This is a genomic window from Bacillus salipaludis (assembly GCF_030938565.1).
Lineage (GTDB): Bacteria > Bacillota > Bacilli > Bacillales > Cytobacillaceae > Neobacillus > Neobacillus salipaludis_A.
Genome location: NZ_JAVGVR010000001.1, coordinates 5,012,626 through 5,070,296, shown reverse-complemented (window position 1 = coordinate 5,070,296; position 57,671 = coordinate 5,012,626). Strand labels below are relative to the sequence as shown.

Below are 57,671 nucleotides of genomic sequence, written 5' to 3'. Positions count from 1 at the left end.
GCTTGCAGCTGTACAACAAAAAGCAAAAGATCAAATGAATCAAAAAGAAATGAATTCAAAATCAACAGCAAAAACAAATGCTAAAGATGATAAGACTATTATCTCCCAGATTGCCGGTGATGATGAATTTGAAGCACTTCGTTTAAAATTGCAAGATGAACGCAGTCAATTACAAGAAGATTTAACAGCTCAAATGGCGAGTACAGATCTTCCCGCCGATAAAAGAAGCGAAGCGATGGATCAAATGAAAGAACTAAATAAAACAGCTCAAAAAGAAGAAATTCTTGAAACATTAATTAAAACGATGGGATATGAGGATGCTCTTGTCAGAGCCGAAGGAAACCAAGTCCGCGTAACAGTAAAATCAAAGAAACAACCATCAGCAACTGCAGCAAACGATATCATCCAACAGGTTAAAAAGGAAATTGGCGATACCAATTACGTTGCCGTCGAATTCCAGCCAACAAAATAAGAAACACTCCAAAGAGGGGGAAAGTACAAAGCTTTCCTTCTTTTTGGTTTGTAGAGTGTCCGCCTGGTGCGGACACTTTTGCTGGAAAGTCCACGGGCGGTGCCTGTCACCCACTTTCCCACCCTTTTTTTTACTTTTAGGTAAATAAAGATTAAAATGAATTTGAAGGTTATTGAAGCAGGAGAAAAAATATAGATTGTTGAACTTTTATAAGATAGTATCGTATAGTATTAGTAGCTAGTCTTAATATAGTGGTACAAGGAGTGTTACTCAATGTTAAAGGTACAAGAAATTCGTGAGTTAATTAAATTAGTTGATCAATCTAGTATTGATGAATTTGTTTATGAAAATGAAGGGTCAAAAATTAAAATGAAAAAAAGTGTGACTTCTGTCGTCACTACGGTTCAACCAGTCGTACATACTGAAGTTCCAGCAGCTCAAGCTGTTCAAGCAGCGCCTGTTCAAACGGCAGCACCAGTTACACCAGTGCAAGAAATCAAACAAGAACCGGTAACAGAAGCTCCTGTTCAAGCGGATACTTCCAACCTTCACAAAATAACTTCTCCAATGGTAGGGACTTTCTATGCCTCCCCATCACCAGATGCTGATGTCTATGTTAAAGCAGGCACAAAGGTTTCTAAGGATTCCATTGTTTGTATCGTTGAGGCGATGAAATTATTTAATGAAATTGAAGCAGAAGTAAACGGAGAAATTGTCGAAGTTCTTGCGAAAGATGGACAATTAGTGGAATACGGACAGCCATTATTTTTAGTAAAGCCTGAATAAGGAGCGGTAACAGAATGATAAAAAAGCTGTTAATTGCAAACAGAGGAGAAATTGCAGTTAGAATTATTCGTGCCTGCAGGGAAATGGGGATTGAAACAGTCGCCGTCTTTTCCGAAGCAGACCGTGAAGCACTGCATGTACAATTAGCAGATGAGGCCTATTGTATTGGACCAACCTCATCAAAAGATAGTTATTTAAACTTTACAAATATTATTAGTGTAGCAAAATTAACTGCCTGTGATGCGATTCACCCTGGTTATGGTTTTCTTGCTGAAAATGCAGCTTTTGCTGAGCTTTGCCGTGATTGCAACATCACTTTTGTCGGGCCAAGCCCTGAAGCCATCACAAAAATGGGAACAAAGGATATTGCAAGAGAAACTATGCGGGAAGCAGGCGTTCCAATTGTTCCCGGCTCCACCGGAATTATCGAGAATATTGAACAGTCGCTTGAACTTGTAGAAAAGATAAATTATCCGGTCATCATTAAAGCAACAGCCGGTGGCGGTGGAAAAGGGATTCGTATCGCCAAGAACGAACAAGAATTAATTAAGGGAATTAATATCACCCAGCAGGAAGCCTTAACAGCATTTGGTAACCCTGGTGTATATATTGAAAAATATATTGAGGATTTCCGCCATGTTGAAATACAAGTGCTTGCAGATAATTATGGCAATACCATTCATTTAGGTGAAAGGGATTGTTCGATCCAACGGAGACTGCAGAAATTGCTTGAAGAAACCCCTTCACCTGCTTTGGACGGGGAAATTCGTGAAGAAATGGGTAATGCCGCAGTAAAAGCGGCGAAAGCAGTTGATTATTCTGGTGCAGGCACGGTAGAATTTATATATGACTACCGCAATCGAAAATTTTATTTTATGGAAATGAATACAAGAATACAGGTAGAGCATCCTGTAACTGAATTGGTCACTGGAACAGATCTCATTAAAGAACAAATACGAGTAGCTTCCGGAGAAAAATTATCTTTGAAACAACAGGATGTTACCTTCACGGGTTGGGCAATTGAATGCCGAATTAATGCAGAAAATCCGGAGAAGAACTTTATGCCATCCCCAGGAAAAATCCATATGTATTTACCTCCTGGCGGCCTAGGGGTTCGTGTCGATTCTGCTGCATATCCGGGATATTCAATTCCGCCTTACTACGATTCCATGATTGCGAAAGTCATCACATATGGAAACACCAGGGAAGAGGCAATTGCAAGAATGAAACGGGCCTTAAGCGAATTTATTGTTGAAGGAATCCATACGACAATTCCGTTTCATTTAAAACTTCTTGAACATGAAAAATTTGTAGAAGGCCAGTTCAATACGAAGTTTTTAGAATTGCACGATGTGATGAAGTCAGTCTAAAATCTGGAGGTGTTCTAAAAATGAGTGAGTTTAGTATCTTGGAAATGGAGCAAGGAAACAACGGACTTGGTAAAGTGGAAATTGCACCGGAAGTGATTGAAGTAATTGCAGGGATTGCTGCTTCAGAGGTAGAAGGCGTAGCCTCCATGAGAGGAAACTTTGCCGCAGGTGTAGTAGAGCGGTTAGGGAAAAAGAATCATGGAAAAGGTGTTAAGGTCGAATTAACCGAATCGGGAATCAAAGTAGATGTCTATTGTGTGATGAAATTTGGGGTGTCCATTCCTGCTGTTGCACAAAAGATTCAAGATAATATCCGACAAGCCTTGTTAAATATGACCGCCTTAGATGCGGAAGAAATCAACATTCACGTGGTTGGTATCCAATTTGAAAATCAAAAAAGCGAACCAGAAATCGAACAAGAACTATAATACCCAAAACCAAAGGAGAAATCCTTTGGTTTTTTATTTAAGGCTGTGTAAAAGGACAATGTTAATTTTTGAACCAAGTTGATTGGAGCGGAAATCAACAACTAAGTTTAACAGAGCTTAATTTTAAAAAATTTTGCTCGTACAGTGCGAATCATTTTTAGTTATGCTATTATATTTTTTATGTGATTGACAAACTAAAATAACGGAACATGATTGGACAGACTTTTATCAATGTCTCTAAAAGGAGTTAACGGTATAATGAAAAGAAGAACAGCTAGAGAAAAGGCACTACAAGCCCTTTTCCAAATCGATGTAAGCAATGTGGACCCGGAATCGGCAATCGAACATGTATTGGACGGGGAAACGAATGACGACTATTTAAACAGACTTGTTTTAGGAGTCGTCGAACAAAAAAATACGATTGATCAATTTATTAAAGAAAACTTAGAAAAATGGACATTAGACCGCGTGGCTGTTGTAGACCGAAACCTGCTCAGAATCGCAGTATACGAATTAAACTTTGCACGAAACGAAGTTCCGGAAAATGTCATTTTAGATGAAGCAATTGAAATCTCAAAAATTTACGGTGATGAACAATCAAGCCGTTTTATCAATGGCATTCTTTCAAAAGTGAAAGAAAAGCTTCCGAAGGAATAAGTTTACAAAACAAGGTAAATAAAAGAATATACCCAATGGTCCTTATCTTTCATGTATATTTTTCTTCATTTCCCGTAGATTGCGGACAAAATGGAGAACTATATATATAATGGGTAAGGACAGTTTTATGGTTATGTTAAAAACTCTAAAGGAGTTAGCTATGCAGGAGCAAAGGTACTTATCAGTTAATGCCTTAACCAAATACATAAAAAGAAAATTTGATGCCGATCCCCATTTACAGGATGTTCACGTCCGCGGTGAAATTTCAAATTTTAAACAGCATTCCAGCGGACACATGTACCTTACTTTAAAAGATGAAAAAGCACGCATACTGGCTGTTATGTTTTCTAGCCATTCAAGGACGATGAAATTTTCACCTGAAAACGGGATGAAGGTTATTGTCAAAGGGGACATATCTGTCTATGAACCAAGCGGACAATATCAAATTTATATAAAGGAAATGCGGCCTGACGGAATTGGAGAACTATTTTTAGCCTATGAACAGCTGAAGAAAAGGCTTGAATCGGAAGGATTATTTGCATTAGATAAAAAAAGGCCGATTCCAGCCTATCCAAAAACGGTTGGGGTCATTACTTCTCAGACAGGAGCGGCCATCAGAGATATTATTACCACCATAAAAAGGCGTTATCCCATAGTCAAAATCCTTGTTTTTCCGGCGCTTGTACAAGGTGAAAACGCTGCACCCTCAATTGCTGGAGCGATTGAAAAAGCAAATAAACTTGAAGCGATTGATGTACTCATTGTTGGCCGTGGCGGAGGTTCGATTGAGGAGCTATGGGCTTTTAATGAAGAATTGGTTGCCAGGGCGATTTATACCTCTTCAATACCGGTTATCTCAGCTGTAGGACATGAAACGGATTTTACTATTGCGGATTTTGTGGCCGACCTGCGCGCACCTACACCAACGGCTGCTGCGGAACTCGCTGTCCCTCATATTGAGGAGCTTTTGGAAAGGGTCCTGCAGCGTCAAACACGGCTTTTAAGAGCAATGAATGAAAAATTCCGGACAGAAAAGCAGCGTTTTTCGCGTGTGCAAAAATCCTACGCTTTTCGTTACCCACTTCGACTTTATGAACAAAAGCTGGAGCAAGTGGATAAATTAACGGAATCTCTTGAACGTGGTCTTACCCGTCTGTCAGCATTAAAATCAGGTCAATACGAAACGGTTTATAAGAGACTGCAGCTAAAGTCTCCGAAAGTATTAGTACTGGAAGCGGAAAAACAGTTTAATCGGACACAAAAAGAAATCAATCGTGCGATGATGCAAATCTTAATGAAAAAACAAACAGAATTTGATCGAATGATTTCAACATTAAAAGCTTTAAGTCCTTTAAAAATAATGGAACGGGGTTACAGTCTTGTTTATACAGAAGACAACAGACTGGTTAAGAGCGTTCATCAGGTACATAAGGATGAATCTGTTGAAATCCAATTAGCCGATGGTAGCTTAATATGTAAGATTGAGGATAAGAAGGAGAGCGAAAAAAGTGGTGAATGAAAAACAATTATCCTTTGAAGAAGCAATGAATAAATTAGAGCAAATTGTGGATAGGCTTGAAGAAGGAGATGTTCCATTAGAAGAGGCTATTCTTATTTATAAAGAGGGAATGGAACTTTCTAAGCTATGTCACGATAAATTAAAAAATGTCGAAGAACAATTAACACAAATCATCACGGAGGATGGGCGAACGGAAAGTTTTTCAATTAAAGAGGAGGAATAGATTGTGGGAAATCGGTTACTTGATGAATTTGCATATGAATATAAACATCTGCTTGAAGCGGAACTCCGCAAATTAGTTGACCGGCTTGAAGCACCTCCTATCATAAAAAAGGCAATGCACTATTCCCTCGATGCTGGAGGAAAGAGGATTCGTCCCCTATTATTATTTGCAACTCTAGCTGCATTTGGCATTGACCCGAAAAAAGGGCTATTAGCTGCTGCTGCAGTTGAAATGATTCATACCTATTCCTTAATTCATGATGATCTGCCAAGTATGGATGATGATGATTATAGGCGCGGTAAGTTGACCAATCATAAGGTTTTTGGTGAGGCTACTGCGATCTTAGCAGGGGATGCTCTTTTAACCTACAGCTTTGAAGTGTTGGGAATGATTCCAAATGAAGCGGGCAGTTCAGATACAAAATTAAAATTGATGGTGGAGTTTGCGAAAGCAGGCGGAGCGGAAGGCATGGTAGGCGGGCAAGTCGCCGATATGGAAGGGGAAAATAAAGAACTTTCTATTGAAGAACTGGAGTATATACATATTCATAAAACAGGTAAGCTTTTAGGCTTCAGTGTTCATGCTGGTGCATTACTTGCACATGCAGAAGAGGATCAATTGGAGAATTTGAGAGCTTTTGCGCATCATCTTGGATTGGCTTTTCAAATACAGGACGATATTTTGGACTTAGAAGGTAATCCGGAATTACTAGGCAAACCTGTTGGAAGTGATGCGTCCAACCATAAAAGCACATATCCGCAATTATTGACAATGGATGGGGCTAAGAAGGCATTGCATCATCATATTGACGAGTCAAAGCGTTACTTGAAACGAACGGGCTTGAATACATCCCTTCTTATTGAAATAACCGATTTAGTGGCTTCTAGAGACCATTAAAAAGCAAGGGTGCTACAGCAGCATCGTGAGTCGTTATAGGTATTTGAGGCATTCTTTTCGTTATGATATAATGTGTTTTAATGAAGAAAACGTTGACAGTGCCGTTATCACTTGTGTGTTAGCGGCTATTTTTAAATAGATGGAAATTTCAAGTGAAAACAAACCTTACTAAATGTTTAGATAGAAAAAGGATGAAAGTGAGTGGTCCCAAATGGATCTGTTATCAATTAAAGACCCTTCCTTTTTAAAAGGGATGTCAAATAAAGAATTGGAGGTTTTGAGTCAAGAAATTCGCCAATTCTTGATTGAAAAGCTGTCTGTTACGGGAGGCCATATTGGACCGAATTTAGGTGTAGTTGAATTAACCATTGCATTACACAAATGTTTCGATAGTCCTAAAGATAAACTTATTTGGGATGTCGGACATCAGTCCTATGTTCATAAAATTTTAACCGGCAGGGCATGTGATTTCGATACATTAAGACAATTTAAAGGATTATGTGGATTCCCTAAGCGTGTGGAAAGTGAACATGATGTATGGGAAACAGGGCATAGTTCGACATCACTCTCTGCCGCTATGGGTATGGCGATTGCTCGCGATTTAAAGAAGGAGAAATCGTTTGTAGTACCGGTGATTGGGGACGGCGCATTAACAGGCGGTATGGCCTTAGAGGCGTTAAATCATATTGGTCACGAAAAGAAAGATATGATTGTGATTTTGAATGATAATGAAATGTCCATTGCACCGAATGTCGGTGCGCTACACAATATTCTTGGACAATTGCGCACAGCTGGAAAATATCAATGGGCTAAGGACGAACTTGAAGGATTATTGAAAAAGATTCCTGCTGTTGGCGGTGTTCTTGCGGCAACTGCCGAAAGAATTAAAGACAGCTTAAAATATTTGCTTGTATCCGGAGTGTTTTTTGAAGAACTCGGCTTTACCTATCTGGGCCCAGTCGATGGTCATAGCTTTGAAGATTTATTTGAAAATTTTAGTTATGCTAAAAAAACAGAGGGCCCAGTCCTTCTCCATGTGATTACAAAAAAAGGTAAAGGGTATACCCCAGCAGAACGAGATACAAAAGGGACTTGGCATGGAACCGGCCCTTATAAAATGGACACTGGAGCATTTGTCAAACCGGACAAAGCACCTCCGGCATGGAGTAGTTTGGTCAGTGAAACGGTGCGTAAGCTTGCACGAGAAGATAAAAGAATTGTGGCAATTACCCCGGCGATGCCTGTGGGGTCTAAACTGGAAGGCTTTGCAAATGAATTCCCTGACCGGATGTACGATGTGGGAATCGCCGAGCAGCATGCCGCAACAGTTGCTGCAGGCTTGGCAACACAAAATATGAAGCCTTTTTTAGCAATCTATTCTACCTTTTTACAGCGTGCTTATGATCAGGTGGTTCATGATATTTGTCGTCAAAACTTAAATGTTTTTATTGGAATTGACCGCGCTGGTCTTGTTGGAGCAGATGGCGAGACACATCAAGGTGTCTTCGATATTGCCTTTTTAAGGCATGTTCCGAACATTGTTTTGATGATGCCAAAGGATGAAAATGAAGGTCAGCACATGGTTTATACAGCACTTCAATATGATAATGGCCCAATTGCTATGAGGTTCCCGCGTGGAAATGGGCTGGGCGTACCGATGGATGAACAATTTAAGAATATCCCGATTGGAACGTGGGAGGTACTAAAGGAAGGCGATGATGCGGCGATATTAACCTTTGGTACAACAATTCCCATGGCAATGGAGGCAGCGGATATACTTGAAAAACAAGGTATTTCAGTTAAAGTAGTCAATGCAAGATTTATAAAACCCCTTGATGAAAAAATGCTGACAAATTTATTAGATAAAAATATACCGTTGTTAACAATAGAAGAAGCAGTACTTCAAGGTGGTTTTGGCAGTGCAGTCCTTGAATTCGCTCATGACCATGGTTATTACAGTCACGTAATTGACAGGATTGGAATTCCAGATCAATTTATTGAACATGGAGATGTCGGTTCCCTGCTTGAGGAAATCGGCATGACTACCAAGGAAGTCGTTAAAAGATTAACCATTCTTGCACGAAAAAAACAACAAAGGGCTTAAATCATGAAAAATAAAGAACGAATAGATGTCTTACTGGTCGAAAGAGGACTTATTGAAACACGGGAAAAAGCAAAAAGAGCAGTTATGGCCGGTCTTGTTTATACAAATGAAGAACGCTTAGATAAACCCGGGGAAAAAGTAAAAACAGATATACCTCTAACGGTTAAGGGAAACCTTATTCCTTATGTAAGCCGCGGAGGCTTAAAACTTGAAAAGGCCCTAAAAGTATTTGATGTTTCAGTTGTGGATAAGATTTTATTAGATATTGGTGCATCTACAGGTGGATTTACTGATTGTGCCCTGCAAAACGGAGCAAAAATGTCCTATGCTCTGGATGTTGGTTATAACCAGTTAGCATGGAAACTCCGGCAGGATGACCGTGTGGTCGTAATGGAGAGAACAAATTTCCGCTACGTGACTCCTGCTGATTTAATAGCAGGAATGCCAAATTTTGCAACCATCGATGTATCATTTATTTCGTTGACCTTGATTTTGCCGGTGCTTAAAACTCTTTTAGTACCTCAAAGTGATATCGTTGCACTTGTTAAACCGCAATTTGAGGCAGGACGGGAGCAGGTTGGCAAAAAGGGAATTGTTCGCGATGAAAAGGTCCATTTGCAGGTTGTAACCAAAATCATCAATTTTTCAATTGAGCAGGGGTATCAAGTTAAAAATTTATCTTTTTCACCTATTACTGGAGGAGACGGGAATATTGAATTCCTTCTTCATCTTTCCTGGTGGGGAGAGGAAAACAAAGAAAATAACCTCTTGCCTGTGGACCCTTCAGAGGTTGTTAAACTTGCACATCAGGAATTCCATACAAAGCAAACGGGTGAAGGATAGGCAAAATACGCTTATCCTTCTGTTTTTGGGAAAATAAATGACAACTCTTACAAAATCGGCTAACATAAGGGTAGAAGCGACATTTTTGAACATAATATTTAAATGGTTTTTACTGTTTACGGGGTGAAAAATATGAATAAAGGCCAGCGCCATATTAAAATTAGAGAAATTATTGCCAATAATGACATTGAAACACAGGATGATTTAGTGGATGAACTAAGAAATTCTGGCGTCAATGTGACACAGGCTACTGTTTCCCGTGATATAAAAGAATTGCATTTGGTGAAAGTCCCTTTGTTGGATGGCCGTTACAAATACAGCCTTCCTGCTGATCAACGATTTAATCCGCTTCAAAAACTAAAAAGATCTTTGATGGATGCTTTTATTCGAATTGACTCAGCAGGACATTTATTAGTGATGAAGTGTTTACCTGGTAATGCCATGGCTATTGGGGCACTTTTAGACAATCTTGATTGGGAAGAGGTACTGGGAACCATCTGTGGAGATGATACCATTTTAATCATTTGTCGAACACCTGAACAAACAGAAATCATTACAAACAGGTTTCTTGATATGCTTTAATTGGGGGAATGTTCCTTGTTATCAGAACTATCGATAAAAAACTTTGCCATTATCGAAGCCTCTTCCATTTCGTTTGAAAAAGGCTTGACAGTGTTAACTGGTGAGACAGGAGCAGGAAAATCCATCATCATTGATGCGATACATTTATTGGTTGGCGGGAGAGGTTCTGCAGAATTCGTACGGCATGGTGAAGAAAAGGCTGAGATTGAAGGACTTTTTCAATTAGATCATGATGGGCATCCATGCTATCTAAAGGCAATGGAATTTGGGATTGATATTGAAGAAGGGATGGTCGTTTTACGAAGGGATATCTCCCGTTCCGGAAAAAGCGTTTGCAGGATAAATGGAAAGCTTGTGACCATTTCTACTTTAAGAGAAATCGGTTCGACATTGATTGATATCCATGGACAGCATGAGCACCAAGAATTAATGGATGAAACCAAGCATCTATCATTGCTTGATCAATTCGGTTCCGATGAAATCATTTCCTCCCTCCGTGAGTACCAGGAAGTATTCCATCGCTATGAACACACATTACAAAAGCTAAAGTCATTAAGTGAGAATGAGCAGCAAGCAGCACACCGCCTGGATTTAATTCAATTTCAATTGAACGAAATTCAAAATGCCAATTTAAAGCTTAATGAAGATGATGAGTTATTTGAGGAAAAACGGAAGCTTGGAAACTTTGAACGGGTTTTCGAAGCGATACAATCCAGTTATTCAGCCTTAAGTGGTGAACAAAAGGGCTTGGACTGGATTAGTATGGTAATGGGGCATCTGGAGGATGCAGCAGGATTAGACACAGAATACAAAGAATTATATGAGGCGGTTTCAAACAGCTTCTATCAACTTGAGGATGCTGCACATGCTTTAAGAAATGAAATGGATGAATTGGAATACGATCCGCAAAGATTAAATGAAATTGAAGACCGAATAAATGAAATAAGCCAGTTGAAACGAAAATATGGCAAGACAATCCAGGAAATTTTAGAATATGCAGCCAAAATTGAAGAAGAAATTGAAACATTACAAAATAAAGAAACACATATTAACAAATTAGAAAAAGAATTAGCCTCTATTCAAAAGGATTTAGTTCTTGAAGCAAAACAATTAACTGAGCTTCGTAAAAAGTATGCGGAAAAGCTGACCAAGCTTATACATAAGGAGCTAAAGGATTTATATATGGCAAAAACGATTTTTGAAATTCGCTTTGAGAAGGATATAAAGCATTTTGCAAAAAATGGTGTCGACCATATCGAATTCTATCTTTCAACAAATCCCGGGGAACCGCTTAAACCATTATCGAAAATTGCTTCCGGGGGAGAACTTTCACGAATTATGCTTGCCTTAAAGAGTATCTTTTCAAAACATCAAGGTGTCACATCGATTATATTTGATGAAGTGGATACAGGAGTTAGCGGCAGGGTTGCACAGGCAATAGCTGAAAAAATTTATAAAGTCGCACATTCGTCGCAGGTTTTATGTATCTCCCATCTACCGCAGGTTGCTGCTATGGCTGACATCCATTTGTTTATTTCGAAGGTTACGAAGGGTGGCAGGACCAAGACATCCGTGACACCGCTTAAAGCCGAAGAGAAAATAAAAGAAATCGGCAGGATGATTTCTGGAGTCGAAATCACCGACCTTACAAAGAAACATGCTGAGGAATTATTGTTAATGGCTGCAAAAAATAAGAAAAATTGAAAAGCTTCCCAATAGGGGGAGCTTTTTTATATTGAAGGAAGGTTATAAATGCTTGTCAACGAGGCAAAATTATAGATGTAGCCATTTCGAAGTTGTGGACAAGAAGCGAGGAGAGTGAAAAAATTTGAATTTAGATATAATTAGAAAAATCATTGGTGGAATTCTCCTTGTTTCATTAATCAGTTTTATTTTCAATCAACCGCTTAAACAATACCTCGAAATACCAAAGACAATCACTGTCTTTGAAGGGCAAGATTATAATTTTCAAAAGGCTGCTCCGGTGTCAGCCGCTTTAGTTTCTCACAATTCAAGTATCGCACTTGCACAGGACAAACATTCAGTTTCTTTAAAGGCAAAGGAAAAAGGCAGTAATGAAATGCTCTTAGAGTTTGCAGGAATCCCTATTAAAAAGGTCGATGTAAAGGTTTTAAAAGATTTTCGAGTTATTCCAGGTGGTCAGTCAATTGGCGTGAAACTAAATACCGTAGGTGTCTTAGTGGTCGGGCATCATTTAGTGAATACGTTAAATGGAAAAAAATCTCCTGGTGAAATGGCTGGTATTAAAGTTGGAGACATTATTACAAAAATTAATGGAACTAAAATTGAAAAAATGGCAGATGTTGCACCATTTGTACAGGATGCAGGAGAAAACGGTAAAGCTTTAAACTTGGTGATTAGCCGTGAAAGCGGTAAATTTACGACAAAACTTACCCCCTTAAAGGACAAAGGGGAAAACACGTACAAACTGGGATTATATATTAGGGACTCGGCAGCAGGAATCGGAACGATGACCTTTGTTCATCCAGATTCTAAAAAATATGGTGCATTAGGACATGTGATTTCAGATATGGATACGAAAAAACCAATCGTCGTGGAAGACGGACAGATTGTCCGGTCAACCGTTACGTCGATTGAAAAAGGTAGTAATGGAGACCCTGGTGAAAAACTTGCACGTTTTTCTTCAGACCATGAAATTGTTGGGAATATACAAAAGAACAGCCCATTTGGTATTTTTGGGAAATTAAATAAATCGTTGAAAAATGGTATAATGGATAAGCCATTGCCGATTGCTTTATCAAATCAAGTAAAAGAAGGCCCTGCGAAAATTTTGACAGTTGTTAACAATGATCAGGTTGAAGAATTTGATATTGAAATTGTGAACACAATTCCGCAAAAGTTTCCAGCTACAAAAGGCATGGTCATAAAAGTAACGGATCCAAAGCTTCTAGAAAAAACAGGCGGTATTGTTCAAGGGATGAGTGGAAGTCCAATCATCCAGAATGGGAAGCTTGTCGGTGCTGTGACCCATGTTTTTGTAAACGATCCTACCTCTGGATATGGAGTGCATATAGAATGGATGCTGGATGAAGCAGGAATTAATATATATGATACACCGAAAGAAAAAGCAAGCTAAAAAGGAAAGTGCTTTGGCGTTAAGTTGATAATAAAAACAAATAGGCGGTTTCGCCTATTTGTTTTTTACGGATTTAAAGATTATTCGACAAAAAAGCGAAATTCGTCGAAAATAAGAGAAAAATTAAGAAAAACTGAGATTTTATCACTATTTTAAGAAATATTAAAAAAATGAAAGGAATTTTAGTTGCATTGTCGAATTTCTAATTTACAATAGAAAATAGAGACTACAGATGGAACTTACCAATTGGATTTGAGGAGGAATACGGTGTTGAAGAAAATAAAGGTGTGCGTCGTTGATGATAATAGGGAATTAGTTGGATTATTAGAGGAATATATTTCATCCCAGGAAGATATGGAAGTTGCAGGGATTGCACATAATGGTCAAGAATGTTTAGATTTATTGGGATCTGTAGATCCTGATGTACTAGTATTAGATATTATTATGCCCCATTTGGATGGGTTAGCTGTTTTAGAACGCCTACGTGATTTGAAGAAAGGTGCCTTGCCAAATGTAATTATGTTAACTGCCTTTGGTCAGGAGGATGTTACCAAGAAGGCCGTTGAACTGGGGGCATCTTATTTTATTTTAAAGCCTTTTGATATGGAAAACCTGGGTAACCACATTCGTCAAGTCAGCGGCAGAAATGCTTCGATAACAAGAAAAGCACCTCCTTCTCCAGCTTACCGTGTACAAGCGGAACAAAAGCCAAAAAACCTTGATGCCAGCATTACGAGCATTATCCATGAAATCGGTGTACCTGCACATATTAAAGGGTATTTGTATTTACGTGAAGCGATTTCCATGGTTTATAATGACATTGAACTTTTAGGATCGATTACAAAGGTCTTATACCCTGATATTGCTAAAAAATATAACACGACAGCCAGCCGTGTTGAGCGTGCCATTCGCCATGCCATTGAAGTAGCGTGGAGCCGTGGAAACATCGACTCCATTTCATCACTTTTTGGCTATACTGTCAGCATGTCAAAAGCAAAACCAACAAACTCTGAATTTATCGCAATGGTTGCAGATAAGTTGCGCTTAGAGCATATGGCTTCATGAAACGTTTAAAACTATAAATAAAAGCCTTCATTTATTGGAAATGAGGGCTTTTTTCGTTCTTATAGGGTGGTTATCAAAATTTTGATGCATATGATAGGACTGTAGATTAAAAATTACTTTTTTTGCTCCTTGTCCAATTCCATTAATTTTTGAATTAGGATATGTTGTGGCATATGCATAATTTGCTCAATGGGAACGTTTAATTTTTCCGAAAGTTTAATCGCTGTTTCAGGGGTTATTTGTAAAGGTTTCATAAAAAATTCCTCCAATTTAATAAGTAGTTAGGAAGTGACGGCATGACAGAAATTTTTGCTCACCGTGGTTATTCCTCCCTATTCGCAGAAAATACCATGAGTGCCTTTTATGAAGCGGAAAAGGCAGGAGCGGATGGGTTAGAACTCGATGTACAATTGACAAAAGATGGTGAACTCGTTGTCATCCACGATGAAAAGGTGAACAGGACCACAAGTGGAAACGGTTTTGTAAAAGATTTTTTATTTAAGGATATTCGTAAGCTGAACGCCAATAAAAAAGGCTTAAAAAAAGAAACCATTCCATCCTTAATTGAGGTTCTTGAATGGATGCAAACAAATACGCTGCTATGTAATATCGAATTGAAAAATGGTCTTCTTGCCTACGAAGGCATGGAGGAAAAAGTAATTGAGCTTATCCAAAATTACGGTTTAACGGATAGAATCATTATTTCCTCCTTTAATCATTACAGTATTGTTCATTGTTACAGGCTGGCCTCGGAAATTGAAACCGCTCCGCTTTTTTTAGAAGGATTATTTATGCCGTGGGTTTATGCACAATCCATCAGAGCAAAAGGGATTCATCCTAAGTATTCAACTCTCAGTGATGAAATCATTACCAGGACAATGGAGAACGAAATTGCTGTAAGGCCTTATACTGTTAATAATGATGCCGATCTTCATCGGTTATTTAGACTTAACTGTACATCCGTCATTACCGATGACCCTGTTAAGGCGTTGCGAATTAGAAAACAGTATGAAAAGAGACCCTAAGCGGTCTCTTTTTAGTTGGATTTTTTACCGTCGGTAGACCGTGGGTTTCCAGGACCTTTGAAACGTGATTGAACTTTGTTTCTTTTGCGGTCACGATGAAAGATAAATCCCGCAACAAACCCTAAACCGCCAAGAAAGAGGATGAGTCCGATCAAAAATTGCAGAGATAAATAGGGAATTGGCGGCTGCAAGATTCCAAAGGTCATATCACGCATTAGCTTAATGCCGAAAGCAGCCAAGAAACCCGGAATCAATAATATAATCAGTGCAATAATCCGCTGCATAATAAATTCCTTCCGAATTTTAATTGAAAGGCTGTGTTAAAGTACATAAACGTTGATTGGAGCGGAAGGTGCGAGACTCCTGCGGGAGCAGCGGGAACAGGTGAGACCCCACAGGTGCTTAAGCGCCGAGGAGGCTCACCGCCCGCCCCGCGGAAAGCGAGCATCCTGGAGCGAAAATCAACAACTAAGTTTAACAGAGCCAATTGAAAAGAAAAAGCTTCTCACGAAAATAATAGTACAATGAATATATTTGTCAAGCTGAACTATTCACTATACAATAAATATGAAAAAAATTGCATGACTCACTATGAGCGTATGAAAAAAGTTTCCTGATTTAAAGAATGGAGGCTAGAAAATGCAAAATGTAATGATTGTCGGAGCTGGAAAAGGTGGAACGGCGATTTTAAAAATTTTAAAAGAAACAGAGGTTTTAAATGTAAAGGCAGTTGTTGACCGGAATACAGATGCACCTGGTATTCGATTGGCACAAAAAGAAGGTATTAAAACTGGAACGGACTGGCACCCCTTTTTATCTAAAAACATCGATATCATTATTGAGGTTACAGGAGATGACACAGCATTTCACGAAATAAGGCGGACAAAACCAAGTAGTACGATTTTAATTCCCGGAAGTGTTGCTTTCCTTGTTTCAAAACTTATGGAAGAAAAGGAAGATCTGGTAAAAAGACATCAAAATGAGTCCTATCAGCAAGAGTTGATTTTTAACTCCACAAATGATGGGATGGCGGTAATTGATAAAAACGGCATGGTCATTCTCTTTAATCGTCGAGCGGAAGAAATGATGGGAGTAAAAAAAGAGGATGCGGTTGGAAAATATGTCTGTGAAGTGATACCGGAAAGCAGACTACCTCATATATTAGAGACGAGAAGAATTGAAGCAAACCAAGAAATGGTTTTAGGCAATGGACGAAAAATTATTACAACAAGAATTCCAATCGTTGAAGAAAATGGCACACTCATGGGTGCTTTTGCCGTGTTTAAAGATATCACGGAAGTTGTTAACTTAGCGGAAGAAATTACGAATTTAAAAGAAATTCAAACGATGCTGCAAGCGATTATCCAATCTAGTGATGAAGCGATATCCGTTGTCGATGAAGTCGGCCGGGGAATTCTTATTAATCGGGCATATACCCGTTTAACCGGACTGACAGAAGAACAGGTAATTGGGCAGCCCGCGACGACCGATATCTCAGAAGGTGAAAGCATGCATATGAAGGTTTTACAGACAAGAAGAGCTGTCCGCGGCGTCGCTATGAGGGTTGGGCCAAGCAAAAAGGAAGTAATCGTTAATGTCGCACCGATTATTGTAAAGGGAAAACTTAAGGGCAGTGTAGGTGTTATCCACGACATGTCTGAAATTAAATCGTTGAACAGGGAGTTGCACCGTGCACGGCAAATCATCCGAACACTTGAAGCAAAATATACCTTTGAGGACATTATCGGGAAGTCCGAGGAAATGCTGCTGGCAATTGAGCAGGCGAAGCTCGGAGCAAAAACTCCTGCTACCGTCCTTCTTCGCGGCGAATCCGGAACGGGAAAAGAATTATTTGCCCACGCTATCCACAATGCAAGCGACAGAAAATACAATAAATTTATTCGTGTCAATTGTGCAGCTATATCGGAATCTTTGTTAGAAAGTGAATTGTTCGGTTATGAAGAAGGAGCATTTTCCGGCGCAAAAAGGGGAGGGAAAACAGGGTTTTTCGAAGAGGCAAACAACGGAAGCATTTTTCTTGATGAAATTGGTGAACTTCCGGCAAATACTCAGGCAAAGCTGCTTCGGGTTTTACAGGAAAATGAAATCATCCGCGTTGGCGGAACGAAGCCTGTTGCAATTAATGTCCGAGTCATTGCTGCAACCAATGTGAACCTTGAAAAAGGGATTGCTAAGGGTACTTTTAGGGAAGACTTATACTATCGTTTAAATCGAATGCCGATACATATTCCCCCGCTTAAAAGAAGAAAAGAGGAAATCCCTTTATTATGCGATCGGCTTATTCAAAAAATTAATCGTGATTATGGACGGAATGTTGAAGGGGTAACAGAGGCTGCGATGGCGGGGCTAATGAAGTATAATTGGCCGGGAAATGTAAGAGAACTAGAAAATATCCTTGGGCGGGCCATTATTTTTATGAAATTTAACGAAGTCTATATTGATGTAAAACACCTGCCGGAACTTAACAATAATAAATTGATTGGCAGGGAATTTGGGACATTAAAGAATCCTGATTTTCGGGAACGGCCGTTATCAGCAATGGTCGACGAATATGAAGCAAAGATCATCCGCGATACACTTAATCGTTTAAACGGAAACAAAACGTTAACAGCTAAAACACTTGGTTTATCTGTTCGAAATTTATATTACAAACTTGAAAAATATAAAATTGAAAATAACGGCATGCAGTAAATTTCATGGTATGAAAAAAATTGCATGCGGGTAACTAATTAAATAAAGCGCTTACAATGAATTTTGTTGGCATGAATCTTGCTAATTAATTTATTGGAATTTGATTTTGCTGTGGAAGGGTTGATGACAACTTGTTGCTGGATTCACTTATTGACAGAGCAACCCAACTTAAAAAGAATACTGTTGCTGTCGCAGTAGCGGAAGATATCGTTGTTATAAAAGCGGTTCTAGATGCAATTGAACGAAATCTTGCAAATTTTATTTTATTTGGAAATCAGGAAAACATTAATCGAATGATTAAGACTGAAGAAAACAAGGTAAATCCGGAGAAAAGCCTCAGAATCGTTCATGCCGAGACAAATGAACTGGCTGCCAAATTAGCCGTTAAAGCGGTTTCGAATAAAGAAGCGGATGTACTAATGAAAGGGAATATCCCGACGAATGTTCTTCTAAAGGCTGTATTGAATAAAGAATATGGTTTAAGAACAGGAAATATTCTTTCGCATGTTGCTGTTTTTGAAATCCCTAATCGGGACCGTTTTACAATCGTAACAGATTCGGGGATGAACATTACCCCGGATTTGGAGCAAAAGGCACAAATCATAACAAACGCTGTTGCGGTTGCTAAAGGAATTGGAATTGAAACGCCAAAGGTAGCACCGATTGCTGCCGTTGAAGTGGTTAATCCCGCTATGCAGGCAACGGTGGATGCAGCGGCACTAACGGTGATGAACAAGCGCGGGCAAATCACTGGCTGCATCGTTGACGGTCCGCTTGCATTGGATATTGCTGTTTCGGTTTTAGCTGCTGAACATAAGGGCATCCAAAGTGAAGTAGCGGGCAAAGCCGATATTTTAGTGGTTCCTGCCATTGAGGTTGGAAACGCATTGTATAAATCGTTAGTTTATTTCGCAAATGCAAAGGTTGGTGCTGTAATTGCCGGGGCTAAAGCGCCGATTGTGCTAACTTCCAGAGCCGACTCCGCAGAGAGCAAGTTGTTTTCTCTTGCATTAGCAGTATGCTCTGTGGCAAACTAGTTTTTTCATTATTGAGGAGGAATATTAATATGGAAATTTTTAAGTATTTAGAAAAATATGATTACGAGCAATTAGTTTTTTGTCAGGATAAATCTTCGGGATTAAAAGCAATTATTGCAATTCATGATACAACCTTAGGACCGGCATTAGGCGGAACGCGTATGTGGACATATGAATCTGAAGAGGCCGCGATTGAAGATGCATTGAGATTGGCAAAAGGAATGACTTATAAAAATGCGGCGGCAGGTTTAAATCTTGGCGGTGGCAAAACGGTAATCATAGGCGACCCTCGTAAGGATAAAAATGAAGAAATGTTCCGCGCTTTTGGACGTTATATTCAAGGACTAAATGGAAGATATATAACAGCTGAAGATGTAGGTACCACTGTGGCGGATATGGATTTAATTCATGAAGAAACGGATTATGTAACAGGGATTTCCCCGGCATTCGGATCATCTGGAAATCCATCCCCTGTAACAGCGTATGGTGTTTATTTAGGAATGAAAGCGGCAGCCAAAGAGGCATTTGGCACAGACTCACTAGAAGGAAAAGTAGTAGCTGTCCAAGGCGTTGGAAATGTAGCTTATACCCTTTGTAAGCATCTGCATGAAGAAGGCGCACAGCTGATTGTTACAGATATTAATAAAGAAGCGGTCGGGCGTGCAGTGGAAGACTTTGGTGCGCGTGCTGTTGACCCAAATGAAATTTACGGTGTGGAATGCGATATTTATGCGCCATGTGCTCTTGGAGCAACCATCAATGATGACACAATCCCGCAGTTGAAGGCAAAAGTAATCGCTGGTTCTGCGAACAATCAATTAAAAGATACACGTCATGGAGACATCATTCATGAAATGGGTATTGTATACGCTCCGGATTATGTAATAAATGCTGGTGGTGTAATCAACGTAGCCGATGAGCTTTACGGATATAATCATGAACGTGCCCTTAAAAAGGTTGAACAGCTTTACACAAGTATTGAAAGAATCATTGAAATTTCAAAGCGTGATGGAATCCCAACCTACCTTGCAGCAGATCGCATGGTAGAGGAACGGATTGAAAGAATGCGCAATTCCCGCAGTCAATTCCTTCAAAACGGACATCATATTTTAAGCCGTAGAAAATAAAAACTGCAATAATCTTAAAATTTGAGCGCTGAATGAAAATTCAGCGCTTTCCTAGGTAGTGATTTACCTCATATTGTTTAAAATTTGATCATTTTAGAAATTACTTTAAGTATAATGACCACTCAATTATTGAACATTACTTAGTTAAATATGTGGGGGTAAATCGACGAAAAAATTTTTGAAAGGTACCGTCTTAATCTTTCGATAAAGCAAATTGGGGGTCAAAACGTGCAAGAAAGAGAATATCGAATACTCATCATCAACCCTGGCTCTACTTCTACTAAGATAGGGGTTTTCGATAATGAAATTTCCATACTGGAAAAAACGATTCGTCATGAAGCTGAAATAATAAATTCTTACCCAAATATCATTGATCAATATGAATTCAGGAAAAACACCATCTTAGAAACATTGGACCAAGAAGGTATTAATATTTCAAAATTGTCCGCGGTTTGTGGGCGGGGAGGATTGCTTCGTCCGATCGAAGGCGGAACCTATACAGTTAATGACAAAATGTTGACGGATTTAAGAAATGGGTATTCTGGACAACACGCATCGAATTTAGGTGGTATAATAGCATATGAAATAGCATCTGGTCTTAATATCCCGTCCTATATTGTGGACCCAGTAGTTGTCGATGAACTTGACCCGATTGCAAGGATATCCGGTTTCCCGTTAATTGAACGAAAAAGTATTTTTCATGCGTTGAATCAAAAGGCTGTTGCAAGAAGAGCAGCAAAGGAATTAGGGAAAAAATACTCAGAATTAAATTTAATTGTTACCCATATGGGGGGCGGAATAACCGTCGGTGTACATAGAATGGGTAGGGTTATCGATGTTAATAATGGTCTTCACGGTGATGGGCCTTTTAGTCCGGAACGTGCTGGTACTGTTCCAGCCGGAGATTTAATTTCCCTTTCGTTTTCTGGTGAATACTACCGGGAAGAAATCATGAAAATGTTAGTAGGGCAGGGCGGTCTAGTCGGTTACCTTGGCACAAATAACGCAGTGAAGGTAGAAGAGATGATTGAAGCCGGGAATAAAGAAGCCAAGCTTGTTTATGATGCCATGGCCTATCAGGTTGCAAAAGAAATTGGTTCTGCTAGTGCGGTTCTTTCAGGTAAAGTAGATGCGATCGTTTTAACTGGCGGACTTGCTTATGGAAAGGATTTTGTACAATCGATTACCAATAGAGTAAACTGGATTGCTGATTGTATCATTCATCCTGGGGAAAATGAACTTCAAGCATTAGCAGAAGGAGCCCTTCGCGTCTTGCGTGGCGAAGAGGAAGTTAAAATATATCCTGGTTCATTTAAAACAGCAAAAATTTAAGTAGTTGGGGAGGAAATAAAATGGCACAAGAGTATGATTTGGTTATTCTCGGGGGTGGCACTGGTGGATATGTTGCCGCAATCCGTGCCTCACAGCTAGGTTTAAAAACAGCAATTGTTGAAAAAGGAAAACTCGGTGGAACATGCTTACATAAAGGTTGTATACCAAGTAAAGCCCTGCTAAGAAGTGCAGAAGTGTATGCTACTTCAAAACATAGTGAAGACTTTGGCGTGATAACTGGCGAAGTAACTTTTAATTTTACTAAAGTTCAAGAAAGAAAAACGAAAATCATCGATACCCTTCATAAAGGAGTACAGCACTTAATGAAACAAGGGAAAATCGATGTTTATGAAGGATTAGGACGGATTTTGGGCCCTTCCATCTTTTCACCAATGCCAGGTACCATATCTGTTGAAATGAATAACGGCGAAGAAAATGAAATGCTCATCCCCAAAAATGTAATTGTTGCTACCGGTTCAAGGCCAAGAACCCTTCAAGGGCTTGAGATTGACGGCGACCAGGTCATTTCATCTGATGAAGCATTAGAACTGGAAAACTTACCATCTTCTATTATCATTGTTGGCGGCGGCGTAATTGGGATTGAATGGGCCTCAATGTTATCCGATTTTGGGGTAGACGTTACGGTGATTGAATATGCAGACCGAATTATCCCTACAGAAGATAAAGACATTTCAAAAGAAATGCAACGGTTAATGAAGAAAAAAGGAATTAAAATTGTAACAAGCGCAAAGGTCCTTTCTGAAACAATAGTAAAAGGTAATGGTGTAGCAATCTCCGCTGAAGTAAAAGGCAGTTTAAAAGAATTTAAGGCTGAAAAACTGCTTGTTTCCGTTGGACGTCAAGCGAATACTGAAGGAATCGGGCTTGAGAATACGGAAATTCAGCTTGAAAAAGGAAATATTGTCACAAATGAATTTTACCAAACAAAGGAATCCCATATTTACGCAATTGGAGATGTTGTTGGCGGCCTGCAGCTCGCCCATGTTGCATCCCATGAAGGAATTGTTGCCGTTGAGCATATAGCAGGAAAGGATCCTTCACCTATCGATTATAACTTAATATCAAAATGTATTTATAGTAATCCTGAGGTTTCTAGTGTTGGTATTACCGAGGAGCAAGCGGAAAGTAGAGGGCATAAAGTAAAAGTGGGCAAATTTTCCTTCCGTGCCATTGGTAAAGCGCTGGTTTTCGGTGAATCGGATGGATTTGTGAAAATTGTGGCCGATGAAGAGACCAATGATATTTTAGGGGTACACATGATTGGTCCTCATGTTACCGATATGATCTCAGAAGCTGGGCTTGCAATGGTATTAAATGCAACTCCATGGGAAGTCGCTCACACCATCCATCCACACCCAACCCTTGCAGAAGCAATTGGGGAAGCTGCATTAGCAGTAGATGGCAGAGCACTTCACGGATAAAGTGAAACTTCGATCAGTGGGGGTTTTTTCATCCCCCACTGATTGTTAGTTGAACCAATCGGGCTTTTATGGGCAGTTGATCCCCCACTCACTCTTCCTACTTACACCAACCACTGAAGTAGGGGGTCTTACTGCCCGTTACTGCGGGATAAATACTGACGCTGTTTAGGATTCAATGCGAACAATAGGGAGGTACAAAATTAATGGCTGAAAAGCGACATGAGGCATTAGGATTAAGTGATGAAAAAGTTTTAGAGATGTATGAAACAATGGTTTTAGCCCGTCGGATTGATGAGCGGATGTGGTTATTAAACCGTGCTGGGAAAATCCCATTTGTTATTTCCTGTCAAGGCCAGGAAGCGGCCCAAGTTGGGGCAGCTTTTGCACTTGATAAGGATAAAGATTATGTGCTTCCCTATTACCGGGATATGGGGGTAGTCTTAACCTTTGGGATGACGGCGAAGGAGCTTATGCTTTCTGGATTTGCGAAAGCAGAAGACCCTAATTCAGGAGGAAGGCAAATGCCTGGACACTTTGGACAAAAGAAAAATCGTATTGTTACAGGTTCCTCGCCCGTTACAACACAAGTACCTCATGCAGTAGGGGTTGCTTTGGCTGGAAAGATGGAAAGAAAAGACCTTGTTACGTTTGTAACATTTGGTGAAGGGTCATCCAACCAAGGTGATTTCCATGAAGGTGCAAATTTTGCCGGTGTACACAAACTTCCTGTTATTTTTATGTGTGAAAACAATAAGTATGCTATTTCCGTTCCAATTGAAAAACAATTAGCCTGCGAGAAGGTATCAGATCGTGCAATTGGCTATGGAATGCCAGGGTTCACAGTGGATGGGAACGACCCGTTAGAAGTTTATAAAGTAGTGAAAGAGGCTGCGGAACGCGGCCGCAGCGGCGCGGGACCTACCTTAATTGAAACAATTTCCTACCGTTTAACACCACATTCTTCTGATGATGATGACCGTTCTTACCGGGCACCTGATGAGGTAGCAAAAGCCAAAACCCAGGATCCGATTATTACATTTGGTGCCTACTTAAAGGAAACGGGTGTCCTGAATGATGACTTGGAAAAAGAAATCAATGACCGTGTAATGAAACTGGTGAATGAGGCAACTGACTATGCTGAAAATGCCCCATATGCTGCACCTGAGGATGCAATGAAATACGTTTATGGGGAAATGTAAGGGGGGACGTAACATGGCAGTAATTTCTTATATAGATGCGGTGACAATGGCCATACGTGAAGAAATGGAAAGAGACCCTAAGGTGTTTGTACTTGGGGAAGATGTTGGTAAAAAGGGTGGTGTATTTAAGGCTACACAAGGATTGTATGAACAATTTGGAGAAGAGCGAGTAATTGATACACCGCTTGCTGAATCAGCCATAGCAGGAGTAGGAATCGGTGCAGCTATGTATGGTATGCGGCCGATTGCAGAAATGCAGTTTGCTGACTTTATCATGCCTGCTGTAAACCAAATTATTTCAGAGGCAGCGAAAATTCGCTATCGATCAAATAATGACTGGAATTGTCCAATTGTTATTCGTGCTCCATACGGCGGAGGGGTTCATGGTGCATTGTATCACTCTCAATCTGTTGAAGCGGTATTTGCAAATCAACCTGGATTAAAAATTGTTATGCCATCTACTCCTTATGATGTAAAAGGTTTATTAAAAGCAGCTATACGTGATAATGACCCTGTTCTTTTCTTCGAGCATAAACGGGCCTACCGTTTGATTAAAGGAGAAGTTCCGACTGATGATTATACGCTTCCAATTGGAAAAGCTGATGTGAAACGTGAAGGCGATGATATTACGGTCATTACTTATGGTCTGTGTGTTCATTTTGCCCTCCAAGCTGCCGAAAAACTGGCTAAGGACGGAATTTCAACCCATATTCTTGATTTAAGAACAGTTTACCCACTGGATAAGGAAGCGATTATTGAAGCTGCCTCCAAAACCGGGAAGGTTCTGCTCGTTACAGAAGACAATAAAGAAGGCAGTATTTTGGGGGAGGTATCTGCCATTATAGCTGAAAATTGCTTATTCGATTTAGATGCACCTATTAAACGCTTGGCTGGACCGGATATACCGGCCATGCCGTATGCACCGACGATGGAAAAATACTTTATGGTAAATCCTGATAAAGTTGAAAAAGCAATGAGAGAATTAGCAGAATTTTAAGGTGCAATTTTTTTAGCTGAAGAATAATCCACAGTAGTAAATGCACTAAGGAGGTTTTATGCATTGGCAGTTGAACAAATAAAAATGCCTCAACTAGGTGAAAGTGTTACAGAGGGTACCATTAGTAAATGGCTTGTTTCTGTTGGGGATAAGGTAAATAAATATGATCCACTTGCAGAGGTTATGACAGATAAGGTAAATGCAGAAGTCCCGTCTTCATTTACAGGAATGATTAAAGAACTAATTGCCGGAGAAGGCGATACATTGTCTGTTGGTGAAATCATTTGTACGATTGAGATAGAGGGCGGAGAAACGGATGGTGAGACAAAAGCAAAAGCAGCTGCTGTAGAAGAAAAATCAGCCGATAGGGGAACTGAGGCTGCAGATAAAGGAAATGTTGGCCGATATTCACCCGCGGTTTTAAAGCTCTCTCAGGAGCATGGAATTGACTTGACTCAAGTGCATGGAACAGGTGCCGGAGGCAGAATTACCAGAAAAGATTTGCAAAAATTGATTGAGTCCGGAAACATACCTGCAGGATCTCCAAAGACAGAACCAATCAAGCAGTCTGAAATTCAGCCTTCTGCCTTGCCGGAAACGGCTCAACCTGAGCCAAAACAGGCTGCAACTTCCGTAAATGTGCCAGTTGGGACAGGTGACATTGAAATACCTGTTACAGGTGTCCGTAAAGCGATTGCGGCTAACATGCTGCGAAGTAAACACGAAGCGCCACATGCTTGGACAATGATAGAGGTTGATGCCACGAATTTGGTAGACTACCGCAATTCCATTAAAGATGAGTTTAAGAAAAAAGAGGGCTTCAATTTAACTTTCTTTGCATTCTTTGTAAAAGCAGTTGCTCAAGGCTTGAAGGAATTCCCACAAATCAACTCAATGTGGGCCGGGGATAAAATTATTCAAAAGAAGGATATTAATATTTCGATTGCCGTTGCAACTGATGATGCGTTATACGTTCCTGTTATTAAGCTGGCGGACGAAAAAACAATTAAAGGAATTGCCCGTGAAATTTCCGAGCTTGCTGTTAAGGTTAGAAATGGAAAACTAAAGTCCGAGGATATGCAAGGTGGAACATTTACCGTCAACAATACCGGTTCATTCGGATCTGTTCAATCCATGGGCATCATCAATTACCCGCAAGCAGCTATTCTGCAGGTTGAATCAATTGTGAAGCGTCCGGTAGTCATGAATAATGGAATGATTGCCGTACGTGATATGGTGAATTTATGTATGTCTCTAGACCACCGAGTTTTAGACGGACTTGTTTGCGGACGATTCTTACAACGAGTTAAAGAAATACTTGAAAATACATCAAAAACTACAACTTCCATCTATTAAAGAGTACCGCCAGTTTTTCTGGCGGTACTTTTCTTATTGATTGTAACGGGTTTGTACCATAAAATAGAATTAATTGAATATTTATTATTTTGCTTGGAGGGAGTTGTCAAGTTTGGAAGATTTGCGCAATCAGTCTTTTCCTTCAAAAACAAAACTTGATTGGAAAGCTAAAGCCGAAGAATCCTTAAAAGGGAAAAAAGTTGAGTCCTTGCAAAGCCCAACATATGAAAACATTATTTTGAAACCGCTTTATTCTAAAGAAGATCAGAAAACACCCTCTGAGTATCCGGGCCAATCGGATTTTAGACGTGGTACATTCCCGCTTGGATATGTAATGAATGATTGGAAGGTGGCTCAGCGGATTTCTTATTCAACTATTCATGAACTAAGAGAAAAACTCATATCTGCCGTCAGTAAAGGGCAAACGGCCATTTCGTTTGAAGTTTCAAAAGCTTTATTTGAATCCGATGCTGATGTAGCTAGTTTGTTCATGGATTTGGCCGAAAACTTTCCAATTGCCATTGATTCAAAAGGTTTGCAGGCGGCCTTATTAGCAAAATTATCTAAAGGAAATAACGAAAAAATTACTGGATATATTGGTACTGACCCCATTTCACTTTTTGGCGAAGAAGGAAATTTTTCAAAAGAATTGCTCCCTGCGTGGGTAGAAAATATCAAGACAGCTGAAAAGGTTTTTCCAAATTTACGTACGATCCTGATTAACACATCCATCTATCAGAACAGCGGGGCAAATGCTGTTCAAGAACTGGGAATTGCTGCAGCCACAGGTGTATTCTATCTCCAACAGTTTATTGAGAGTGGTATGAAGCTTGAGAAAATTCTTTCAAAAATGATTTTTCAATTCTCAATTGGCAGCAACTTTTTTATGGAAATAGCTAAGCTTAGGGCAGCACGAATGATCTGGAGTAGAATAGCGGAAGCCTATGGGGCTCATAAAAATAACAGGGGTATAGAAATTGCTGCAGAAACCTCTACATTTACAAAAACTATCTATGATCCACATGTTAACCTTCTTCGTGCCGGCAATGAAGCGTTTGCAGCTGTAATTGGGGGCATACAGTATTTGCATGTTGGTGCTTTTGATGAAATTACAGGTCCCAATTCTTTTTCAGAAAGAATCGCAAGAAATACACAGCTAATTTTAAAAAATGAAGCGCATCTGAAAAATATTATTGACCCAGCGGGCGGCTCATGGTATGTCGAAGAATTAACAACAGAATTGGCTGAAAAAGCATGGGAGTTCTTTCAGCAGATTGAAATAAACGGCGGAATTCTGAAAGTATTGCAAACCGGTTGGCTCCAAAATGAGATCGCAACAGTTAGAAACAAAAGAATGAAAGATTCTTTTACAAGAAAACAAAGTATTGTAGGTACAAATGTGTATGCAAATCTGGATGAAACCGTTCCTGCTCTCATAAAGGAACAAGAAGCAGCCTATTTAGTTTCTCAATCATTGGAAGATGTATTAAACGGTGCCGAGCCTCAATTTTTACAGATGAATAAAATAGAGTCTGCGATTGAAATGAATCCTTTAGTGAAAAAAAGATTGGCAGAGCCGTATGAGGAACTAAGGAAAAAGGCAAAGGAAATCGAGGGAAGGTCGAGTTCTAAACCGATTATGTCGATGATTTGTCTTGGGGAATTAAAACAGTATAAAGCAAGATTTGACTTTATGCGAGGATTCGTTTCCGCTGGGGAATAAACGCAGTTGGAAGTGAGCCAATTTTTTCAAAGGAATCAGCTGAGGCGTTTGTTGCAAGTCAAGAAACGCAGCATTTTTGTCTATGCGGCGATAACGAACAATATGAGACAATTGGTCATGAGATCTTATTATTCATAAAAGCTAAGTTTCCGGATAAGCTCTTTTATTTAGCTGGATTACCGGATCAGGATCAACAAGTACAGTGGAATCATGAAGGTATTGAAGAGTTCGTTCATGTAAAAAGCAATTGCTATGAAACACTTTCTCATATACTTACTGAAATGGAGGTGAGGGCCGATGCAAAAGCCTGATTTTCAAAACCTGCGCCTTTTTACTGAGCAACCGCTCAATAATAAAAAACAATGGGAAGAAAAAGTGGAACAAGAGCTAAATTCGTCCATCGAAGATTTACTTTTTGAAACTAATGAACAAATCAAGTTGAAGGCTCTTTATACAAAAGAGGACTTGGAAGGCTTGAATCATCTAGACGATCTGCCGGGGCTTCCGCCGTATACACGTGGTCCGTATCCAACCATGTATGTCAACAGGCCGTGGACGGTAAGGCAATATGCTGGATTCTCAACTGCTGAGGAGAGTAATGCGTTTTATCGCCGGAATTTGGCAATGGGACAAAAGGGTTTGTCGGTTGCATTTGATTTGGCAACCCATCGCGGCTATGATTCTGACCATCCCCGGGTTGTCGGCGATGTTGGAAAAGCCGGAGTGGCAATCGATTCGATTCTTGATATGAAAACACTTTTCGATGGAATTCCACTTGATCAAATGTCGGTATCGATGACGATGAATGGGGCGGTCCTGCCAATTCTAGCTTTCTTCATTGTTACCGCCGAGGAACAGGGCGTTAGTCAGGAAAAGCTTTCCGGAACGATTCAAAACGATATTTTAAAAGAATATATGGTGCGAAACACTTATATTTATCCACCTGAGATGTCGATGAAAATTATCGCTGATATTTTTGAGTATACTTCTAAATATATGCCAAAGTTTAATAGTATTAGTATTTCCGGCTATCACATGCAGGAAGCAGGTGCTCCTGCTGACCTGGAGCTTGCTTACACACTAGCGGATGGATTGGAATATGTTCGGACAGGACTTAAAGCCGGGATTGAAATCGATTCATTTGTACCAAGATTGTCATTTTTTTGGGCAATTGGAATGAATTATTTCATGGAAGTGGCAAAAATGCGCGCTGCACGGTTAATTTGGGCAAAAATGATGAAATCATTTAATCCTAAGAATGATAAGTCATTAGCCTTACGAACCCATTCACAAACGTCCGGTTGGAGTTTGACAGAACAAGACCCATTTAATAATGTGACTCGTACATTGATTGAAGCGCATGCTGCAGCTATGGGGCATACACAATCCCTGCATACCAATGCACTAGATGAAGCGATTGCTTTGCCAACGGATTTCTCTGCTCGAATTGCTCGGAACACACAACTATTTCTTCAGGAGGAATCAGGAATCACGAAGGTAATTGACCCTTGGGCAGGATCCTATTATGTTGAGAAGCTGACTGATGAATTGGTACAAAGAGCTTGGATGCATATCGAAGAAATTGAAGGGCTTGGCGGAATGGCGAAAGCGATTGAAACTGGTCTTCCAAAAATGAGAATTGAAGAGGCAGCCGCACGGAGACAGGCGCAAATTGATTCCGGTAAAGAAATCATTATTGGTGTAAACCGTTATCGTTTAGAGAAAGAAGAGCCAATTGATATTTTAGATATTGATAATACAGCTGTTCGATTGAAACAAATCGAAAAATTAAATACGTTAAAGCAAAGTAGGGATGATCAAAAGGTACAGGAATCACTTAACGCCTTGACGAAAGCGGCAGAAGCTGGTGAAGGAAATCTGTTAGAGCTCTCAGTAAAGGCAGCAAGAGCAAGAGCAACGCTCGGAGAAATTTCTGATGCCATCGAAAAAGTGGCCAAAAGGCATAAAGCAATCATCTATTCGATTAGCGGTGTATACAGCTCAGCCTTTAGCAACGAAGAGGAAATCACGGTTGTGAAGGAAATGGCTGACGAGTTCCTCGAAAATGAAGGAAGAAGACCACGAATTTTGATTGCCAAAATGGGTCAGGATGGCCATGACCGTGGAGCAAAGGTGATTGCAACAGCCTTTGCGGATCTTGGGTTTGATGTCGACATCGGTCCATTGTTTCAAACACCGGAAGAAACCGCTTTGCAGGCAGTAGAAAATGATGTCCACGTCATTGGGATGAGTTCACTTGCCGCCGGACATAAAACTTTACTCCCACAGCTTATCGACGAATTGAAAAAGCTGGGCAGGGAGGATATTTTAGTTGTTGCAGGAGGAGTTATTCCGGCCCAGGATTATCGATTCTTATATGATCACGGTGCGGCAGCTATTTTTGGACCTGGAACCGTCATTCCGGTAGCAGCACAAAAGGTTATTAAGGCAATCTATCAACAGCTCGGCTATGAGGAAGTGGCGGAATAAATGGCGGCTGATCAAAAAGCGGAATGGAGCGATCCATCAAATCCAGATTTATGTTCAAGTGTAGTAAGAAAGGGGCAAGAGCTTGAAGGTCAATCAACTTCCCTTCAAAAAAGTTCTCGATTCAAAAAGCGCAATACCCAAGCGGTTTCTGTAGAGGAATTATATAACGGGGTATCGGAGGGGAATCGAAGCATGCTTGCCCGTGCCATTACGCTTGTAGAAAGCAATGCTGAGCATCATTTTGAAAAAGCACAGGAACTGCTGCAGAAGCTTTTACCCTACACTGGGAAGTCTATTCGGATTGGAATTACCGGAGTGCCCGGAGCCGGGAAAAGTACTTTCATTGAAGCGTTTGGAGAGTATCTATGCAGCTTAGGTTTAAAGGTTGCGGTTTTAGCGATTGATCCAAGCTCTAGTATTAGCGGCGGAAGTATTTTAGGTGATAAAACACGGATGGAGCAATTATCAAGAAATCCTCTCGCTTTTATCCGGCCTTCGCCATCTGCAGGAAAGCTTGGCGGTGTGCATCGAAAAACAAGGGAATCAATGCTCCTTTGCGAGGCAGCCGGTTTTGAGGTGATTTTAATCGAAACGGTTGGCGTTGGGCAAAGTGAAGTCATTATCAGGGATATGGTCGATTTTTTCATGCTTCTAGTATTAACAGGTGCCGGTGATGAATTGCAGGGAATGAAAAAAGGGATTATGGAGCTGGCCGATGCCATTGTTGTTCATAAGGCAGATGGTGAGAATAAGCCCATAGCGGAAAAAACACGAAATGACTATAACCGCATTCTTCATTTTCTTCAGCCTGCGACAAAAGGCTGGGCTACCAAAGCATATACCTGCTCCTCGTTAACCTTGGAGGGCATAAGTCGAATTTGGGAAATGATTCAATCTTTCGAGCAGAAGGGTAAATCCTCTGGAGTTTTTAATGAACGCAGAAAGGCGCAATCACGGGAATGGCTCTATGCATTAATTAGTGACCAGCTTCACTACCATTTTTACCATCATCCAGGGGTGAAAAACCAACTGCCAAAAATAGAAAATGAAGTAATTGCCGGAGAAAAAACGGTCGCTTCGGCAGTAGAAAGTCTTTTTCGGACATTCTTGGATTCAACTTTGTGACGGTAATGGCTGATTACCGTCTTTTTTTATTGAACTTTTTGGAAAAAATAGTGTAATATTCACCCATTTCATACAAAAAATGGTAATATTATTTTGGTAATATTTTAGTTTGCAAGAACCAAACATAGAATGGTGGATTGATAGGGAAAATAGCAGGGATACATAAAGAATTGTTTATTTAAAACAGAAAAAATAGAATGCTAGTTGGAGAGTGAAACATGTTAAAAAAACTTATATTATTAATCATGGCCTCCGTATTATTTATTACTGGTTGCCAAGCAGTTAAAGGTGTAGATTTGAACAAATTGGTTCTTAGCAGTTCAAAAATTAATTCCGCTGAGAGCAAAACAACTGCTTCATTAGATTTAAAATACGCAAAATCGAAAGTAAAAGACAAGGATTTCCTAAAAGTACTTACCCTTCTCGACAATGCAAAATTAGAAGTTTACACAAAAATGCAAGATGCCAATACTGTTTCCATTACCGGAAACATCATTCTTCATAATAAAGGCAAGATTCCATTACGATTATATATGGACAAAAAATATACGGTGATTCAACTTGATAATGCCAAGAAACCAGTTCGCGTTTCGATGGATAATGGAACCTCACCAGATCAAAAATTGATTAAAGATGTGCAAACAAAATTAATGGCTCCAGTTGTAAGGAATTTGCCAAATCCTTTCCCGGCCCATCTTAAGGTAACGGCAAATACCACGGATAAAGTCCATGGAGTTAAAGTAAAAGGTCATCGTGTTCAAGCAAAGGTATACGCAAATGAAGTGCCAAAGCTCCTTGAGTCCTTCCTTACAAATTTATCAAAGGATGAAAAGGCAATTACAGATATTGTGAATGCTTTGAATGAAATTAATAAAGTCGCTGGCGATGACACCAAAATGACAGCTGATGATCTTAGAGCTGGGATTGTCGAGTTTCAGAAGATGCTGCCAGAACTTAAAACTGACCCAGAATTTAAAGCATTGTTAACAAGCAAAAATAATGTAAAAACAGATATTTTCTTAGACAAACATTATTACGAGAGAAAATCATATACGACCCTAAATATTGGCAGTATTCCAGATGGTGAAGGATTAACTGGTATCACATTAAAAATCAAAAATGAAACCTGGAATATTAATAAAAAGGTAAAAGCTTCAAAAATCGAAAAATATTCCAAATATCTTAACGAAAATGCTACTCCAGAACAATTTTTAGCTACGCTAGATAAAAAGAAAAGTGTTCTTTATTCTGCGATGACATCGTTGATGTATTCACCATCTAAAGTCTTGAAAAAATCACAAGTCAAAGTAACCAATAATAAAGGTAAAAAAGCAGATAAAATCACAGTCAAGAGCCTTAAAAAAGGTGATGTAATTAAAGTATACAGCAAGACAGGATCATTGATTGCTGCAAAAGAATCAACAGGCAAAACTGCTGTTTTAACTGTAAAGCAACTTGGAAAAAAATCAGGTAAGGTATATGTAAGTATTATCCGCTCTAAACATGCAGAAAGCAGCAAAGTGTCTATCTCTTTCAAGGCGGAGAAAAAATAATGTGAAAACAGTAAGCGACAGGGAGCCCAAGCCAGGCTCTCTGTTTTTATTTAAATTGGCGAAAATTTATTATTTGATATCCCTCCATTTTTACTGTTAATATGAACATATAGGTATATTTTAGTGAGGAGCGATAAAATGAGCATGGATTTTAATTTTTTTATGAATGATGTTGTCCGCCAGGCGCGTGAAGAAATCGTGTCAGCGGGTTATCAAGAACTAAAAACACCTGAAGAGGTAGAACAGGCTCTTGAACAGAAGGGAACAACTCTTGTTATGATTAATTCTGTTTGCGGTTGTGCAGGCGGTATTGCTCGCCCTGCAGCAGAACATGCACTTCATTATGATAAGCGTCCCGATCATCTTGTTACCGTTTTTGCCGGTCAGGATAAGGAAGCAACTGAAAAGGCTAGAGGCTATTTTACCGGCTATCCCCCATCCTCTCCATCTTTTGCCTTATTAAAAGATGGTAAAATTATTACAATGATTGAAAGACATCAAATTGAAGGCTTTGATCCAATGAATGTTGTTGGCAAATTGCAAAAAGAATTCGATCAACATTGTGAAGAAGTTTAATATGTTAGAAAAAAGATGGTCAGCATACGACCATCTTTTTTTCTTTGTTCGTGCATGAAAGCAGAAAAAAGATGCAAACTAGGAAGAAAAAGGCAGGTGGAATTTATGATAAAAATCTTATCACCCATCCTGATTGCTTTTTTCATTTCGCCGCTCTGGCCATTAGGTCATAACCCATTGTCAGGAGATCCCTTTATTATTGTAAATAAGAGCAACAATGAAATGGCTTTTATTGATGATAATAAGGTGCAAACGGTGGTTAGTGTTGGAACCGGTAAAACACAGGAACTAACACCAGAGGGGCTTTTTACGGTTACAGTTAAAGCAAAAGACCCCTATTATCGTAAAAAAGATATTCCCGGCGGAAGTCCTAAAAATCCACTAGGATCAAGATGGATTGGATTTGATGCAAAGGGGACCGACGGACGAATCTATGGAATTCACGGGACCAATCAACCAGCATCAATAGGGAAGTATGTTTCACAGGGCTGTATTCGTATGCAAAATGAGGTTATTACTTCACTATTTCCTCTCATTCCACTTGGAACAAAAATTTTAGTGTTATCTACAAAAAAATCGTTTGAAAAGTTAGCCGTAGAAAATGGGGCAATTAAGTAAGGAAAAGGGACTGTTTAACACTACAGTCCCTTTTTATATGTTTAACGAATAAATTGGCCAATTCCAATTAGGAGGGTTGAGGCAAGCATGGCAAAGAGCATTAATAAAACAATTATTTTTTGATTCTTCTTTTTAGACAATGAGAATACCTCCCTTAAGATTACTCTATTCTTATTTTACAGGGAAAAGCCCAAATGAACAACTGAGCAACTGCTCAATTTTAGGAAGGATTTATGAACTTTTTAGCGAATAAGATAATTGTCGAATTAATTTAATAGTGGATCAGAGGGATAAAAATGATAAAAAAAGTCGACCATATTGGGATTGCAGTTCAATCACTGGAGAAAGCGCTTCCTTTCTATACGGAGGTACTTAAACTGCCTTTAATCGCTATTGAGGAAGTTGCAAGTGAGAAATTAAAAGTAGCCTTTTTAAGTGCAGGTGAAACAAAAATAGAGTTGCTTGAGCCGGCATCACCTGAGAGTACGGTTGCTAAATTTATCGAAAAACGCGGTGAGGGTATTCATCATGTCGCACTTGGTGTTGAATCAATTGAGGAACGCATCAGGGAAATGAAGGAAAATGGGATTCGCATGATATCGGATGAGCCTAAGATTGGTGCAGGGGGGGCGCATGTAGCCTTTATGCACCCAAAATCAGCTTCCGGTGTATTATATGAACTTTGTGAAAAAAAGGGGAAGTAGGGATAGCATGAGTGACATCTATGAAAAAATAAATGAATTATACGATAAGCGCAGAGAGGTTGAACTTGGCGGTGGTGATGAAAGAATTGAAAAGCAGCATGAAAAAGGAAAGCTGACGGCCAGAGAAAGAATCGAGCTTTTAGTGGACCCTGGAACATTTGTCGAATTAAATCCTTTTATTGAGCACCGAACACATGATTTTGGACTTGATGAACAAAAAGGACCCGGTGATGGGGTTGTAACAGGTTACGGGAAAGTAAATGGTCGTCCAATCTATCTTTTCTCCCAAGATTTCACTGTATTTGGTGGTGCACTGGGAGAAATGCATGCAAAAAAAATAGCCACAGTGATGGATTTAGCGGCTAAAAACGGTACACCATTTGTGGGTCTAAATGATTCCGGCGGTGCCCGCATTCAGGAGGGTGTCGTTTCACTTGATGGATACGGTCATATTTTTTACCGTAATGCTATTTATTCAGGGGTGATTCCGCAAATTTCTGTGATTATGGGGCCCTGTGCGGGTGGAGCCGTTTATTCACCAGCAATTACGGATTTTGTATTTATGGTTGAAAAAACGAGCCAGATGTTTATTACCGGTCCAAAGGTCATTGAAACCGTTACAGGGGAGAAGATTTCTGCAGAGGATTTAGGGGGGGCGAATGTCCATAATACCATTAGCGGTAATGCTCACTTCCAATCCGATTCAGAAGCCGAGGTTCTACAAAACGTTCGTAAGTTGCTAAGTTATTTGCCGCAAAATAATGAGGAAAAGGCGCCAATACTTGAGGTTGAGAAAGAAAATGATTATCGTCCGGACTTAACGGATGTGATTCCATTTGATACCGTTCGCCCTTATGATGTGAGAAAAGTGATTGAGCAAGTTGCCGATTCCGATTCTTTTATGGAAATTCAAAAGGATTTTGCAAAAAACATTGTTGTTGGGTTTGCAAGAATTAAAGGGGAAACCGTGGGTCTTGTATGCAACCAGCCAAAGGTAATGGCTGGTGGATTAGATATTGATTCCTCTGATAAAGCTGCACGGTTTATTCGCACATGCGATTCGTTTAATATCCCAATCATTACATTTGAAGATGTTACTGGCTTCTTCCCAGGGATTAAGCAGGAACATGGAGGAATCATTCGCCATGGAGCTAAAATCTTATTTGCGTACTCTGAGGCTACCGTTCCTAAGCTTACAATTATATTGCGAAAAGCATATGGCGGCGCCTATGTTGCACTAAACAGTAAGTCAATTGGTGCTGACCTTGTTTTTGCATGGCCAAATGCAGAGATTGCCGTGATGGGTCCACAGGGGGCGGCAAATATTATTTTTGCCAAAGAAATTCAAAATAGCGAGAATCCTGAGGCGCTCAGACAACAAAAGATTGAGGAATACCGTGATAAATTTGCGAATCCATATGTTGCAGCAAGCAGGGGAATGGTGGATGATGTCATCGATCCTCGTGAAACAAGAATAAAAATTATTCAATCCTTAGAAATGCTGCGGACGAAGAAAGAGTCGAGACCTTATAAAAAACATGGAAATATACCGCTTTAATCTTGTATTTTCGCAATTCTTTCATTTGATGACATGTATACGAAAAGGTATACTGAAATAGTGAATAAAGTACATAAAATGGAGGTTCGGCTAGATGATTAATCAAGAGCGTCTTTTGAACGAATTTTTGGAACTGGTACAAATCGACTCAGAAACGAAATATGAGACGGAAATAGCGAAAGTTTTAAAGCAGAAGTTTTCAGAATTAGGTCTTGAAGTTTTCGAGGATGATACGACAGCACAAACTGGTCATGGAGCAGGGAATTTAATTTGTACCCTTCCTGCCACAAAAGAAGGTATCGACCCGATTTATTTCACGTCCCATATGGACACAGTCGTTCCGGCAAAAGGTGTAAAGCCATCGATTAAGGATGGCTATGTGGTTACAGATGGAACGACTATTCTTGGTGCTGATGATAAAGCTGGTTTAGCTGCCATGTTTGAAATGATTCGTGTTTTAAAAGAACAAAATATCGACCATGGATTAATCCAATTTGTCATTACGGCTGGAGAAGAGTCAGGTCTTGTTGGGGCAAAGGCATTAGATCCTTCCCTAATGAAGGCAAAATATGGATATGCGCTAGATAGTGATGGTTTAGTTGGAAATGTTGTCGTTGCTGCGCCTACACAAGCTAAAGTGAAAGCGGTTATCTATGGAAAAACAGCTCATGCTGGTGTTGCACCTGAAAAAGGAGTTTCCGCCATCACCATTGCCGCTAAATCCATTGCAAAAATGCCTTTAGGAAGAATAGACGAAGAAACCACTGCAAATATTGGTCGATTTGAAGGCGGGCAAGCGACGAATATCGTGTGTGACCGAGTAGATATTTTAGCAGAGGCCCGTTCGTTAATTCCTGAAAAAATGGAGGCACAGGTTCAAAAAATGAAAGATGCTTTTGAAACCGTAGCTAAAGAAATGGGCGGAAAAGCAGAAGTTAACGTCGAAGTTATGTATCCAGGTTTTAAATTTGGTGAGGGAGATCAAGTCGTTGAGATTGCCCGCAAAGCGGCAGGGAAAATTGGCCGCAGCTGTGAATTACAGCATAGCGGTGGCGGAAGTGATGCCAATGTGATTGCAGGCTTTGGCATTCCAACAGTCAATCTTGCCGTTGGTTATGAAGAAATCCATACCACAAACGAGCGTATGCCGGTTGAAGAATTATATAAATTGGCGGAAATGACACTGGCCATCATTGATGAAGTAACAAATCAATAGTACAGCTTGAAGGGGAGCGGGCAGCTCTCCTTTTTGTTATACTTTAGGTATAAAAGGTTGTTAGGAAGTGCGGGACATGAAGGAAATGTATCCGAAAAACGGAAGGGTTATTTTACATGTTGATATGAATAGCTTTTACGCTTCCGTGGAAATGGCCTATGACCCGGAGTTGAAGGGGAAACCACTCGCAATTGCCGGAAATGTGGAAGAACGAAGAGGGATTATTGTCACATGCAGCTATGAGGCAAGAAAATTTGGAGTGAAAACGACGATGCCACTTTGGGAGGCGAAAAAGCTATGCCCGAAGCTAATAGTAAAATCTCCTAATTTTGACCGATATCGGGCTGCTTCGATGGGGATGTTTGAAATCCTCCGGCAATACACAGAACTCGTTGAACCTGTTTCGATTGATGAAGGTTATATGGATATTACAGAATCCTATGAGATTGGCAGTCCTATTGAAATAGCCGGAAGTATTCAAAAAAGAATTCTTGAGCAGCTTGACCTGCCCTGCAGCATTGGGATTGCTCCTAATAAATTTTTAGCTAAAATGGCTTCTGATATGAAAAAGCCAATGGGAATTACGATTCTTCGTAAAAGGGATATTCCATCAGTTCTTTGGCCGTTAAATACAAATGAGATGCATGGGGTTGGAAGAAAGACAGCAGAAAAGCTAACAACAATTGGCATTCATTCGATTGGTGATTTGGCAAAGGGAAATGAAATTCAACTCAAAACCCTGTTAGGCATTAATGGTCTTCGGATAAAAGATCGTGCAAATGGAATTGACTCAAGACCCGTTGATCCAGAATCCGTGGCCGAGTTTAAAAGCATCGGTAATTCAACGACTCTTCCAAGGGATATTAGCAATCAGCAAGAGCTTTTTGCTGTTTTGGATTCATTAGCAGAAACGGTTTCGGTCAGACTGAAGCGGAAAAATGTTCTTGCATCTACATTGGGTATTACCATTCGTTTCAAGGATCGCAAGACGATTACAAGGAGCAAAAAGCTTTCAAATCCTATTTATCAAAAGGATGAAATTTCATCTGCTGCAAAGCAGTTATTTATCAAGCATTGGAATGGGAACCCTGTAAGATTATTGGGGATCACGGGATCTGATTTATTGGATCATGACGATGCCTATAAGCAGCTTGACTTGTTTTCCTATGAAAAGGATGCGAAAAAGGAGCCGTTGCTCAATACATTATCGAACCTTCGAAAAAAGTACGGCAAGCATATTGTCGAAACGGCCTCCTCGCAAAGACCGATTGATCCCGACCATAAAGTTGGAACCGAAACTAGTTTCAATAAGGATTTTTTACGTTCGTTTCCGGAAAAGAATAAAGACGAATAAAAGCTCCGCTTTGCAGAGAGAACAAAGCGGAGCTTTTTATTTTTATTAAAATTTTAACAAGTATGCAGCTTATTTTTCAAAGATTGCATTGGATAGAAGACGGAACAGGTAATCGGTATGGTCACGGAAGCCTACTTCTAGGCCAATTAGGGTTACGTCTTTATCCTGCTCTTTTACGACCACAGCCTGGCCTTTCGCAGCATTATTGTTTTTCCAATGGCCTGCCATGAAGAAGTCGTCAGTGTTTGCTAGAGTTGCACCCACTTCATCATTTTCAGTGTTTGTAAACCATGCCGGACGGTAAACAAATCCTAAATCATCTTGGCTATAGCCAGCAGTTAAACCACTTCCTTCGTAGTCGACTTTTACGATTCCATTATAGTTGGATCCGCCAACATTGATTGTATCATCAGTTAAACCTAATGTTTTTGTTGCTCTTGATGCTCCTGCTCCAATAGCTAAATACTTTCCTCCTTGATCAACAAAGCTTGAAACATTAGCTTTAAAGGTATTTAGTTGATCTGCATTTTGGAAGCCAAATTCTTTATTAGCAGCTGATAAATTTGTAGAAATAAGGCTTTCTGTTCCACTGTATACAAATACATCTAAACCATTAAGCCCATTTTCAGCTACCTCGACAGGCGTCACTTCTGCCACTTGGAATCCAAGTCTCTTAAGCGCAAGCTTTGTTCCACTGTGGGATTGTTGTTTACCCATACCGCCATCCTTTAAGATTGCAACCTTTAAGGTGGTTAATGCTGACGCTTTTGCCGGAATCTTAGCAACTGATCCTATCTGTATTCCTGAATCTTTTACAGCTGCAGAAAAAGTATTAGCTGCCGATTCGACATAAAAATTACCTTCAGCATCACGCTTTACAGATACCCCTTTTTGAAGCAATGTATTTACTAGATTAACAGCTTTTACAGAACTATTAGGAATTAGGAATGGCCCCTTGCCTGTTACAGCTCCTTGGCCAGTAACCTGATTCACCTTTGAAGCAGTTACATTAATAGAATTTTGTGTTGCTACTGCTTCAAAGCCCCAAAGCTCCGGTAAGCTCCAAGCAGATATATCATACATTGCTGGAGAATCTTCGGTGATGTCTTCTCCCTTCCAAAGCATCGTGTTAGCTAACCCTGCTTTTGCTTGGTCCATTTTTACAAGATATGTCCCTTTATGGTACGTTTTTCCATCTACTGCAAATGCTTTAGTAGCTTGCTCTACTTCAATATCATTGTTTAGTAAGTGATTCACAGCTTTTTGAGTTACAGTTGGATCCTTTTCGTTAACAGGGAGGATATAAGCTTTCGGGAAAAATCCATCCTGATGGAATGGATGATCAAAATTAATACCACGTTTAAACATTTCAATTTGATCGGTAATCATTGCCTGTTTGTTTTCTGTTGCAAATTTAAGTGCTCCCATTATGGCGTTGTATTGCCAAAGTACCCCGTCCAAATCATTTGTTGGTGCTTCAAGTGTATGACCGTAAGCACCATGATACATTGCATACATCGGTGTGAAAATTGGCGGATAATCATCCCAGCCTGCAGCATCATCACGCTGCGGAACATATACACCTTGCATATCTTGATAGAGGCTATTACTTGAGAATTTATTTTTTTCTTTTATAATTTGCGCTTCCATTGCCTCAGCCTGCTTATAAGCCCACTTATTATAGAGATCATACTCATAGTTTGGATTATGCGGTGGTGTACATGGCTCAATTAAGCCCTGGCGGTTTGGAGCGTAATTTTTCACATATCCGTGGGTATCAAGGAACACCATTGGGTTCCATTCCATAATAAGCCCAACTGTTTCCCTAGTTTCCGGCTGTGATTGTGTAATAAAGTCGCGGTTCAAGTCGATTCCCTCACCGTTAAAACGGGTAGCATCCACGCGGCCATCAGGGTTTTGCACTACATTGAAAATAAGAATATTATTAGCCAAAATATTTTTTGTCTCATTATCATTTTGTTTGGCAAAGCGTTCAATCAATTGAAGAATGGCATCACTTCCCACGAATTCTGTACCATGAATAGACCCATTTATCATGATAGGAACTTTAAAATCAGGATTATTGTTAATCCAATCTTGAGCCTTGCCTGGGTTTTTAAACATTTGTTTTCTTAGCGCTTGAATTTTTCCAAATTTTCCTTGGGTTGTCGGGTCTGCGATTGTTACGACATAAAGCGGATGCCCTTTAGCGGATGTTCCTCGGACCTCAACTTTCACACGGTTTGATTGTTTCTCAATATCTTTTAGTTTTGCGCCAATTTGAGAGAACTTCACAAACTCATAGGTTTCACTATTAAACTTGCTTCCATCTTGTTCTTCATATACATTAACATTCGTCCACTTGGGTCCTTCGGCAAAACTTGCAGTAAAAGGGATCGTAGTTGTAAATAAGCCTATTGTTAAAAGACTAGCAACCGTTTTCTTTCTCTTCATTTCTTTTCATCCGCCCCTATAATAGTTTTAGAATAATTGAAAACTAAAGCACTAGGTGGAACCTATGTATGCTAATTCACCTCCGTATTCTCATTAAATTCTAATGCAATTCTATTGTAATTTTAATCTATTAAAGATTCTGTCGAAAAATCAGAGAAATATTTACATTTCGCCCTACAAAATTTTTACTTTTCGAAATATAAAAAAGCTCTGCTTTGCTGTGATAACAAAGCGGAGCTTTTTAGTTTTTATTTAATTGCAAGTTTCTACTTCTAATTCAGTTACAGGCCACCAAGAGAAACCGTCTTTTTCTAATAATTGATCTGCTGCGTCAGGACCTCTTGAACCTGATTCATAATTTGGAAAGCTTTCGTCCTTACTATTTTTCCAGGCTTCAGAGATTTTATCAACAAAGCTCCAAGAATAGGCTACTTCATCCCAATGGGTAAAGTTTGTTGCGTCTCCCTGCATACAGTCATATAGAAGCTTTTCATAACCCTCCGGAGTATTCATCGCATGGATCCCCGTATTGGCAAAGCTTAATTTCACCACTTGGGCATCGAGATGACCGCCTGCCTTTTTGGCATTTAAATGTAACGTAATTCCTTCTTCCGGCTGGATATGGATAACAAGGAGATTAGGGTTTAACATTTTTTCCGTTTGATAGTATAAATTCATTGGTATATCTTTAAACTGCACAACAATTTTGGTGGATTTTACCTTAAGCCTTTTTCCTGTTCGGATATAAAAAGGTACTCCAGCCCAGCGGAAATTATCAATCATCACTTTCCCTGCGACGTAGGTTTCTGTATTGGACTCTTTGTCCACCATTGGTTCGTCACGGTATTTCGGAACCTTTTTGCCATCCATTTCCCCTTCGCCGTATTGCCCGCGAACAAAATAATCCTTTACTTCTTCGCCTTCTATCTTACGAATAGCTCTGAATACTCTTCCTTTTTCGGAACGAATTTCATCCGTTGTAAGCTTAATCGGAGGCTCCATCGCAAGGAGGGCTACCATCTGCAGCATGTGGTTTTGTACCATATCCCTTAATGCACCGCTTTTTTCGTAATAGCGTCCTCGCTCCTCTACTCCAAGTGTCTCACTTGAGGTGACTTGAATATTGGAGATATATCGGTTATTCCATAATGGTTCAAAAATGGCATTGGCGAAACGAATTACTTCTATGTTTCTTACCATTTCTTTTCCAAGATAGTGGTCAATCCGATAAATTTCTTCCTCAGAAAAAGCTGTTCTAATTTGCTTATTTAATTCTTTTGCAGACGCAAGGTCATGTCCGAATGGTTTTTCGATGACAAGTCGTTTGTATCCTTTTACATCCGTTAAACCATCAGATTTTAAATGAAGGGCAATTGGTCCGAAAAATTCCGGTGCCATGGCGAGGTAAAAAATCCGGTTGCCTTCTAACTTATAATGTTCATCAATCTCATCTGCTAACTTTTTAAGAGCAAGGTATGAACTCGAATCCTGCACATCGTGTGCCTGATAGTAAAAGTGGGAAATAAATTCATCAATATTTTTATCTCTTCCTAGAGCAGAAAGAACAGATTCTTTTACGGATTGTTGAAATTCATCATTCGAAATCGACCTTCTTGCCACACCAATTACAGCAAATTGATCGGATAATCGGCCTTTTTCAAATAGCCGGTATAGCGAAGGAAACAACTTCCGTTTGGCTAAATCGCCAGTTGCACCAAAAATCATAATGAGTGAAGATGTGCTTCCAGTTTGTTCCACTAAAAATACCTCTTTTCCAGTATGTATCGTATAAAATAACGTTATCTTACCAAGTATTAAATTTTATCTGTTTACTATATAATTCGCAAATAAAAAGCAATCATGTAAAAATCAATTTATTTTCAAAGACTGGTTTGTGCTATAGTAAAGCTATTAATAAGTACGGGTGTTTGAAAGGAGCATGTTTGAGTGGATATTTTTTTCTTAGGAACGGGTGCTGGAATGCCGGCAAAGCTTCGCAATGTTACATCCATTGCCTTAAAATTACTTGAAGAGCGGGGGACAATCTGGCTATTTGATGCCGGAGAGGCAACACAGCATCAAATTTTACATACTGCAATTAAACCGCGCAGAATTGAAAAAATTTTTATCACTCACCTTCATGGCGATCATATATATGGCCTGCCCGGGCTATTATCGAGCCGTTCCTTTCAGGGGGGAGAATCGGAAGTCACCGTTTATGGTCCAAAGGGAATTAAGGAATTTATTGATGTGAGTCTTTCTGTAAGTCAGACCTATTTAAAATATAATATCACCGTCATTGAGATTGAGGATGGGATAATTTTTGAGGATGACCAGTTTATTGTTGAAGCAGGTCTTTTAGAACATGGAATTCCGTCCTATGGTTATCGAATTGTTGAAAAGGATCGGCCGGGAACATTGCTTGCTGATAAATTGGTGGAAATAGGTGTTCGTCCAGGTCCTGTTTTTAAGAAAATCAAAAATGGTGAAACGGTTACCCTTGAAGATGGTAGAACGATTCATCCGGCAGATTTCCTTGGACAGCCCCAAAAGGGAAGGATTATAACCATTTTAGGGGATACCAGGTATTGTGAACAGGCGGTTTCCTTGGCGGAACATGCAGATTTGTTAGTGCACGAAGCTACCTTCTCAAAAGGAGAGGAAAGGCTTGCATTTGATTATTTTCATTCCACCACACACCAAGCAGCGAAAATTGCGAAAATGTCAGGGTGTAAACAGCTATGCCTAACGCATATCAGTTCACGTTATGACCGGCATGCATCAAGAGAATTAGTAGAAGAGGCACGTGAGATTTTTCCGAATACGGATATTGCAGAAGATTTTAAAGAAATTAATATTCCGTTGAAATGAAATAAAATCGTTCAATAAACCAAAAAATGTCCTTCATCCAATCAATGAAGGACATTTCTATTCATTTATATCCAGCCGCGCTTATACTGCACAGGCGTTTCAATTTCTATCCCCAGCTCTTTGGCTGCCGTTCTTGGCCAGTAAGGATCACGCAGTAGTTCCCGCGCTAAGAAAACTAAGTCAGCACGGTCATTCTGCAAAATTTCCTCAGCTTGGATCGGGGTTGTAATCAACCCAACCGCACCTGTATCAATACCCGCTTCATTCTTAATCGTTTCAGCAAATTTTACTTGGTAACCAGGGTAAACATTTATATGGGCCGGTACAACTGCACCAGAACTAACGTCGATTAAATCAACACCTTGCTCCTTCATCCATTTACTGAAGGTTACATAATCCTCTGGTGTTAAACCTTCCTGATTGTAATCGTGTGCGGAGACTCGAACTAATAATGGGCCATCCCATACAGTCTTAACAGCGTCAATCACTTCGCGGAGGAAGCGGTAGCGGTTTTCAGCTGAACCGCCATATTCATCGGTTCGTTTATTAGAGAGAGGTGATAAAAATTCATTAACCAAATATCCATGAGCCCCGTGAATTTCAATCACATCAAAGTCGGCGTTTGCCGCCCGTTCTGCCCCTTTTTTGAATGCATCAACAGTCTCGGCAATTTCTGCCAGGGTCATTTCCTTTGGTGTTTTACTTTTTTCATTATAAGCAAGTGCAGAAGGAGCAAGGATTTCCCCTTCTAAAACAGCTTTTCTGCCAGCGTGGGCGAGTTGAATCCCCGTTTTAGCTCCGTGCTCTTTCATCAGACTGACTAGTTCCTTAAATCCCTCAACATGCTCATCGCTCCAAATTCCTAAATCCTGAGGGGAGATGCGGCCTTGTGGAGTAACGGCTGTTGCCTCAACAATAATCAGTCCAACCTGACCCACCGCTCTGCTTGTATAATGGGTACGGTGCCAGTTTTGAATATGTCCGTCTTCGTTATGACTCGAATACATGCACATTGGTGACATTACAATACGGTTTTTTAACGTAACCCCTTTAATTGTGTAGGGAGAGAATAATTTTACCGCCATTTTTAAACCTCCTGAATTCCTATTTAAATCCATAATTTAGTATATCAAAAGGTTTCATTTTAAAGAAAAACTCTGCTTCACTCTTTTTCTCTAAGATCTCTTAAGCGATATTTTGTCCCTCTCCAGACAATACCGCCCCGTTTAAAGGTCAATATACTTGCCCGGACAATTGTATAAATAAACAATAAAGCAGAGATGGGAAAAACAAGAAATAGGGCAGGGGAAAATAAAGTCATTCTTCTGATTACCATTATATAAAGAATCCCGCTTGTTAAAATATTACCTAAGCTTAGCAGGACAATAGGTTTGCTGTTTGAAAAAATGGTAAAGAAGGGAAGAAAATGGGTTAATAGGATTCCGAAAACTGCTAAAAAAATCATACTGATACGGTAATTTAATCCTGCAAACGTATTTTTTTCGAGCCCGACAAAGGCCTCCTTTAAGCTGCCATACCATTCTACTTCAATTAAATGGAGGGCGGTGACAATCCTCTGCGAAAAGCCTTCCTTTTTCATTCTCATTCCCAATTGAAGATCATCGTCCGGGCGCATTTTAATCCTCTCATGGGTGCCGAACGCTTCATAAGCCTTGTTTGAAACAAGGTTAAAAGCACCAATTCCCGTACCGATTTTGGATTTAGGGTTATTTGCCCGCCACGGCCGTTTAAAATAGGAAAATCCAAACAGGAAAAAGGCAACAAATGACTTGAGCCAAAAGCTGTGGGCATTTAAATTCGGTGCTGCGGTTAAATGGTCAAGTTTATTTTTATTAAAATAATGCAGCGCTTTTGCAAATGCATCTTTTTCATAGCGAACATCTGCATCTGTAAACAAAAGCCATTTACCAGAAGCCTGTTTGGCACCTGTATATAATGCATGGTTTTTACCAAGCCAGCCTTCCGGTAATTCTTGTATATGAATGACCTTTATTCTTTGATCCGATCCAGCTAACTCATCAATAATTTTTCCAGTATGATCTGTTGAACGGTCGTCTACCAGAATCCATTCGACATTTTCATAGGTTTGCTGCAATTGACTTTGGATACTTAACTTTATTTGTTGTTCTTCATTTCTTGCTGCGACAATGACTGTCAATAACTCCCCATCTACTAGACCTGTTTCATTTTCGAGAAAATCTAATTTTCTTAAACCGGCCCAGGCATCCAATATAAACGCAATCCAAACAACGATCCCCAATGAAAGTAATGTGGTTAACATCTATGACACTTCCCAGTCCTTTTTTTACATTTTAAAAGAACTCTCGGGAAACATCCAATTTATAGGAGCTGTTCAGCTGTTTCCAGCTGGGTGCTCAATGCTTTCCCCATTTTTTTTGATTGAGCAGTGGCTGTTTTTATGCACTCAATAAATGCCTGCTGAACGCCATTTTCTTCAAGGACTCGAATACCGGCTTCGGTCGTTCCCCCAGGGCTGGTTACATCCTTGCGCAGCTGTACAGGTGGTTTTATCGATTTCCGGACCATCTCTGCTGCTCCAATTAACGTTTGTACAATCAGTTCTTGAGCAGTTTCCTTATTTAGGCCGATTTCTACTGCGCTATTTTCCATCGCTTCAATCAGATAATAAATATAGGCAGGGCCGCTTCCTGAAAGTCCTGTCACAGCATCAAGATGTTCTTCTTCAACAATAGTAGTTAATCCTACTGTGTTGAAAAGCTTTTTCGCCATTTCCATTTGCTCATCTGACACACGTTCATTGACCGCAATGGCAGTTGCTGATAATCCAACTGCTGCTGACGTGTTTGGCATCGATCTGATAATTGCCATTGGTTTTTTAGCTAAAACCTCTATTGTTTTGATTGAAACCCCGGCGAGAACTGAAATTACCAGCATTTGTTCCGTTAGGTACTCCCGAATCTTGGCTATCGCAGTTGCGGCATCCTTAGGTTTCATTGCTAAAATGACAATATCCGCTCCGTCAAAGAGTGCACACATGTCGTAAGAGGCGCTTACCCCATAGCGATTACGAAGCTTGTGCAGCCTTTCCTCGTTTGAATTATTTGTTACCCAAATATTTTCTCTTTCCATTAACCCATTTTCCAGAACACCCGAAATGAACGCTTCAGCCATAGAACCTGCACCAATAACTGCCATTTTTTTCATGTTACAGCCTCCTTCTTATTTTATTCATTAGAAGAGTGGTTGATTTCCGCTCCAGGATCCTCGCTTTCCGCGGGGCAGGCGGTGAGCCTCCTCGGCGCTGAAAGCGCCTGTGGGGTCTCACCTGTCCCGCTGCTCCCGCTGGAGTCTCGCACCATCCGCTTCAATCAACGTCTCACTTAACCTATTTAAAAACAAAAATCTTTTAGAAAACAGCTTCTTTAAAAACAAAAAGACCTTTCATCCGTAAAGGACGAAAGGTCTATCTTCCGTGGTACCACCTTCATTGACCCCTTTTAAAATACAAAAGGGTCACTCGACTCCGATAACGCCGGATTTGCGTTAGGTTTTCCTAAAAGCTCATAAGGTAGGTTCAATGATTAAGAGGGTGGTGAAGCCTTTCAGCCTTTAGAGCTTCACTCTCTTTCACCGTTACTCATTTACTGGCCTTATTCATCGCTTTAAACGAATCAAATTTTAATTGTGATTATGCATTATAAACAGCCTGTCTGTCAAGGGATTAATTTATTGAATTTTTTATTTTTTCCAAAAAAATTATGTGAAAATAATGACATTTTCTGAGAAAATCGGTACACTTTATTTTATAATCAAATTTTTGCATTCGGAAATTTTATAACAATAATGTTACGGGGGTATAAGAATGACAGAATGGAAAGAGGGAATTGCTAAAATTACGCTGCCGACTCCGTTTGAGGTAGGAGATGTAAATGCCTATTTGATTAAGGGAGAGAGGTTAACGCTTATTGACGCAGGAGTAAAAACGAAAGAATGCTGGAATTCACTGAAAACGCAAATGGCTGATTTGCATGTAAGTCCTGATGATATTGAACAAGTCATTTTGACTCACCATCACCCCGACCATGTCGGTATGCTTGATTTTTTACCCGATACGATTGAACTGTTCGGCCACCCGCTAAATGAGCGATGGATTCATCCGACAGAAGAATTTTTTCAGGTGCAGGAGGAATTTTTTACTGCGCTATTCCATCAATTTGGGTTGCCCAAGGAATATTTACCTTCCCTTGAAAATTTGCGAAAAACGTTAAAATATTCATGCAATCGTTCACTGACCGGACATTTACATGAAGGGATGACACCTCCGGGACTCAGCGGTTGGCAGGTTATAGAAGCACCCGGTCATGCTCAAAGTCACATTGCGCTTTTTCGTGAAAAGGACGGTGTTTTAATTGGCGGAGATCTTATTTTGGCCCATATCTCCCCAAATCCGCTGCTTGAGCCGCCGCTTTTGGGAGAAACAGAAAGGCCAAAACCACTCTTGCAGCATAATGAATCGATGAAAAAATTGTTATCTTATCCGATTTCTGTTGTGTACACAGGGCATGGGGATGAGGTTTATCAATTAAAAGAACTAATCGAAAAAAGACTTACTCGGCAGCATGAACGGGCCATGACAGTTCTTGACTGGTTAAGGGAAGAGCAGTTAAGTGTTTTTGAAATTTGCAAACGGCTTTTTCCGGCCGTTTATAAACGTGAATTGCTGTTGACAATATCAGAGACCGTTGGACAGCTTGACTATTTATCATCCATTGGTGAAATTACTAATAAAGACACGCAGCCTGTTCTTTTTCAGGCCAGATGAGGTGATAAATTGGTTAGGGAACATTTAAAAGGCAAACATATTGTCATCACTGGCGCCTCAGGGGGGATTGGTGCGGAAATTGCTAAGCTATCCGCTGCAAGCGGAGCCAATCTTGTCCTTTTGGCAAGAAGCATCGAAAAGCTGGAACAGCTGCAAAGTGAATTACAACAGAAACATCATGTCAAAGTGGTTATTTTTCAGCTTGATGTGTCTGATACCGAAAAAGTTCAAGAAGTTTTTCAGCGCATTTTTGCGGAAATGGGTTCGGTCGATATCCTTGTGAATAATGCCGGCTTTGGAGTTTTCCGTGAAGCCCACGCGGCGACAATGGATGAAATCAAGGGGATGTTTGAGGTAAATGTGGTTGGGTTAATGGCGTGCACAAGTATGGTGCTGCCGAAAATGCGTGAGCGGCGTTTCGGCCATATCATCAACATTGCCTCCCAAGCCGGAAAAATTGCCACACCAAAATCAAGCGTTTATTCGGCAACAAAGCATGCTGTTCTTGGTTATACGAATTCACTAAGGCTGGAATTGGCTGATTATAATGTTCAAGTCACTTCGGTGAATCCAGGTCCGATTGCTACCAACTTTTTTAATATTGCTGACGAAAAAGGAACTTATGTGAAAAACGTTCAGCGATTTATGCTTAAACCGGATTACGTTGCTGAGAAAGTGGTTAATAGCATGCTTACAAAGACAAGAGAAATCAACCTCCCGCGCTGGATGAATATGGGCAGCGTTGTCTACGTTCTTTTTCCAAGGCTGTTTGAACGAATTGGGAAAAAGGCATTTAATCAAAAATAAGCCGCTGCTTCTGTGGCGGTTTTTCTTTTCTGATTAACCTGTTAAAAATTCATACACCGTATCATTGATTACCTCATACAAATTCGCTTCCGGTTCTTCTGTTATCATCTCTAGTACCCGATGATAAAGTTCTTCTAATTCTTTTCCACTCATCGGCAATGAATCTGCCTCGGTATAGTACTGTTTAAAACAATTTTTTATCATTTTGATTACCAGTTTTTTATCCACAGCTATGCACCTCAATCCCATTATACTGTTTTTTTGTTTCATCACCACATTGGAAAATTGTCATTAAATTCCCATTGAATACGAACGCATATTCGCTTAAAATAAAGAATATAATATAAAGGAACTGATGTTCGCATTTATGACCATGGAGGGAAGAAATATGGTCGATTACAGCACAGCACCGCAAAATAAAATTCTATGTGTAGACATGAAGAGCTTCTATGCAAGCTGTTCAGCTGTCATTTACGGCCTTGATCCGATGCAGTGCTATTTAGTTGTGGCCGGCAATCATGATCGCCAGGGGAGTGTGGTACTTGCAGCTTCACCAAGGGTGAAAAAGGAATTTGGTATTAAAACTGGTTCTAGGCTGTTCGAGATTCCCAATGATCCGCGTATTCAAGTAGTTGAGCCGAAAATGGCTACTTATTTACGAATTTCCACAGAAATTAGCCGTGTTTTCAATCGCTATGTTCCAAAGGAAGCCATTCATACGTATAGCGTGGATGAAAGTTTTATAAAAGTGGATGGTGCCATCCATCTTTGGGGGGATGCCTATACCATTGCCCAAAAAATAAAGAGTGACATTGAGCGGGAGTTCCAACTGCCATGTGCGGTTGGAATCGGGCCGAATATGTTAATGGCGAAGCTTTGTCTTGATTTGGATGCAAAGAAAAAGGGGGTTGAAGAATGGACGTATGAGGATGTACCGACAAAGCTGTGGAGTGTGTCGCCGCTTAGGGAAATGTGGGGAATAGGCAGAAGGGTTGAAAAAACATTAAATGGAATGGGCATTTTTACAGTCGGACAGCTGGCCCGTTATGATTTAGAAAAGTTAGAAAAGAAATTCGGCATTATGGGCAACCAGCTTTACTATCATGCCTGGGGAATTGACCTTTCGGAGTTAGGCGCACCAATTGTCGAAGGACAAATCAGTTTTGGAAAAAGCCAAATTCTCTTAAGGGATTATAAAGAGGAAGAAGAAATCAAGCATGTGATTTTAGAAATGTGTGAGGAAGTGGCGCGAAGGGCAAGAATGCATCGAAAGGTCGGGCGAACGATTAGCCTTGGAATTGGCTACAGTCAGGATGAATTGGGAGGAGGATTCTACCGCTCAAGGACAATTACACAGCCGACGAATGTGACAATGGAGCTTTACCGTGTTTGTCTTGAGTTGTTTTATGAGCACTATAATGGCAAAACCGTAAGGCAAATTTCGCTCGCACTCGGCAATATTGTCGATGACAAGGAGCTTCAGCTTGATTTGTTTGATATGGATGCATATAAAAAACGAGATTTGGGTTATGTAGTAGACTCCATTCGCAGCCGTTTTGGGGCAGGTTCCTTATTGCGGGCTGTTTCCTACACGGCAGCAGGAACCGCCAAGCATCGAGCTACACTCGTTGGCGGGCATAAAATGTAAAAGAAAAGCTAGAGCGCCTTGATCAAGGGCTGTAGACCAAAGAGCCCCTAGGCGCTGCAGCTAGACAAAAATAAACTTTTTTGATTTATGTATGAAAGAAGGTGAGGCGGATGATTCGTGACCGTGGAAGAATCAAATGGACATCAATGATGCTTCCCGAGCATGTCAAACTGCTCAGGAATTGGGTAAAGGAAGATCGGTATGAAAATAGAAAAGAAATGGATGAGCAGCAGCTTGAGCTAATGAATGAAACCTTGGTTGAGGCAATTGAGTTTGATCAATTTGTGACGATTACCTATTACAGAAATTTCAACTATGAAATCGTCATTGGGAAAATCCATTATTGGGACGAAATGACCCAAAAGCTCCATGTGGTTGACCGATTTGAAGGAGCGCATCGTATCCCCATTCGCGAAATTGCCGACATCCGGTTGACCGATGTGTAGTTTCAAACGAAATAAAAAAGAGCGGCTGATAACAACCGCTCTCAATAATTAATCTTCTTGAGGAACCCGAACCTGGGATTCGAAATTACCTTTATGTGAGCCGTCACAAAAAGGTTTATTTTTCGATAATCCGCAGCGGCAAAGGGAAAAGGATGGCTTTGTTGTATAAATATTTCCTGAACCGTCGATTAATTCCACATCACCTGTAATTCGATAGGATCCGTTATCATTTACCTTGATTTGAACTTTTGACATTCCCAACACTCCCTAAGAATATTTATTATATTTGTAACTTGAAAAACCTTAAGCAGATAAATAAGAGCATAAAAAAACATATGATACAATCATCATATGTCAATAAAGGGGGCTTTTAAACATGAAAATAGAAATTACCTTAGCGGCTGCTGAAAAAATAAAGATGAAAACAGAGGGCCGCTCGGGCTATTTAAAGCTAAAATATGATACAGACGGCTGCGGTTGTGCGGTAAATGGCGTAACAGTATTGTGGTTTGTACCAGAATTGGATGATAACGACATTCAGATTGAATCGAATGACGTACCGGTTTATATCGAAAAAGCAAAAGCGGTTTTCTTTGATGAACAAATGAAAATTGATTTTTCAACTGTATCAAATTGCTTTCAATTAAAAAGCCCGCAGCAAATTTTAAACGGGCATATGAGCCTTATCATCAAATAAAAAACAGACTGCTCCAATTGGACAGTCTGTTTAACGAGAAGGCTCCAGATTTACATATTTTTGTAAAAACTCATCAATTACTCGTTCATAATCAGTGCGGTTTTCATTAAAGGATTGGGCATGCCGCCCTTTTTCTGCAATATAGAGCATTTTAGGCCCTTTTTTATGTTCAAATAAATCCTGGGTCATCGAGGGCAAGATATAATCATCCTTACGGCTATGAATGAACAAGACAGGATGTTGAATATTTTCAATAACCGAGATCGGTGAGACATTCCGGATTGAATATTTATCCCGAATCCGTAATATAAGGTCTCCAATCGGTAATAAAATTCCAGGAAAAAGCTTAAAATCCTTTTTAATCAAATAAGCAAGCTGAGCCCTGAAATCTGAAAATGGACAGTCGGCGATGTAAAAATCAGCACCATCCTCAAGCATTCCTGCATACAACAGCATCGTTGCTGCTCCCATGGATTCACCGTGAATTCCCAACAAAAGATTCGTTCCTTTTTCCTCTTTCAGCCAGTCAACAACGGCTTTTAAATCGAATTTTTCGTAATAACCGAAGCTCGTGGTCCTTCCTCCGGATTCTCCGTGGCGCCGGTGATCATAAATTAGCACATTAAAACCGCGCTCAAGGAACAGATTCATATATTTGATTGAATTGATTTTCGTTTCTGTTACACCGTGAGAAATAATAATATAACGGTCTGTTTGGTGCGGTTCAACAAGAACTGCTTTAATTTCATAACCAAAGGGTGAAGGAATCTCGATTTTTCGTTTCGGCAGTGTTTTTAATTGTGTAGGATTATATCTGCCGGCTTCTTTTTCCCGCTTTAAAATAAATTCTTCATCCTTTTTTTTCATATACATCAGCCGGTTGGTAAAATAAATTGCAAGTGCGAGCCAAAAAAATAATAAAATAAACAAGGTTCGAAATGCCTTTTTCAAACAGGGCACCTCCCGAAAGGTTTCAACAATATTTTCCTATTAGCGTTATATTAACATAAAAAAAGCCGCAAACTCCATTGCGGCTTTTACTATTTTATTGTTCGGCATTCTGCCTCTTGGTTGGGTGTGTTGCTTTTTCTACTTCTTCCGCGGCAATCATTCTTTGGCCCCCGCCTGCAGAGTCAGCATAGTTTTTTCCCTTTTGGCTGTTTCCTTTTTCGCGTTTTTGGCTCATCATTGGTACTCCCTTCAAGATGGTTTCACCTTATAAGATGCATGAATGGAAGTATGATTATTCATAGAAGGTAAAGATTCAATCAAAGCAACTTTTTAAGGAAATTCAGCATCATTTTCCTTTTCTAACATTCATACTTTCATTATAAGGAGTTAAATTTAATTGGATGGGGCAAAGGGAGTATCCTTTGGTAAAACTAGTGAAATCGAAAGGAGAGAGAGAAATGGCAAATGAAAAGGCCTCAGTCAGGGAGAGAATTGCGATACGGGCGGAGAAAGAAATCGAAAGCGGCTTTTACGTCAACTTAGGAATCGGTATGCCAACTCTTGTAGCCAACTACATGTCAGAAAATAAACAGGTGGTTCTACAATCGGAAAATGGTTTGCTAGGAATTGGTCCATATCCAAAGGAGGATGAGGTCGACCCAGATTTAATCAATGCCGGAAAAGAGACGGTAACGACCATTAGCGGCGCTGCTTTTTTTGACAGTGCTGAATCATTTGCGATGATTCGTGGCGGGCATATTAATCTAGCCATTCTTGGGGGAATGGAGGTTTCTGAAACCGGTGATCTAGCAAACTGGATGATACCTGGAAAAATGATTAAGGGCATGGGAGGGGCAATGGACCTTGTCCATGGCGCTCAAAGAATCATTGTCATAATGGAACATGTTAATAAACGCGGGGAATCGAAAATTTTAAAGAAATGCACACTTCCGTTAACAGGAAAAGGAGTTGTCAATCGTATTATCACAGAGCGGGCGGTAATGGATGTGACTGATTCCGGGCTAAAACTTGTTGAAGTGGCAAAAGGGTTTACGGTGGAAGAGGTTATAAATTCAACAGAAGCAGCATTAATGGTGGATGAGAATGTGTTACTTGAGGCCTATTAAGGAAAAGAAAGCAGGTTAATACCCAAAAGGGAAAAGTTCCTAATTTTCTCACCTGTTTTTTTGAGATAAATCTAAAGCTGTTTTATTGCGCCAAGTGGTATAATAGTGGCAAATTCGTTATGAAGGGGAGGTCTAACTGTGAAAAAGCAACCGAAACAGAAACCGAAAAAAGATGAATCTGTTGTTACGCTGAAGGATATGATGGATCCAAATTTACTAAAGCAGCTAAAAGAGCAGCAGGAGAAGCTCAAGATAGAGGAAGAGAATAAAAGAGCTGAAGAGGAGTTTAAAAAGCGGGAAGAAAGAAGATTAAAGGAAAAGAACAAATCCTTTGAAGAGTTGTTAAATGAAAGTGGAATGAACTGGAAAGAGTTTAAATAGGATTCTTACTGTCTTTGTTGGTGGAAATGTCCTTAATCTTCGATATGAAGACTAAAACTCGTAGCGAAACCTTCGAAAATGGTCTTCATAAGGTCGATGAAGACCAAAACTCACTAAGGGCCCCGGGGAAACGTCCTTCAAGAGAGCGATGAAGGCCAAACCTCAATAAGGGCTCCGGGGAAACGTCCTTCAAGAAGACCGATGAAGGCCAAAACTCAACAAAGGCCCCGGGAAACGTCCTTCAAGAAGACCGATGAAGGCCAAAACTCAACAAAGGCCCGGGGAAAAGTCCTTCAAGAGAGCGATGAAGGCCAAACCTCAATAAGGGCTCCGGGGAAACGTCCTTCAAGAAGACCGATGAAGGCCAAAACTCAACAAAGGCCCCGGGAAACGTCCTTCAAGAAGACCGATGAAGGCCAAAACTCAACAAAGGCCCGGGGAAACGTCCTTCAAGAGAGCGATGAAGGCCAAACCTCAACAAGGGCCTCGGGGAAACGTCCTTCAAGAAGACCGATGAAGGCCAAAACTCAACAAAGGCCCGGGGAAAAGTCCTTCAAGAGAGCGATGAAGGCCAAACCTCAACAGGGGCTCGGGAGAAACGTCCTTCAAGAGAGCGATGAAGGCCAAAACTCACAGCGGGCCTCGGGGAAAAGTCCTTCAAGAGAGCGATGAAGGCCAAACCTCAACAGGGGCTCGGGAGAAACGTCCTTCAAGAGAGCGATGAAGGCCAAACCTCACTAAGGTTCCCTTCGAAACGTCCTTCATAAGGTCGATGAAGGCCAAAACCCATAGAGGTTCCCAAAAAAAGTCCTTCATAAGATTGATGGCCAAAAGTCAACAAATAACCCACTGGACAACGCCCAGTGGGATTTCTTTTACCGATGCTCCTGATAAACGCTTGCCTTTGTCAACTTTCTAATAAAGCTAATCTCCTCATCTGACAATGCCCGGCTCATAGCCGCCGCCGCATTGCTTCGCACCTGCTCCGCACTGCTCGCACCAGTAATCACTGATGCAACAGTTGGGTTGGATAAATTATATTGGAGTGCGACTTCTGTAAAAGAACGCCCCAATGCAATCTTTTCTTTCAACAGTGGCAATACTTCTTGCAACTCCTCCAGGCTATAATCCAAATAGCCTTTTTCCGAAGCCTTTTCAAGCATTCTATCACTAAGAAGACCTTTGGCGAGAGGACCACGGGTAACAACACTAATTCCATGTTCAGCAAGAAGTGGCAATGCCTCTTCTTCAGGACGGCGATCCAAAATACTATATTGCATCATTACTGAAACCATTTTGGATTTCCTAACATATTCACGAATGACATTTGGTCGAATCGATGAAATCCCATAATAACGAATATAGCCCTCTGCCTTCAATTCCTCAAATGCTTCAATGGTTTCTTCTAATGGGTCTTCAATGGTCCCGCCGTGCAGCTGGTAAAGGTCAATATAGTCTGTACCAAGTCGTTTCAAGCTGTATTTTACTTCTTCCTTTATGTAAGATTTGGATGGGTCCCAAGACCAGCCGGACCGGTCCTTTCTCCAGCGATTACCTACTTTTGTAGCAAGAATCATCTTATCTCTGACAGGCTTTAAAGCAGCGCCGACCAGTGTTTCATTTACTCCGAAATCGTATAAATCAGCGGTATCAAAGTAGTTAATCCCCTCATCTAAAGCAGTATCAATAATATAGCGGGCTGCTTTTTCATCGGTGTCAATCGACATACACCCTAAGCCCAATTCAGTCACAAACAAATCAGAGTTCCCAAGTTGTCTTTTTTTCAAAAAAACCACCCCTGTTCTTTTCCTACAATTTTATAAAAGAATAGGGGAGACTACAAATGTAACGATTACTTTTGGGAAACATCCTTTATCCAATCCGAAACATAAACAAATTCTTTATTATATTCCTTAAGCTTTTGCAGCACTTCCCAGCCTTTGCCGACAAGGAGGACGCCCTTTTCGTGTACGTACACCTTCATCCCATACCCCTCCAAATAAAGTATGGTAAAATGTATGAGCAATGAATAGCGGATTAGAACAGGAGTGACAATTATGGACAATCTTGAAGAAAAAACAATCCATAGTGAAGAAATTTTTTCTGGCAAGGTCATCAGCCTGCAAATACAAGAGGTTGAACTACCTAACGGGAAAAAGTCGAAACGTGAAATTATCAAACATCCTGGTGCAGTGGCGGTTATCGCCATCACCAATGAAAATAAAATCGTCATGGTAGAGCAATACCGCAAAGCCT

At 40.1% G+C, this 57,671-nt stretch carries 56 protein-coding genes and 1 other annotated feature (2 of these 57 only partly in view); of the genes, 42 read left to right on the top strand and 14 right to left on the bottom strand.

Going from position 1 to position 57,671, the window contains the following annotated elements:
* The 14 genes from RCG21_RS25190 to spo0A form a co-directional block, all read left to right on the top strand.
* On the top strand, window positions 1-472 hold the 3' portion of the coding sequence (locus RCG21_RS25190; RefSeq protein ID WP_026572561.1) for a SpoIIIAH-like family protein. The gene continues 104 nt to the left of window position 1, outside the view; 472 of the gene's 576 nt are visible here — the last part of the coding sequence; its start codon lies off the left edge, out of view; the stop codon is at window positions 470-472.
* Window positions 473-745: 273 nt separating this feature from the next.
* Window positions 746-1,258, top strand: coding sequence for an acetyl-CoA carboxylase biotin carboxyl carrier protein (gene accB, locus RCG21_RS25185; RefSeq protein WP_133335693.1), 513 nt, complete (start codon window positions 746-748; stop codon window positions 1,256-1,258).
* A 14-nt stretch (window positions 1,259-1,272) separates the two neighbouring features.
* Window positions 1,273-2,628 (top strand): acetyl-CoA carboxylase biotin carboxylase subunit, encoded by a 1,356-nt coding sequence (gene accC / locus RCG21_RS25180; RefSeq protein ID WP_133335695.1) that lies wholly within the window; start codon window positions 1,273-1,275, stop codon window positions 2,626-2,628.
* Window positions 2,629-2,648: 20 nt separating this feature from the next.
* Window positions 2,649-3,056 carry an Asp23/Gls24 family envelope stress response protein gene (locus RCG21_RS25175; protein WP_026572564.1) on the top strand — a complete coding sequence of 136 codons (408 nt, stop codon included), beginning with the start codon at window positions 2,649-2,651 and terminating at the stop codon, window positions 3,054-3,056.
* Between the two features lie 258 nt (window positions 3,057-3,314).
* Window positions 3,315-3,713 (top strand): transcription antitermination factor NusB, encoded by a 399-nt coding sequence (nusB, locus tag RCG21_RS25170; RefSeq protein ID WP_133335697.1) that lies wholly within the window; start codon window positions 3,315-3,317, stop codon window positions 3,711-3,713.
* Window positions 3,714-3,873: 160 nt separating this feature from the next.
* Complete coding sequence (gene xseA / locus RCG21_RS25165) at window positions 3,874-5,232, top strand: exodeoxyribonuclease VII large subunit (protein WP_133336189.1); 1,359 nt, start codon at window positions 3,874-3,876, stop codon at window positions 5,230-5,232.
* Complete coding sequence (locus RCG21_RS25160; RefSeq protein WP_026572567.1) at window positions 5,222-5,455, top strand: exodeoxyribonuclease VII small subunit; 234 nt, start codon at window positions 5,222-5,224, stop codon at window positions 5,453-5,455. The genes xseA and RCG21_RS25160 overlap by 11 nt, the downstream gene beginning before the upstream one ends.
* Before the next feature lie 3 nt (window positions 5,456-5,458).
* On the top strand, window positions 5,459-6,352 hold the full coding sequence (locus tag RCG21_RS25155) for a polyprenyl synthetase family protein (RefSeq protein WP_133335699.1): 894 nt from the start codon (window positions 5,459-5,461) through the stop codon (window positions 6,350-6,352).
* A gap of 211 nt (window positions 6,353-6,563) precedes the next feature.
* Entirely contained in the window at window positions 6,564-8,456 is a 1,893-nt protein-coding gene (dxs, locus tag RCG21_RS25150; protein WP_133335701.1) for a 1-deoxy-D-xylulose-5-phosphate synthase, read from the top strand.
* A complete protein-coding gene (locus RCG21_RS25145) occupies window positions 8,457-9,299 on the top strand; it encodes a TlyA family RNA methyltransferase (RefSeq protein ID WP_372512775.1) in 843 nt (280 codons plus the stop codon).
* 132 nt (window positions 9,300-9,431) lie between these two features.
* Window positions 9,432-9,881, top strand: coding sequence for a transcriptional regulator AhrC/ArgR (gene ahrC, locus RCG21_RS25140; protein WP_133335705.1), 450 nt, complete (start codon window positions 9,432-9,434; stop codon window positions 9,879-9,881).
* Window positions 9,882-9,896: 15 nt separating this feature from the next.
* The gene (recN, locus tag RCG21_RS25135; protein WP_133335707.1) at window positions 9,897-11,585 is read left to right on the top strand and encodes a DNA repair protein RecN; all 1,689 of its coding nucleotides are present in this window, start codon (window positions 9,897-9,899) and stop codon (window positions 11,583-11,585) included.
* Between the two features lie 124 nt (window positions 11,586-11,709).
* Window positions 11,710-12,999 carry a SpoIVB peptidase gene (gene spoIVB, locus RCG21_RS25130; RefSeq protein WP_133335709.1) on the top strand — a complete coding sequence of 430 codons (1,290 nt, stop codon included), beginning with the start codon at window positions 11,710-11,712 and terminating at the stop codon, window positions 12,997-12,999.
* A gap of 270 nt (window positions 13,000-13,269) precedes the next feature.
* Entirely contained in the window at window positions 13,270-14,064 is a 795-nt protein-coding gene (gene spo0A, locus RCG21_RS25125; protein ID WP_133336191.1) for a sporulation transcription factor Spo0A, read from the top strand.
* A gap of 113 nt (window positions 14,065-14,177) precedes the next feature.
* Here the strand turns inward: spo0A and RCG21_RS25120 are convergent, their stop codons facing one another.
* Window positions 14,178-14,318 carry a YycC family protein gene (locus tag RCG21_RS25120; RefSeq protein WP_133335711.1) on the bottom strand — a complete coding sequence of 47 codons (141 nt, stop codon included), beginning with the start codon at window positions 14,316-14,318 and terminating at the stop codon, window positions 14,178-14,180.
* A gap of 42 nt (window positions 14,319-14,360) precedes the next feature.
* On the opposite strand from RCG21_RS25120, the gene RCG21_RS25115 reads away from it, so the two are divergent.
* Window positions 14,361-15,089, top strand: coding sequence for a glycerophosphodiester phosphodiesterase (locus RCG21_RS25115; protein ID WP_308913880.1), 729 nt, complete (start codon window positions 14,361-14,363; stop codon window positions 15,087-15,089).
* 11 nt (window positions 15,090-15,100) lie between these two features.
* On the opposite strand, the gene RCG21_RS25110 is transcribed toward RCG21_RS25115, so the two are convergent.
* A complete protein-coding gene (locus RCG21_RS25110; protein ID WP_133335715.1) occupies window positions 15,101-15,373 on the bottom strand; it encodes a DUF2627 domain-containing protein in 273 nt (90 codons plus the stop codon).
* 355 nt (window positions 15,374-15,728) lie between these two features.
* Between RCG21_RS25110 and RCG21_RS25105 the strand changes: the two genes are divergently transcribed.
* The 14 genes from RCG21_RS25105 to RCG21_RS25040 all read left to right on the top strand — a co-directional run bounded on the left by RCG21_RS25105 (window position 15,729) and on the right by RCG21_RS25040 (window position 34,376).
* Entirely contained in the window at window positions 15,729-17,801 is a 2,073-nt protein-coding gene (locus tag RCG21_RS25105) for a sigma-54 interaction domain-containing protein (RefSeq protein WP_133335717.1), read from the top strand.
* Between the two features lie 131 nt (window positions 17,802-17,932).
* Window positions 17,933-18,838 (top strand): phosphate butyryltransferase, encoded by a 906-nt coding sequence (yqiS, locus tag RCG21_RS25100; protein ID WP_133335719.1) that lies wholly within the window; start codon window positions 17,933-17,935, stop codon window positions 18,836-18,838.
* Between the two features lie 29 nt (window positions 18,839-18,867).
* Entirely contained in the window at window positions 18,868-19,965 is a 1,098-nt protein-coding gene (gene bcd, locus RCG21_RS25095; RefSeq protein ID WP_133335721.1) for a branched-chain amino acid dehydrogenase, read from the top strand.
* Between the two features lie 228 nt (window positions 19,966-20,193).
* Window positions 20,194-21,297, top strand: coding sequence for a butyrate kinase (gene buk / locus RCG21_RS25090; RefSeq protein WP_133335723.1), 1,104 nt, complete (start codon window positions 20,194-20,196; stop codon window positions 21,295-21,297).
* 20 nt (window positions 21,298-21,317) lie between these two features.
* A complete protein-coding gene (gene lpdA, locus RCG21_RS25085; protein ID WP_133335725.1) occupies window positions 21,318-22,739 on the top strand; it encodes a dihydrolipoyl dehydrogenase in 1,422 nt (473 codons plus the stop codon).
* Between the two features lie 203 nt (window positions 22,740-22,942).
* Window positions 22,943-23,938 (top strand): thiamine pyrophosphate-dependent dehydrogenase E1 component subunit alpha, encoded by a 996-nt coding sequence (locus RCG21_RS25080; protein ID WP_133335727.1) that lies wholly within the window; start codon window positions 22,943-22,945, stop codon window positions 23,936-23,938.
* A gap of 13 nt (window positions 23,939-23,951) precedes the next feature.
* Window positions 23,952-24,935, top strand: a complete 984-nt coding sequence (locus RCG21_RS25075; RefSeq protein WP_133335729.1) for an alpha-ketoacid dehydrogenase subunit beta — start codon at window positions 23,952-23,954, stop codon at window positions 24,933-24,935.
* Window positions 24,936-24,998: 63 nt separating this feature from the next.
* On the top strand, window positions 24,999-26,291 hold the full coding sequence (locus RCG21_RS25070; protein ID WP_133335731.1) for a dihydrolipoamide acetyltransferase family protein: 1,293 nt from the start codon (window positions 24,999-25,001) through the stop codon (window positions 26,289-26,291).
* A 112-nt stretch (window positions 26,292-26,403) separates the two neighbouring features.
* The gene (locus RCG21_RS25065; RefSeq protein ID WP_308913879.1) at window positions 26,404-28,014 is read left to right on the top strand and encodes a methylmalonyl-CoA mutase subunit beta; all 1,611 of its coding nucleotides are present in this window, start codon (window positions 26,404-26,406) and stop codon (window positions 28,012-28,014) included.
* A gap of 297 nt (window positions 28,015-28,311) precedes the next feature.
* Entirely contained in the window at window positions 28,312-30,504 is a 2,193-nt protein-coding gene (gene scpA / locus RCG21_RS25060; protein WP_133335735.1) for a methylmalonyl-CoA mutase, read from the top strand.
* Window positions 30,505-31,629, top strand: coding sequence for a methylmalonyl Co-A mutase-associated GTPase MeaB (meaB, locus tag RCG21_RS25055; protein WP_308913878.1), 1,125 nt, complete (start codon window positions 30,505-30,507; stop codon window positions 31,627-31,629). It begins immediately after the preceding gene.
* Window positions 31,630-31,847: 218 nt separating this feature from the next.
* Window positions 31,848-33,182: a hypothetical protein gene (locus RCG21_RS25050; RefSeq protein ID WP_133335739.1), complete on the top strand. Its 1,335-nt coding sequence runs from the start codon at window positions 31,848-31,850 to the stop codon at window positions 33,180-33,182.
* 138 nt (window positions 33,183-33,320) lie between these two features.
* Complete coding sequence (locus RCG21_RS25045) at window positions 33,321-33,758, top strand: BrxA/BrxB family bacilliredoxin (protein ID WP_026572589.1); 438 nt, start codon at window positions 33,321-33,323, stop codon at window positions 33,756-33,758.
* 105 nt (window positions 33,759-33,863) lie between these two features.
* On the top strand, window positions 33,864-34,376 hold the full coding sequence (locus RCG21_RS25040) for a L,D-transpeptidase (protein ID WP_026572590.1): 513 nt from the start codon (window positions 33,864-33,866) through the stop codon (window positions 34,374-34,376).
* Between the two features lie 41 nt (window positions 34,377-34,417).
* On the opposite strand, the gene prli42 is transcribed toward RCG21_RS25040, so the two are convergent.
* Window positions 34,418-34,516 (bottom strand): stressosome-associated protein Prli42, encoded by a 99-nt coding sequence (gene prli42, locus RCG21_RS25035; protein WP_155925507.1) that lies wholly within the window; start codon window positions 34,514-34,516, stop codon window positions 34,418-34,420.
* Window positions 34,517-34,672: 156 nt separating this feature from the next.
* On the opposite strand from prli42, the gene mce reads away from it, so the two are divergent.
* The 4 genes from mce (at window position 34,673) to RCG21_RS25015 (ending at window position 39,208) form a co-directional block, all read left to right on the top strand.
* On the top strand, window positions 34,673-35,080 hold the full coding sequence (gene mce / locus RCG21_RS25030) for a methylmalonyl-CoA epimerase (protein ID WP_026573386.1): 408 nt from the start codon (window positions 34,673-34,675) through the stop codon (window positions 35,078-35,080).
* 7 nt (window positions 35,081-35,087) lie between these two features.
* The gene (locus RCG21_RS25025; protein WP_133335741.1) at window positions 35,088-36,638 is read left to right on the top strand and encodes an acyl-CoA carboxylase subunit beta; all 1,551 of its coding nucleotides are present in this window, start codon (window positions 35,088-35,090) and stop codon (window positions 36,636-36,638) included.
* A gap of 94 nt (window positions 36,639-36,732) precedes the next feature.
* Complete coding sequence (locus RCG21_RS25020) at window positions 36,733-37,854, top strand: tripeptidase T (RefSeq protein WP_133335743.1); 1,122 nt, start codon at window positions 36,733-36,735, stop codon at window positions 37,852-37,854.
* 76 nt (window positions 37,855-37,930) lie between these two features.
* Window positions 37,931-39,208 carry a DNA polymerase IV gene (locus RCG21_RS25015; protein WP_133335745.1) on the top strand — a complete coding sequence of 426 codons (1,278 nt, stop codon included), beginning with the start codon at window positions 37,931-37,933 and terminating at the stop codon, window positions 39,206-39,208.
* A 69-nt stretch (window positions 39,209-39,277) separates the two neighbouring features.
* Here RCG21_RS25015 and RCG21_RS25010 read toward each other — a convergent pair whose 3' ends face one another.
* Together RCG21_RS25010 and zwf are read right to left on the bottom strand one after the other, a co-directional pair.
* Complete coding sequence (locus tag RCG21_RS25010) at window positions 39,278-41,662, bottom strand: M14 family zinc carboxypeptidase (protein WP_308913877.1); 2,385 nt, start codon at window positions 41,660-41,662, stop codon at window positions 39,278-39,280.
* Window positions 41,663-41,914: 252 nt separating this feature from the next.
* Entirely contained in the window at window positions 41,915-43,387 is a 1,473-nt protein-coding gene (gene zwf / locus RCG21_RS25005; RefSeq protein WP_133336193.1) for a glucose-6-phosphate dehydrogenase, read from the bottom strand.
* A gap of 222 nt (window positions 43,388-43,609) precedes the next feature.
* On the opposite strand from zwf, the gene rnz reads away from it, so the two are divergent.
* Window positions 43,610-44,533, top strand: coding sequence for a ribonuclease Z (gene rnz, locus RCG21_RS25000; protein WP_133335749.1), 924 nt, complete (start codon window positions 43,610-43,612; stop codon window positions 44,531-44,533).
* 65 nt (window positions 44,534-44,598) lie between these two features.
* On the opposite strand, the gene namA is transcribed toward rnz, so the two are convergent.
* The 3 genes from namA to proC all read right to left on the bottom strand — a co-directional run bounded on the left by namA (window position 44,599) and on the right by proC (window position 47,740).
* Window positions 44,599-45,618: an NADPH dehydrogenase NamA gene (gene namA / locus RCG21_RS24995; protein ID WP_133335751.1), complete on the bottom strand. Its 1,020-nt coding sequence runs from the start codon at window positions 45,616-45,618 to the stop codon at window positions 44,599-44,601.
* A gap of 77 nt (window positions 45,619-45,695) precedes the next feature.
* The gene (locus tag RCG21_RS24990) at window positions 45,696-46,835 is read right to left on the bottom strand and encodes a glycosyltransferase family 2 protein (protein ID WP_133335753.1); all 1,140 of its coding nucleotides are present in this window, start codon (window positions 46,833-46,835) and stop codon (window positions 45,696-45,698) included.
* 59 nt (window positions 46,836-46,894) lie between these two features.
* Window positions 46,895-47,740, bottom strand: a complete 846-nt coding sequence (gene proC / locus RCG21_RS24985; protein ID WP_133335755.1) for a pyrroline-5-carboxylate reductase — start codon at window positions 47,738-47,740, stop codon at window positions 46,895-46,897.
* A 243-nt stretch (window positions 47,741-47,983) separates the two neighbouring features.
* Window positions 47,984-48,203, bottom strand: a binding site (T-box leader).
* 195 nt (window positions 48,204-48,398) lie between these two features.
* Here proC and RCG21_RS24980 point away from each other — a divergent pair.
* Both RCG21_RS24980 and RCG21_RS24975 read left to right on the top strand, forming a co-directional pair.
* On the top strand, window positions 48,399-49,358 hold the full coding sequence (locus RCG21_RS24980; protein WP_133335757.1) for an MBL fold metallo-hydrolase: 960 nt from the start codon (window positions 48,399-48,401) through the stop codon (window positions 49,356-49,358).
* Window positions 49,359-49,367: 9 nt separating this feature from the next.
* Window positions 49,368-50,165: an SDR family NAD(P)-dependent oxidoreductase gene (locus RCG21_RS24975; protein WP_133335759.1), complete on the top strand. Its 798-nt coding sequence runs from the start codon at window positions 49,368-49,370 to the stop codon at window positions 50,163-50,165.
* A gap of 33 nt (window positions 50,166-50,198) precedes the next feature.
* Here the strand turns inward: RCG21_RS24975 and RCG21_RS24970 are convergent, their stop codons facing one another.
* Window positions 50,199-50,393, bottom strand: a complete 195-nt coding sequence (locus RCG21_RS24970; RefSeq protein ID WP_133335761.1) for a YqzH family protein — start codon at window positions 50,391-50,393, stop codon at window positions 50,199-50,201.
* 160 nt (window positions 50,394-50,553) lie between these two features.
* On the opposite strand from RCG21_RS24970, the gene RCG21_RS24965 reads away from it, so the two are divergent.
* Window positions 50,554-51,813: a Y-family DNA polymerase gene (locus RCG21_RS24965; protein ID WP_133335763.1), complete on the top strand. Its 1,260-nt coding sequence runs from the start codon at window positions 50,554-50,556 to the stop codon at window positions 51,811-51,813.
* A 110-nt stretch (window positions 51,814-51,923) separates the two neighbouring features.
* Entirely contained in the window at window positions 51,924-52,259 is a 336-nt protein-coding gene (locus RCG21_RS24960; protein ID WP_133335765.1) for a YolD-like family protein, read from the top strand.
* Between the two features lie 48 nt (window positions 52,260-52,307).
* Here RCG21_RS24960 and RCG21_RS24955 read toward each other — a convergent pair whose 3' ends face one another.
* Window positions 52,308-52,514 carry a CDGSH iron-sulfur domain-containing protein gene (locus RCG21_RS24955; RefSeq protein ID WP_133335767.1) on the bottom strand — a complete coding sequence of 69 codons (207 nt, stop codon included), beginning with the start codon at window positions 52,512-52,514 and terminating at the stop codon, window positions 52,308-52,310.
* Between the two features lie 121 nt (window positions 52,515-52,635).
* Between RCG21_RS24955 and RCG21_RS24950 the strand changes: the two genes are divergently transcribed.
* Window positions 52,636-52,956, top strand: a complete 321-nt coding sequence (locus RCG21_RS24950) for an iron-sulfur cluster biosynthesis family protein (RefSeq protein ID WP_133335769.1) — start codon at window positions 52,636-52,638, stop codon at window positions 52,954-52,956.
* A gap of 30 nt (window positions 52,957-52,986) precedes the next feature.
* On the opposite strand, the gene RCG21_RS24945 is transcribed toward RCG21_RS24950, so the two are convergent.
* Window positions 52,987-53,907 (bottom strand): alpha/beta hydrolase, encoded by a 921-nt coding sequence (locus tag RCG21_RS24945; protein WP_133335771.1) that lies wholly within the window; start codon window positions 53,905-53,907, stop codon window positions 52,987-52,989.
* Between the two features lie 94 nt (window positions 53,908-54,001).
* The gene (locus tag RCG21_RS24940; RefSeq protein ID WP_165976297.1) at window positions 54,002-54,142 is read right to left on the bottom strand and encodes a hypothetical protein; all 141 of its coding nucleotides are present in this window, start codon (window positions 54,140-54,142) and stop codon (window positions 54,002-54,004) included.
* A 223-nt stretch (window positions 54,143-54,365) separates the two neighbouring features.
* Here RCG21_RS24940 and RCG21_RS24935 point away from each other — a divergent pair, with 223 nt between their 5' ends.
* A complete protein-coding gene (locus tag RCG21_RS24935; protein WP_133335773.1) occupies window positions 54,366-55,034 on the top strand; it encodes a 3-oxoacid CoA-transferase subunit B in 669 nt (222 codons plus the stop codon).
* 138 nt (window positions 55,035-55,172) lie between these two features.
* Complete coding sequence (locus tag RCG21_RS24930) at window positions 55,173-55,415, top strand: YqkE family protein (RefSeq protein WP_133335775.1); 243 nt, start codon at window positions 55,173-55,175, stop codon at window positions 55,413-55,415.
* A gap of 875 nt (window positions 55,416-56,290) precedes the next feature.
* Here RCG21_RS24930 and RCG21_RS24925 read toward each other — a convergent pair.
* Together RCG21_RS24925 and mciZ are read right to left on the bottom strand one after the other, a co-directional pair.
* Window positions 56,291-57,202 carry an aldo/keto reductase gene (locus tag RCG21_RS24925; RefSeq protein ID WP_133335777.1) on the bottom strand — a complete coding sequence of 304 codons (912 nt, stop codon included), beginning with the start codon at window positions 57,200-57,202 and terminating at the stop codon, window positions 56,291-56,293.
* A 65-nt stretch (window positions 57,203-57,267) separates the two neighbouring features.
* Window positions 57,268-57,399, bottom strand: coding sequence for a Z-ring formation inhibitor MciZ (gene mciZ, locus RCG21_RS24920; RefSeq protein WP_133335779.1), 132 nt, complete (start codon window positions 57,397-57,399; stop codon window positions 57,268-57,270).
* 73 nt (window positions 57,400-57,472) lie between these two features.
* Here mciZ and RCG21_RS24915 point away from each other — a divergent pair, with 73 nt between their 5' ends.
* Window positions 57,473-57,671, top strand: the beginning of a protein-coding gene (locus RCG21_RS24915) for an NUDIX hydrolase (protein WP_133335781.1). The gene runs 353 nt beyond the window's last position; the window shows 199 of its 552 coding nt (coding positions 1-199); the start codon lies at window positions 57,473-57,475; its stop codon lies beyond the right edge, outside the window.

Excerpts from the sequence above, each read along its gene's own strand:
- accB (WP_133335693.1), top strand. The coding sequence starts at position 746 with ATGTTAAAGGTACAAGAAATTCGTGAGTTAATTAAATTAGTTGATCAA.
- accC (WP_133335695.1), top strand. The coding sequence starts at position 1,273 with ATGATAAAAAAGCTGTTAATTGCAAACAGAGGAGAAATTGCAGTTAGA.
- RCG21_RS25175 (WP_026572564.1), top strand. The coding sequence starts at position 2,649 with ATGAGTGAGTTTAGTATCTTGGAAATGGAGCAAGGAAACAACGGACTT.
- nusB (WP_133335697.1), top strand. The coding sequence starts at position 3,315 with ATGAAAAGAAGAACAGCTAGAGAAAAGGCACTACAAGCCCTTTTCCAA.
- xseA (WP_133336189.1), top strand. The coding sequence starts at position 3,874 with ATGCAGGAGCAAAGGTACTTATCAGTTAATGCCTTAACCAAATACATA.
- dxs (WP_133335701.1), top strand. The coding sequence starts at position 6,564 with ATGGATCTGTTATCAATTAAAGACCCTTCCTTTTTAAAAGGGATGTCA.
- ahrC (WP_133335705.1), top strand. The coding sequence starts at position 9,432 with ATGAATAAAGGCCAGCGCCATATTAAAATTAGAGAAATTATTGCCAAT.
- RCG21_RS25120 (WP_133335711.1), bottom strand. The coding sequence starts at position 14,318 with ATGAAACCTTTACAAATAACCCCTGAAACAGCGATTAAACTTTCGGAA.
- RCG21_RS25115 (WP_308913880.1), top strand. The coding sequence starts at position 14,361 with ATGACAGAAATTTTTGCTCACCGTGGTTATTCCTCCCTATTCGCAGAA.
- RCG21_RS25110 (WP_133335715.1), bottom strand. The coding sequence starts at position 15,373 with ATGCAGCGGATTATTGCACTGATTATATTATTGATTCCGGGTTTCTTG.
- RCG21_RS25105 (WP_133335717.1), top strand. The coding sequence starts at position 15,729 with ATGCAAAATGTAATGATTGTCGGAGCTGGAAAAGGTGGAACGGCGATT.
- bcd (WP_133335721.1), top strand. The coding sequence starts at position 18,868 with ATGGAAATTTTTAAGTATTTAGAAAAATATGATTACGAGCAATTAGTT.
- lpdA (WP_133335725.1), top strand. The coding sequence starts at position 21,318 with ATGGCACAAGAGTATGATTTGGTTATTCTCGGGGGTGGCACTGGTGGA.
- RCG21_RS25080 (WP_133335727.1), top strand. The coding sequence starts at position 22,943 with ATGGCTGAAAAGCGACATGAGGCATTAGGATTAAGTGATGAAAAAGTT.
- RCG21_RS25075 (WP_133335729.1), top strand. The coding sequence starts at position 23,952 with ATGGCAGTAATTTCTTATATAGATGCGGTGACAATGGCCATACGTGAA.
- scpA (WP_133335735.1), top strand. The coding sequence starts at position 28,312 with ATGCAAAAGCCTGATTTTCAAAACCTGCGCCTTTTTACTGAGCAACCG.
- meaB (WP_308913878.1), top strand. The coding sequence starts at position 30,505 with ATGGCGGCTGATCAAAAAGCGGAATGGAGCGATCCATCAAATCCAGAT.
- RCG21_RS25050 (WP_133335739.1), top strand. The coding sequence starts at position 31,848 with ATGTTAAAAAAACTTATATTATTAATCATGGCCTCCGTATTATTTATT.
- RCG21_RS25045 (WP_026572589.1), top strand. The coding sequence starts at position 33,321 with ATGAGCATGGATTTTAATTTTTTTATGAATGATGTTGTCCGCCAGGCG.
- RCG21_RS25040 (WP_026572590.1), top strand. The coding sequence starts at position 33,864 with ATGATAAAAATCTTATCACCCATCCTGATTGCTTTTTTCATTTCGCCG.
- mce (WP_026573386.1), top strand. The coding sequence starts at position 34,673 with ATGATAAAAAAAGTCGACCATATTGGGATTGCAGTTCAATCACTGGAG.
- RCG21_RS25025 (WP_133335741.1), top strand. The coding sequence starts at position 35,088 with ATGAGTGACATCTATGAAAAAATAAATGAATTATACGATAAGCGCAGA.
- RCG21_RS25020 (WP_133335743.1), top strand. The coding sequence starts at position 36,733 with ATGATTAATCAAGAGCGTCTTTTGAACGAATTTTTGGAACTGGTACAA.
- RCG21_RS25015 (WP_133335745.1), top strand. The coding sequence starts at position 37,931 with ATGAAGGAAATGTATCCGAAAAACGGAAGGGTTATTTTACATGTTGAT.
- RCG21_RS25010 (WP_308913877.1), bottom strand. The coding sequence starts at position 41,662 with ATGAAGAGAAAGAAAACGGTTGCTAGTCTTTTAACAATAGGCTTATTT.
- zwf (WP_133336193.1), bottom strand. The coding sequence starts at position 43,387 with ATGATTTTTGGTGCAACTGGCGATTTAGCCAAACGGAAGTTGTTTCCT.
- namA (WP_133335751.1), bottom strand. The coding sequence starts at position 45,618 with ATGGCGGTAAAATTATTCTCTCCCTACACAATTAAAGGGGTTACGTTA.
- RCG21_RS24990 (WP_133335753.1), bottom strand. The coding sequence starts at position 46,835 with ATGTTAACCACATTACTTTCATTGGGGATCGTTGTTTGGATTGCGTTT.
- proC (WP_133335755.1), bottom strand. The coding sequence starts at position 47,740 with ATGAAAAAAATGGCAGTTATTGGTGCAGGTTCTATGGCTGAAGCGTTC.
- RCG21_RS24980 (WP_133335757.1), top strand. The coding sequence starts at position 48,399 with ATGACAGAATGGAAAGAGGGAATTGCTAAAATTACGCTGCCGACTCCG.
- RCG21_RS24965 (WP_133335763.1), top strand. The coding sequence starts at position 50,554 with ATGGTCGATTACAGCACAGCACCGCAAAATAAAATTCTATGTGTAGAC.
- RCG21_RS24960 (WP_133335765.1), top strand. The coding sequence starts at position 51,924 with ATGATTCGTGACCGTGGAAGAATCAAATGGACATCAATGATGCTTCCC.
- RCG21_RS24955 (WP_133335767.1), bottom strand. The coding sequence starts at position 52,514 with ATGTCAAAAGTTCAAATCAAGGTAAATGATAACGGATCCTATCGAATT.
- RCG21_RS24950 (WP_133335769.1), top strand. The coding sequence starts at position 52,636 with ATGAAAATAGAAATTACCTTAGCGGCTGCTGAAAAAATAAAGATGAAA.
- RCG21_RS24940 (WP_165976297.1), bottom strand. The coding sequence starts at position 54,142 with ATGAGCCAAAAACGCGAAAAAGGAAACAGCCAAAAGGGAAAAAACTAT.
- RCG21_RS24935 (WP_133335773.1), top strand. The coding sequence starts at position 54,366 with ATGGCAAATGAAAAGGCCTCAGTCAGGGAGAGAATTGCGATACGGGCG.
- mciZ (WP_133335779.1), bottom strand. The coding sequence starts at position 57,399 with ATGAAGGTGTACGTACACGAAAAGGGCGTCCTCCTTGTCGGCAAAGGC.